This window comes from Ruegeria sp. HKCCA0370 (assembly GCF_013033705.1).
Classification (GTDB): Bacteria; Pseudomonadota; Alphaproteobacteria; order Rhodobacterales; family Rhodobacteraceae; genus Ruegeria.
In genome coordinates this window covers 1-57,671 of record NZ_WQEP01000013.1, presented here as the reverse complement: position 1 = coordinate 57,671, position 57,671 = coordinate 1, and the positions used below count along the sequence as shown (strand labels likewise).

55 protein-coding genes and 1 pseudogene (1 of these 56 running past the window's edge) are annotated in these 57,671 nt (G+C 54.0%); 28 read left to right on the top strand and 28 right to left on the bottom strand.

Features of this window, described 5'->3' with window-relative positions:
• The 8 genes from pgi to GOW31_RS19965 all read left to right on the top strand — a co-directional run.
• Nucleotides 1-501, top strand: partial view of a glucose-6-phosphate isomerase gene (pgi, locus tag GOW31_RS20000; RefSeq protein ID WP_171172507.1) — the 3' end only. It extends 1,107 nt beyond the left edge of the window; 501 of the gene's 1,608 nt are visible here — the last part of the coding sequence; the start codon falls outside the window, past its left edge; the stop codon is at nt 499-501.
• A 171-nt stretch (nt 502-672) separates the two neighbouring features.
• Nucleotides 673-1,704, top strand: coding sequence for a LacI family DNA-binding transcriptional regulator (locus tag GOW31_RS19995; protein ID WP_171172505.1), 1,032 nt, complete (start codon nt 673-675; stop codon nt 1,702-1,704).
• 115 nt (nt 1,705-1,819) lie between these two features.
• Entirely contained in the window at nt 1,820-3,127 is a 1,308-nt protein-coding gene (locus GOW31_RS19990; protein WP_171117853.1) for a sugar ABC transporter substrate-binding protein, read from the top strand.
• A 116-nt stretch (nt 3,128-3,243) separates the two neighbouring features.
• Nucleotides 3,244-4,110 carry a carbohydrate ABC transporter permease gene (locus GOW31_RS19985; protein ID WP_171117851.1) on the top strand — a complete coding sequence of 289 codons (867 nt, stop codon included), beginning with the start codon at nt 3,244-3,246 and terminating at the stop codon, nt 4,108-4,110.
• A gap of 10 nt (nt 4,111-4,120) precedes the next feature.
• Entirely contained in the window at nt 4,121-4,951 is an 831-nt protein-coding gene (locus GOW31_RS19980) for a carbohydrate ABC transporter permease (protein WP_171117849.1), read from the top strand.
• 12 nt (nt 4,952-4,963) lie between these two features.
• Nucleotides 4,964-5,968, top strand: a complete 1,005-nt coding sequence (locus GOW31_RS19975) for an ABC transporter ATP-binding protein (protein WP_171172503.1) — start codon at nt 4,964-4,966, stop codon at nt 5,966-5,968.
• Nucleotides 5,965-6,738, top strand: coding sequence for an L-iditol 2-dehydrogenase (locus tag GOW31_RS19970; protein WP_301282537.1), 774 nt, complete (start codon nt 5,965-5,967; stop codon nt 6,736-6,738). Before GOW31_RS19975 ends, GOW31_RS19970 begins: the two co-directional genes overlap by 4 nt.
• Nucleotides 6,726-8,201: a mannitol dehydrogenase family protein gene (locus GOW31_RS19965; protein WP_171117843.1), complete on the top strand. Its 1,476-nt coding sequence runs from the start codon at nt 6,726-6,728 to the stop codon at nt 8,199-8,201. Before GOW31_RS19970 ends, GOW31_RS19965 begins: the two co-directional genes overlap by 13 nt.
• 6 nt (nt 8,202-8,207) lie before the next feature.
• Here the strand turns inward: GOW31_RS19965 and GOW31_RS19960 are convergent, their stop codons facing one another.
• The 8 genes from GOW31_RS19960 to GOW31_RS19925 all read right to left on the bottom strand — a co-directional run bounded on the left by GOW31_RS19960 (nt 8,208) and on the right by GOW31_RS19925 (nt 15,865).
• On the bottom strand, nt 8,208-9,776 hold the full coding sequence (locus GOW31_RS19960; RefSeq protein WP_171172499.1) for a Ppx/GppA phosphatase family protein: 1,569 nt from the start codon (nt 9,774-9,776) through the stop codon (nt 8,208-8,210).
• A 57-nt stretch (nt 9,777-9,833) separates the two neighbouring features.
• Nucleotides 9,834-10,127, bottom strand: coding sequence for a hypothetical protein (locus tag GOW31_RS19955; protein WP_171172496.1), 294 nt, complete (start codon nt 10,125-10,127; stop codon nt 9,834-9,836).
• A 136-nt stretch (nt 10,128-10,263) separates the two neighbouring features.
• Nucleotides 10,264-10,524 carry a DUF2934 domain-containing protein gene (locus tag GOW31_RS19950; RefSeq protein WP_171172493.1) on the bottom strand — a complete coding sequence of 87 codons (261 nt, stop codon included), beginning with the start codon at nt 10,522-10,524 and terminating at the stop codon, nt 10,264-10,266.
• A 302-nt stretch (nt 10,525-10,826) separates the two neighbouring features.
• Nucleotides 10,827-11,513, bottom strand: a complete 687-nt coding sequence (locus GOW31_RS19945) for an IS6 family transposase (protein ID WP_171172491.1) — start codon at nt 11,511-11,513, stop codon at nt 10,827-10,829.
• 155 nt (nt 11,514-11,668) lie between these two features.
• Nucleotides 11,669-12,646 carry a 2-dehydropantoate 2-reductase gene (locus GOW31_RS19940; protein WP_171172489.1) on the bottom strand — a complete coding sequence of 326 codons (978 nt, stop codon included), beginning with the start codon at nt 12,644-12,646 and terminating at the stop codon, nt 11,669-11,671.
• Between the two features lie 4 nt (nt 12,647-12,650).
• Entirely contained in the window at nt 12,651-14,186 is a 1,536-nt protein-coding gene (locus GOW31_RS19935; protein ID WP_171172486.1) for an acyl--CoA ligase, read from the bottom strand.
• Between the two features lie 60 nt (nt 14,187-14,246).
• On the bottom strand, nt 14,247-14,930 hold the full coding sequence (locus GOW31_RS19930; RefSeq protein ID WP_171172484.1) for a fumarylacetoacetate hydrolase family protein: 684 nt from the start codon (nt 14,928-14,930) through the stop codon (nt 14,247-14,249).
• A 194-nt stretch (nt 14,931-15,124) separates the two neighbouring features.
• On the bottom strand, nt 15,125-15,865 hold the full coding sequence (locus tag GOW31_RS19925; protein ID WP_254441775.1) for a FadR/GntR family transcriptional regulator: 741 nt from the start codon (nt 15,863-15,865) through the stop codon (nt 15,125-15,127).
• Between the two features lie 204 nt (nt 15,866-16,069).
• On the opposite strand from GOW31_RS19925, the gene GOW31_RS19920 reads away from it, so the two are divergent.
• The 5 genes from GOW31_RS19920 (at nt 16,070) to GOW31_RS19900 (ending at nt 20,689) form a co-directional block, all read left to right on the top strand.
• On the top strand, nt 16,070-16,861 hold the full coding sequence (locus GOW31_RS19920; protein WP_253282550.1) for a fumarylacetoacetate hydrolase family protein: 792 nt from the start codon (nt 16,070-16,072) through the stop codon (nt 16,859-16,861).
• Between the two features lie 145 nt (nt 16,862-17,006).
• Entirely contained in the window at nt 17,007-17,948 is a 942-nt protein-coding gene (locus GOW31_RS19915; RefSeq protein ID WP_254441774.1) for an ABC transporter substrate-binding protein, read from the top strand.
• The gene (locus tag GOW31_RS19910; RefSeq protein WP_170646556.1) at nt 17,945-18,754 is read left to right on the top strand and encodes an ABC transporter ATP-binding protein; all 810 of its coding nucleotides are present in this window, start codon (nt 17,945-17,947) and stop codon (nt 18,752-18,754) included. Before GOW31_RS19915 ends, GOW31_RS19910 begins: the two co-directional genes overlap by 4 nt.
• Complete coding sequence (locus tag GOW31_RS19905; RefSeq protein WP_170512646.1) at nt 18,751-19,623, top strand: ABC transporter permease; 873 nt, start codon at nt 18,751-18,753, stop codon at nt 19,621-19,623. The genes GOW31_RS19910 and GOW31_RS19905 overlap by 4 nt, the downstream gene beginning before the upstream one ends.
• Nucleotides 19,613-20,689, top strand: a complete 1,077-nt coding sequence (locus GOW31_RS19900; protein WP_171172480.1) for an Ldh family oxidoreductase — start codon at nt 19,613-19,615, stop codon at nt 20,687-20,689. The genes GOW31_RS19905 and GOW31_RS19900 overlap by 11 nt, the downstream gene beginning before the upstream one ends.
• Before the next feature lie 42 nt (nt 20,690-20,731).
• Here the strand turns inward: GOW31_RS19900 and GOW31_RS19895 are convergent, their stop codons facing one another.
• Nucleotides 20,732-21,406, bottom strand: a complete 675-nt coding sequence (locus GOW31_RS19895) for a GntR family transcriptional regulator (protein WP_171172478.1) — start codon at nt 21,404-21,406, stop codon at nt 20,732-20,734.
• A 9-nt stretch (nt 21,407-21,415) separates the two neighbouring features.
• On the bottom strand, nt 21,416-24,235 hold the full coding sequence (locus GOW31_RS19890) for an FAD-binding and (Fe-S)-binding domain-containing protein (RefSeq protein WP_371813791.1): 2,820 nt from the start codon (nt 24,233-24,235) through the stop codon (nt 21,416-21,418).
• Between the two features lie 163 nt (nt 24,236-24,398).
• Between GOW31_RS19890 and GOW31_RS19885 the strand changes: the two genes are divergently transcribed.
• On the top strand, nt 24,399-25,589 hold the full coding sequence (locus tag GOW31_RS19885; RefSeq protein ID WP_171172474.1) for an alanine--glyoxylate aminotransferase family protein: 1,191 nt from the start codon (nt 24,399-24,401) through the stop codon (nt 25,587-25,589).
• Here the strand turns inward: GOW31_RS19885 and GOW31_RS19880 are convergent.
• The 10 genes from GOW31_RS19880 to GOW31_RS19835 are packed head-to-tail and all read right to left on the bottom strand — an operon-like array spanning nt 25,576 to nt 34,052.
• Nucleotides 25,576-26,706 carry a cytochrome-c peroxidase gene (locus GOW31_RS19880; protein ID WP_171172472.1) on the bottom strand — a complete coding sequence of 377 codons (1,131 nt, stop codon included), beginning with the start codon at nt 26,704-26,706 and terminating at the stop codon, nt 25,576-25,578. The genes GOW31_RS19885 and GOW31_RS19880 overlap by 14 nt on opposite strands.
• Nucleotides 26,703-27,056, bottom strand: a complete 354-nt coding sequence (locus tag GOW31_RS19875; RefSeq protein WP_171172470.1) for a hypothetical protein — start codon at nt 27,054-27,056, stop codon at nt 26,703-26,705. Before GOW31_RS19875 ends, GOW31_RS19880 begins: the two co-directional genes overlap by 4 nt.
• A gap of 20 nt (nt 27,057-27,076) precedes the next feature.
• Nucleotides 27,077-27,883, bottom strand: coding sequence for an amidohydrolase family protein (locus GOW31_RS19870; RefSeq protein ID WP_171172468.1), 807 nt, complete (start codon nt 27,881-27,883; stop codon nt 27,077-27,079).
• A gap of 21 nt (nt 27,884-27,904) precedes the next feature.
• Complete coding sequence (locus GOW31_RS19865) at nt 27,905-28,771, bottom strand: dioxygenase (RefSeq protein WP_171172466.1); 867 nt, start codon at nt 28,769-28,771, stop codon at nt 27,905-27,907.
• 10 nt (nt 28,772-28,781) lie between these two features.
• Nucleotides 28,782-30,086: a TRAP transporter large permease gene (locus GOW31_RS19860; protein WP_058273381.1), complete on the bottom strand. Its 1,305-nt coding sequence runs from the start codon at nt 30,084-30,086 to the stop codon at nt 28,782-28,784.
• Nucleotides 30,083-30,634 (bottom strand): TRAP transporter small permease subunit, encoded by a 552-nt coding sequence (locus GOW31_RS19855; protein ID WP_171117803.1) that lies wholly within the window; start codon nt 30,632-30,634, stop codon nt 30,083-30,085. The genes GOW31_RS19860 and GOW31_RS19855 overlap by 4 nt, the downstream gene beginning before the upstream one ends.
• A gap of 30 nt (nt 30,635-30,664) precedes the next feature.
• Nucleotides 30,665-31,738 (bottom strand): C4-dicarboxylate TRAP transporter substrate-binding protein, encoded by a 1,074-nt coding sequence (locus tag GOW31_RS19850; RefSeq protein WP_171172464.1) that lies wholly within the window; start codon nt 31,736-31,738, stop codon nt 30,665-30,667.
• Between the two features lie 29 nt (nt 31,739-31,767).
• Nucleotides 31,768-32,229 carry an OsmC family protein gene (locus GOW31_RS19845; RefSeq protein WP_254441773.1) on the bottom strand — a complete coding sequence of 154 codons (462 nt, stop codon included), beginning with the start codon at nt 32,227-32,229 and terminating at the stop codon, nt 31,768-31,770.
• A gap of 12 nt (nt 32,230-32,241) precedes the next feature.
• Nucleotides 32,242-32,907: a malonic semialdehyde reductase gene (locus GOW31_RS19840; RefSeq protein WP_171172462.1), complete on the bottom strand. Its 666-nt coding sequence runs from the start codon at nt 32,905-32,907 to the stop codon at nt 32,242-32,244.
• Nucleotides 32,904-34,052 (bottom strand): fumarylacetoacetate hydrolase family protein, encoded by a 1,149-nt coding sequence (locus GOW31_RS19835; RefSeq protein WP_254441772.1) that lies wholly within the window; start codon nt 34,050-34,052, stop codon nt 32,904-32,906. The genes GOW31_RS19840 and GOW31_RS19835 overlap by 4 nt, the downstream gene beginning before the upstream one ends.
• Here GOW31_RS19835 and GOW31_RS19830 point away from each other — a divergent pair.
• From GOW31_RS19830 to yghX, 5 genes are all read left to right on the top strand, one after another.
• Nucleotides 33,998-34,258 (top strand): YciI family protein, encoded by a 261-nt coding sequence (locus GOW31_RS19830; protein ID WP_254441771.1) that lies wholly within the window; start codon nt 33,998-34,000, stop codon nt 34,256-34,258. The two genes, GOW31_RS19835 and GOW31_RS19830, sit on opposite strands and share 55 nt — an antisense overlap.
• A 51-nt stretch (nt 34,259-34,309) precedes the next feature.
• Nucleotides 34,310-34,966 carry a GntR family transcriptional regulator gene (locus GOW31_RS19825; RefSeq protein WP_254441770.1) on the top strand — a complete coding sequence of 219 codons (657 nt, stop codon included), beginning with the start codon at nt 34,310-34,312 and terminating at the stop codon, nt 34,964-34,966.
• A gap of 1 nt (nt 34,967) precedes the next feature.
• Nucleotides 34,968-36,266 (top strand): malonyl-CoA decarboxylase domain-containing protein, encoded by a 1,299-nt coding sequence (locus tag GOW31_RS19820; RefSeq protein ID WP_171172458.1) that lies wholly within the window; start codon nt 34,968-34,970, stop codon nt 36,264-36,266.
• Entirely contained in the window at nt 36,263-37,786 is a 1,524-nt protein-coding gene (locus GOW31_RS19815; protein WP_171172456.1) for a malonyl-CoA synthase, read from the top strand. The genes GOW31_RS19820 and GOW31_RS19815 overlap by 4 nt, the downstream gene beginning before the upstream one ends.
• 89 nt (nt 37,787-37,875) lie before the next feature.
• Nucleotides 37,876-38,763, top strand: coding sequence for a YghX family hydrolase (gene yghX / locus GOW31_RS19810; protein WP_171172454.1), 888 nt, complete (start codon nt 37,876-37,878; stop codon nt 38,761-38,763).
• 464 nt (nt 38,764-39,227) lie between these two features.
• Here the strand turns inward: yghX and GOW31_RS19805 are convergent, their stop codons facing one another.
• Nucleotides 39,228-40,139 carry a LysR family transcriptional regulator gene (locus GOW31_RS19805; RefSeq protein WP_171172452.1) on the bottom strand — a complete coding sequence of 304 codons (912 nt, stop codon included), beginning with the start codon at nt 40,137-40,139 and terminating at the stop codon, nt 39,228-39,230.
• Nucleotides 40,140-40,269: 130 nt separating this feature from the next.
• Here GOW31_RS19805 and GOW31_RS19800 point away from each other — a divergent pair, with 130 nt between their 5' ends.
• The 3 genes and pseudogenes from GOW31_RS19800 to GOW31_RS19790 all read left to right on the top strand — a co-directional run.
• Nucleotides 40,270-40,494 (top strand): DUF1127 domain-containing protein, encoded by a 225-nt coding sequence (locus GOW31_RS19800; protein WP_253282546.1) that lies wholly within the window; start codon nt 40,270-40,272, stop codon nt 40,492-40,494.
• Nucleotides 40,484-40,711 carry a DUF1127 domain-containing protein gene (locus GOW31_RS19795; protein ID WP_171172450.1) on the top strand — a complete coding sequence of 76 codons (228 nt, stop codon included), beginning with the start codon at nt 40,484-40,486 and terminating at the stop codon, nt 40,709-40,711. Before GOW31_RS19800 ends, GOW31_RS19795 begins: the two co-directional genes overlap by 11 nt.
• Before the next feature lie 229 nt (nt 40,712-40,940).
• Nucleotides 40,941-41,366, top strand: a pseudogene (locus GOW31_RS19790) (transposase); the annotation flags it as partial.
• Nucleotides 41,367-42,067: 701 nt separating this feature from the next.
• Here GOW31_RS19790 and GOW31_RS19785 read toward each other — a convergent pair.
• Genes GOW31_RS19785 through GOW31_RS19775 form a run of 3 tightly spaced genes read right to left on the bottom strand, consistent with a single transcriptional unit; the run spans nt 42,068 to nt 44,744 of the window.
• Nucleotides 42,068-42,853 (bottom strand): hypothetical protein, encoded by a 786-nt coding sequence (locus tag GOW31_RS19785; RefSeq protein WP_170592131.1) that lies wholly within the window; start codon nt 42,851-42,853, stop codon nt 42,068-42,070.
• A gap of 47 nt (nt 42,854-42,900) precedes the next feature.
• Nucleotides 42,901-44,574, bottom strand: coding sequence for a sulfatase-like hydrolase/transferase (locus tag GOW31_RS19780; protein WP_170477051.1), 1,674 nt, complete (start codon nt 44,572-44,574; stop codon nt 42,901-42,903).
• A 14-nt stretch (nt 44,575-44,588) separates the two neighbouring features.
• Complete coding sequence (locus tag GOW31_RS19775; RefSeq protein ID WP_170380012.1) at nt 44,589-44,744, bottom strand: hypothetical protein; 156 nt, start codon at nt 44,742-44,744, stop codon at nt 44,589-44,591.
• Nucleotides 44,745-44,850: 106 nt separating this feature from the next.
• Between GOW31_RS19775 and GOW31_RS19770 the strand changes: the two genes are divergently transcribed.
• A complete protein-coding gene (locus GOW31_RS19770) occupies nt 44,851-45,807 on the top strand; it encodes an AraC family transcriptional regulator (RefSeq protein ID WP_170624377.1) in 957 nt (318 codons plus the stop codon).
• Between the two features lie 343 nt (nt 45,808-46,150).
• On the opposite strand, the gene GOW31_RS19765 is transcribed toward GOW31_RS19770, so the two are convergent.
• The 4 genes from GOW31_RS19765 to GOW31_RS19750 all read right to left on the bottom strand — a co-directional run bounded on the left by GOW31_RS19765 (nt 46,151) and on the right by GOW31_RS19750 (nt 51,125).
• Complete coding sequence (locus GOW31_RS19765) at nt 46,151-47,176, bottom strand: hypothetical protein (protein WP_171172448.1); 1,026 nt, start codon at nt 47,174-47,176, stop codon at nt 46,151-46,153.
• Nucleotides 47,177-47,227: 51 nt separating this feature from the next.
• The gene (locus GOW31_RS19760; RefSeq protein WP_170660744.1) at nt 47,228-47,524 is read right to left on the bottom strand and encodes a hypothetical protein; all 297 of its coding nucleotides are present in this window, start codon (nt 47,522-47,524) and stop codon (nt 47,228-47,230) included.
• Between the two features lie 27 nt (nt 47,525-47,551).
• Entirely contained in the window at nt 47,552-49,522 is a 1,971-nt protein-coding gene (locus GOW31_RS19755; protein WP_171116954.1) for an alpha/beta hydrolase, read from the bottom strand.
• Nucleotides 49,523-50,096: 574 nt separating this feature from the next.
• On the bottom strand, nt 50,097-51,125 hold the full coding sequence (locus GOW31_RS19750) for an AraC family transcriptional regulator (protein ID WP_171172446.1): 1,029 nt from the start codon (nt 51,123-51,125) through the stop codon (nt 50,097-50,099).
• A gap of 115 nt (nt 51,126-51,240) precedes the next feature.
• Between GOW31_RS19750 and GOW31_RS19745 the strand changes: the two genes are divergently transcribed.
• The 5 genes from GOW31_RS19745 (at nt 51,241) to GOW31_RS19725 (ending at nt 57,242) form a co-directional block, all read left to right on the top strand.
• Nucleotides 51,241-52,614 (top strand): amidohydrolase family protein, encoded by a 1,374-nt coding sequence (locus GOW31_RS19745; protein ID WP_170568146.1) that lies wholly within the window; start codon nt 51,241-51,243, stop codon nt 52,612-52,614.
• A gap of 66 nt (nt 52,615-52,680) precedes the next feature.
• Complete coding sequence (locus GOW31_RS19740; protein ID WP_170568147.1) at nt 52,681-54,192, top strand: amidohydrolase family protein; 1,512 nt, start codon at nt 52,681-52,683, stop codon at nt 54,190-54,192.
• Nucleotides 54,193-54,311: 119 nt separating this feature from the next.
• Nucleotides 54,312-54,713, top strand: a complete 402-nt coding sequence (locus GOW31_RS19735; RefSeq protein ID WP_170568148.1) for a hypothetical protein — start codon at nt 54,312-54,314, stop codon at nt 54,711-54,713.
• Between the two features lie 26 nt (nt 54,714-54,739).
• Nucleotides 54,740-55,912: a dipeptidase gene (locus GOW31_RS19730; protein WP_170568149.1), complete on the top strand. Its 1,173-nt coding sequence runs from the start codon at nt 54,740-54,742 to the stop codon at nt 55,910-55,912.
• A 76-nt stretch (nt 55,913-55,988) separates the two neighbouring features.
• On the top strand, nt 55,989-57,242 hold the full coding sequence (locus GOW31_RS19725; protein ID WP_170568150.1) for a carbohydrate porin: 1,254 nt from the start codon (nt 55,989-55,991) through the stop codon (nt 57,240-57,242).
• The last annotated feature ends 429 nt before the right edge of the window (nt 57,243-57,671 follow it).

The following is a 57,671-nucleotide window of genomic DNA, read 5'->3' as shown; positions in this document are numbered from 1 at the left end:
GGAACCAACGGGCAGCACGCGTTTTTCCAACTCTTGCATCAAGGAACCGAAGTTGCTCCTGCTGAATTCCTGATCGCGGCCAAAGGGCATGAACCCGCTTTGCAAGAACATCATGACCTTCTCAAAGCGAATTGTCTTGCACAATCCGAGGCACTTATGCTGGGTCGCACCTATGATCAGGCGTTAGCGATTGCCCGAAACTTGGGCTACGACGGCTCCGAACTTCGTACCCAGGCGACTCAAAGGGTTTTTCCAGGAAGCCGGCCTTCGATCACACTTGCATTCCCCAAACTGACCCCTTTCGTCTTGGGGCAGATCATTGCTCTGTACGAACATCGCGTGTTTGTCGAAGGTGCGATCTGGAATATCAACTCTTTTGATCAATGGGGCGTCGAGCTTGGCAAAGAACTTGCCAATATGCTCTTACCAATGGTTAAAGGTGCGGCACCAAATGGAAAAGATGCATCGACCTGCAGGTTGCTGAAAAAGCTGGCCGTCTGAACGAAAATTTTTCCAACGCGATCTCAGCATCTACGATCAAACACGCCCCGTATCCGATTCAAACCCAGACTGACGAGCAAATGAAGTTCGGGCGCTTGACAATCCCAAGTTTGCATCCCTAAATTTGACAATAATTGACGCGCGCAATATTTTAAATTGGTGTGGGGAAATATGGCACAACGCAGAATTCGCAATATGGAAGAATTTGCCGCAGTCAGCGGAATTTCCCGCCCGACTGTATCGAAATACTTCAACGATCCGGATAGCGTCCGCGCGACCACACGGAAGAAAATCGAGACCGCGTTAGAGGAACACGATTATCACCCGAATGTGTTCGCAATGAACCAGAACCGGCGCAGAACCAAGAACATTGGCGTTGTCGTGCCAAATCTGGCTGACCCGTTTTTCTCGGAGATCGCGCGTCGGGTTGAACTTGCCTGTATCGAGGCGGGATATAGCCCTATCCTGCTTAGCTCGCATGGCAACCCAGAGATGGAACGCGACAACCTCACGTCACTCCGGTCTTTGAAAGCTGCCGGCGTTCTACTTGCGCCATTCGGGCGCCTCTCAGAAAAAGATCTGGTCAAAACGTTTGAAGCAGATTTTCCGCTGGTGCTTTTTGACGCGAACATCAGTGGCGTCGGTCAAGCGTTCGTTGGCACCAACAACACCCAAAGCATCGATTTGATGGTTGAATACCTGTGTCGAAGCGGCGAGCCACCATGTTTCTTTGAAATGAAATTTCCAACCAATCCAAATGCCAAAAAGCGCCGTACGGCGTATATCGAAAGTATGGAACGGCACGGGCAAAAGCCGCATATCTTTCAAGCCAATGGAAAAGGGTGGAATTTTGAAGAAATCGGTCGAGACGAAGGAGGTCGGTTGCTGGCTGAGAACGTGTTTCCCACCAACACTGTATTGTGCAGCAATGATCGCCTAGCCATAGGCATGTTATCTGCCGCCTATGGTCTTGGGATGCGCGTCGGTCAGACCGCTGGTTGCCACATCAGGATAGCCGGTCATGACGACCATCCATTTTCAAAATTCACTTGCCCTCCTTTGACGACAATCGCGCAGGACTACGAAGCAATTGCGAATCGAGCAGTACATACATTGTTTGGAGTACTCGAGACGGAAGAAAACCTGCGCGATCGGCAGGAAACACTCTTTGAAGGTCGTTTGATTATGCGAGACTCCGCCTAAGCTATTAAAAACGCGCCCGCTTTATAGTTTCTTTACGCGCGTTAATTTTTAATTGACTTCGCGTCATTATATTGGCTAGAGTGCTATCCATCATCCAACGAGGAGGAAATTTGGGATGTCATTCAAGCAAACACTTTGCGCAGCGACAGCCATGACGCTCGTCACCGCGGGCGGCGCCTTGGCAGAAAACCTTGTCATCGCGACCGTGAACAACGGAGATATGATCCGTATGCAGGGGTTGACCCAGGACTTTACCGACAAGACCGGCCACACGGTTGAATGGGTAACTCTGGAAGAAAACGTACTGCGTCAGCGTGTCACCACTGATATCGCCGCCAAGGGCGGATCCTTCGACATCATGACAATCGGCATGTACGAAACACCGATCTGGGGCGCGAACGGCTGGCTGGTTCCGCTCGACGACCTGTCGGCAGAATATGATGCGGACGACATCCTTCCCGCCATGCGCGCCGGTCTGAGCCACGATGGCACGCTGTATGCCGCGCCGTTTTATGGCGAAAGCTCGATGATCATGTACCGCACGGACCTGATGGAAAAGGCCGGACTGGAAATGCCCGAAGCGCCAACCTGGCAGTTCATCCGCGAAGCAGCGGCGGCCATGACCGACCGCGATAATGACATCAACGGCATCTGTCTGCGTGGCAAGGCCGGTTGGGGCGAAGGCGGGGCCTTTATCACCGTGACCGGCAACTCTTTCGGAGCCCGCTGGTTTGATGAAGACTGGAATGCTCAATTTGATCAGCCGGAATGGGCCGAGGCGCTTAACTTCTTTGTTGGAATGATGGAAGAATCCGGTCCGACGGGCTACGCGACCAACGGCTTCAACGAAAACCTGAACTTGTTCCAGCAGGGCAAATGCGGCATGTGGATTGACGCAACCGTTGCCGCATCCTTCGTGACCAACCCCAACGACTCGACGGTCGCTGACAAGGTCGGTTTCGCCCTCGCCCCAAATAGCGAAGGCGTTGACAAGAAAGCCAACTGGCTGTGGGCATGGGCTCTGGCTGTTCCCGCCGGTACACAAAAAGAAGAAGCCGCGAAAGAGTTCATCGAGTGGGCCACCTCGAAAGACTACATTGAGCTCGTCGCTGAGAATGAAGGTTGGGCCAATGTACCCCCGGGTGCGCGTACTTCGCTGTACGAAAACCCGAACTACAAGGAAGTCCCCTTTGCTCAGATGACGCTGGACTCGATTCTTGCAGCGGATCCGACAAACCCAACTGTGAAGCCGGTTCCATATGTAGGTGTCCAGTTCGTTGCAATTCCTGAATTCGCTGGCATCGCAACCGAAGTCAGCCAGGAGTTCTCGGCAGTCTATGCCGGTCAGCAGACCGTGGAAGAAGCGCTTGCCAAGGCCCAGGCTCTGACCAACGACGCTATGGAAGCCGCAGGCTACCGCTAAGCGTTCCCCGCCCGGGGGTGCACTTTCTCCCCTGTACCCTCGGGCCCCATTTTTCTCTTTTAACCGCAGCTCCGTTTAAGATGGCCTTATGGCGATCAACAGAGGAGGTATGCCCCATGGCAACCCAACATTCTCGATCAGCGGCTCGCTTCATGATGGCACCAGCGGTCATCTTGCTCCTCGGATGGATGCTCGTGCCGCTGATCATGACCCTGATGTTCTCATTCAAGAAATACCTTCCGCTACGTGGTGGAGACCTTGGATGGGTTGGTTTCGAAAACTACGTCCGATTCGTAACTTCTAGCGCGTTTTGGCCTGCAGTAGGCGCCACGCTGGCCATTGTCGGCGGCGTTCTTCTGATAACGGTCGTCCTCGGTGTTTTGCTGGCTATCCTGCTGAACCAGCCGATGTGGGGGCAAGGTGTCGTCCGCATCCTCGTGATCGCACCTTTCTTTGTCATGCCGACCGTGTCAGCTCTGGTCTGGAAAAACATGTTCATGGACCCGGTGAATGGATTGTTCGCCCATCTGTGGCGCTTTTTCGGAGCCGAGCCGATCTCATGGCTGTCCGAGGCTTCCCTGCCTTCGATTGTCATGATCGTATCCTGGCAATGGCTACCCTTCGCCACGCTGATCCTGCTGACCGCAATCCAGTCGCTGGACGGTGAGCAGTTGGAAGCCGCCGAAATGGATGGTGCGCCACCATTGAAGCGTTTTGGTTACATCACCCTTCCGCATCTCAGCCGGGCTATCACGATCGTGATCCTGATCCAGACAATCTTCCTTCTGGCGATCTTCGCGGAAATCTTTGTCACAACCGGAGGTGCATTTGGCACCCGTACACTGACCTACCTGATCTTCCAGCGTGTACTTGAAAGTCAGAACGTAGGCCTCGGGTCCGCCGGTGGTGTCTATGCAATCATTCTCGCCAATATCGTTGCGATCTTCTTGATGCGCATCGTCGGCAAGAACCTGGACGCGTGAGGAGGAAAAAATGGCCCGCGCAGTTACTCAACAACGTAAAATCATCAACACCGCCGCCGCTTGGGGCATTGGTCTGCTGATCTTTTTCCCAATCCTCTGGACCGTCTTGACCAGCTTCAAGACTGAGGCTACGGCGATTGCCGACCCTCCGGTGTTTCTGGCCTTTGATTGGACGCTCGAGAACTATTCAGTTGTGATGGAACGGTCGAACTACGCCCGGTTCCTTTGGAACTCGATCATAATCGCCGGTGGCTCGACAATTCTGGGCATCATCGTCGCGGTGCCTGCGGCCTGGTCGATGGCGTTCGTACCTTCCAAGCGCACTAAGGACATTCTGCTGTGGATGCTGTCAACCAAGATGCTTCCAGCGGTGGGCGTCCTGTACCCCATCTATCTGATTTGCATCAAGCTTGGCATCCTCGACAGCCGGGGCGCGCTGGTGATCATCCTCATGCTGATGAATCTGCCGATCATCGTTTGGATGCTGTATACCTACTTTAGGGAAATCCCCGGTGAGATCCTGGAAGCTGCACGAATGGACGGGGCGACGTTGAAAGAGGAAATCCTCTACGTCCTCACTCCTATGGCGGTTCCCGGCATTGCTTCGACCTTGCTGCTAAACTTCATTCTGGCCTGGAACGAAGCGTTCTGGACACTGAACCTGACGGCAGCCAATGCAGCACCGCTGACGGCCTTCATTGCCAGCTATTCCAGCCCCGAAGGCCTGTTTTTCGCTAAGCTCAGCGCAGCTTCCACTATGGCCATTGCGCCAATCCTCATTCTTGGCTGGTTCAGCCAGAAACAACTTGTCAGCGGCTTGACCTTCGGCGCCGTCAAATAAGGAACTTGACCAATGGGACAAATTAAACTCAACCAAGTGACTAAAAGTTTCGGAGATGTTCAAGTCATTCCGCCTCTGGACCTCACGATTGAAGATGGCGAGTTCACGGTATTTGTCGGGCCTTCGGGCTGCGGTAAGTCTACGCTGCTGCGCCTGATTGCCGGGCTCGAGGACATCACGTCTGGTCACATCGAAATCGACGGATCGGATGCAACCGATGTACCTCCGGCTAAGCGCGGTCTGGCAATGGTCTTCCAATCCTATGCCCTGTATCCGCACATGTCTGTACGTAAGAACATCGCGTTCCCGATGAAAATGGCTGGGATCGATGAAGACGAGCAAAAACGCCGCATCGAAGGTGCCGCCAAGGCGCTGAACCTCACAGACTATCTGGACCGGCGTCCGGGCCAGTTGTCTGGCGGTCAGCGTCAGCGTGTCGCCATCGGCCGCGCCATTGTGCGGGAACCGGCAGCGTTCCTTTTCGACGAGCCGTTGTCCAATCTCGACGCGGCCCTGCGCGTTGGTATGCGGCTGGAAATCAGTGAACTGCACGAACGGCTCAAGACCACGATGATCTATGTTACGCACGATCAGGTCGAGGCCATGACCATGGCGGACAAGATCGTTGTCCTGCGTGCCGGTGTAATTGAACAGGTGGGTTCTCCACTGGAGCTCTATCACAACCCGCGCAACGAATTTGTCGCAGGGTTTATCGGATCTCCGAAGATGAACCTGATCGGTGGGGCCGAGGCCAATAAACACGGGGCAACCACCATTGGCATCCGCCCCGAGCACACGGATGTCAGCATGACGGAAGGGACTTGGAAAGGTGTTGTCGGTGTGGCCGAACACCTTGGTTCGGACACCTTCATTCACGTTCATGACACGGGTCTTGCCGACATGGTCACCGTGCGAATTACCGGGGATATACAGGCCAAGCACGGCGACACGATCTTTCTGACTCCGCAAATGGACAAGCTGCACAAGTTCGACGCTCAGGGTCTGAGGATTGTCTGATGCAACTGGCTGGAAAAACAGCCTTGATTACTGGTGCTGCCCGAGGGATCGGGCGGGCCTTTGCGGAGGCCTATGTTAACGAGGGCGCGCGGGTTGCCATCGCAGATATCAATATCGATGGCGCCCGCGAATGCGCTGCCGCGTTGGGCGAAAGTGCTATCGGAGTTGCCTTGGATGTGACCAACCAGGCCAGCATAGGTAGAGCAGTAGCGCTTACGGTGGCAGAGTTCGGTCACATCGACATTCTGGTTAACAACGCCGCGCTTTTTACCGCCGCTCCTATTGTCGAAATCGAGCGCGATGATTACCAGCGCGTCTTTGACATCAATGTGGCAGGAACGCTGTTCACGATGCAGGCTGTGGCCAGCCACATGATCAAGCGTGGACGAGGCGGCAAAATCATCAACATGGCCAGTCAGGCCGGGCGGCGTGGTGAACCGCTAGTCGCTGTTTATTGCGCGTCCAAGGCGGCAGTGATCAGCCTGACTCAATCCGCCGGGCTGAACCTGATCCGGCACGGCATAAACGTGAACGCCATTTCTCCGGGTGTCGTCGATGGTGAGCATTGGGACGGCGTAGACGCTTTCTTTGCCAAGTACGAAAACAAGGCCCCGGGGCAAAAGAAACAGGAAGTCGGTGCCGCAGTGCCCTACGGGCGCATGGGCACACCGGACGATTTGACCGGCATGGCTGTGTTTCTAGCCAGTGACGCGGCGGATTACATCGTCGCCCAAACCTACAACGTGGATGGTGGACAATGGATGAGCTGATCTCCCTTTCGAATGCGACACTCGATCAACTGGCTGTTGAACGTCCACGATATGATCGCACAACCCTGCAACCGGGCATCGTGCATATCGGCGTCGGCAATTTCCACCGTGCACATCAGGCATGGTATCTGCACCGCCTGATGCAGGAGGGCAAAGCGCATGATTGGGCCATCATCGGCGCCGGCGTGCGCCCCTATGATGCCGCCATGCGCGAAAAACTTCTTGCTCAGGATTGCCTTACAACTCTGATCGAACTCGACCCGAAAAAAGTTTCGGCCGAGGTCATTGGTTCCATGATCGATTATCTGCCAATCGAGGACGGCAATGGGGCACTGATCATCACAATGGCGGAACCTGCCATTCGTATCGTCGCCATGACTGTGACAGAAAGCGGATACTACATCGATCCTGTCACCAAGGAGTTCGACTCCAACCACCCCGATATTCAGCACGACGCAGCCCACCCCGACTCACCGCGCACGGCATTTGGTGCCATGGTGGCCGCATTGAGGCTGCGACGCGACGCAAGGCGTGGAGCATTTACGGGACTGAGCTGTGACAATCTGCAAGGCAACGGTGACATCCTGCGTCAGACCGTGGTGTCTCTGGCGCGTCTGTCCGACCCTGATCTAGCCGATTGGATCGACGCAAACGCGACCTTCCCCAACTCGATGGTGGATTGTATCGCTCCTGCCACAGGCCCAAACGAGTTGGCGCTTGCCAAGGACTTCGGTATCGACGATGACGCGGTGGTTACCCACGAAGCATTCCGCCAATGGGTAATCGAAGACAACTTCTGTGCCGGACGCCCAGACTGGGACGCGGTTGGCGCAACCTTCTCCGATGACGTTCACGCATTCGAAACCATGAAGATCCGAATCCTCAATGCTGGGCACCAGGTCCTTGCCAATGTTGGCGAAGTGCTCGGGCTCAGGACGATTTCCGAATGTATGCAGCACTCTGTTATTTCGTCATTCTTCGGCAAAGTGCAGAGAACGGAAATCGCGCCCACGGTAGCCGCTGTACCGGGCAAAAGCCCGGCTGAATATATTAGCCTCATCGAAAGCCGGTTCTCCAACCCGCGGATTGTCGACACCACCCGCCGCGTTGCCTTCGATGGCTCGGCGCGCCATACTGGGTTCGTTTTGCCGATCCTTCGGGACCAATTGCAAGCCGGGCGGTCCGTTGAAGGCCTCGCGCTTGTCGAAGCTCTGTGGGCACGCATGTGCGCAGGAACGCGCGAAGATGGCAGCGTCATCGAGGCAAATGATCCGATTTGGGATCAACTGTCACAAAACGCCTTTGCCGCAGCATCAAACCCGGCTGTGTGGCTCAATCAAGGCCGGATTTACGGCGAATTGAGTGAAGCCGGACCATTTTCTGATGCATTCTCGAAATGGCTGACAATGATTTGGGCGAATGGCTGCGAAGCCGCTCTAATCGCCTACGTAGATGACGCGTGATCTGACTCAAGGGCTGGAGTCCGCCTGACCGCCCTCCTGCGTTTCGATTGATGCATCCAGACCGAAAACCTTCGCCAGCTTCGCCATACGGGCCTTTACGGCATCACTGTCGGGCACTTCCGAGGACTCTTCGATGACCAGGCGAAGGACATCCGGGTCCACAATGATCTTGGCGTGTTCGAGGATCTTCGGCACGCTTGCTGAAAACCGATGACCCAAAAGCAAAGCGCCTCCAAGAAATTCTGCTTTCCTCACGGCATTGGATGTCAATGTATCCGTCGCCCTGGTGTCCAGTTTCGCTGGTTTGCCCCCGTAGCGCGCCATGACGGCAGTGGCTAGAAATGCCCGTTCCGGGTGGGTTATTCCGATAAACGGAAATTGCAGGATGCGCAAAAAGCTCTCGGCGGCGCGTACTTTCTGGTGATCGCGCCAAGCGATATCGGTTAGCGCGCATACCGCCAGCCGAACGCGACGGTTATTTTGAATCTCGGCAGGGAAGAGGTTATCCGTCCACCGTGCCAACGCTTCGGAGAAGTCGGGAACACGGGCGTCGGGAAGGCCAGTGGCCAATGCCCCTTCGATCAATGGATCACGATACTGCTCTTCCTCATCCAATTGTGCGTATAACCACCCTTCCCGAAGGCCGAGCGCAGAAAAGATAACTTTGTCGGATTTCAACCTTCGAAGTGCCCGCCACATCACCAGTGCCGAAGCCGACAAAGTCTCGACGCGCCGGCTTGGCACATCCGGAAGTTTCGCTATTTCTTCAGGTGACATTCGTGAGATCGATTTGGCTAAGTCCGAGACCTCTTCTGCAGGAAGTTCATAGGCGTGTACGACGCTGATCGGCCAGTCGTTCATCGCCATATGAATTCGCGCCAGAGCCCGCCAACCGCCACCGACTGCATAAAATGTCGAGTCCGTCAGCACAGGCGGCAAACCGTCTTTCAGAATGGCGTCGACGCGTTTTCTTGCTTCCTTGTAGCTCTGTCCCATCATTGCTCGGACCGGCAACGCGCCTAAGGGCATGCTTACTTTGCGCTCTCCCACTCGGTCGCCAAGAATTTCCGCGATTTCGAGACTTCCACCACCAATATCCCCAATCAGTCCGCGCGGTTGGAAAAAACCGGATATCACGCCGAAGGCCGCGTAGGTTGCTTCTTCATCACCTGACAGTAGTTTTGGTTCAACACCTGTCAAATCCCGAATTTTTGCGACCAATTCCGACCCATTCTTGGCCTTACGCATCGCTTCCGTTGCAAGTATGTCGACTCTGGTCACACCCATCGCTTCAGTGATTGCCTTGAAGCGCGTTATGGCATGCAAGGCACGGTCAATTGCTTCTTGTGTGAAATTACCGTCTTCATCCAGGCCTTCACCAAGTGCCGCCAGTGATTTCTCATTAAACCGGGGGAATGGCGCTCGACAAAGATCATCATAGACGACAAGCCGAATTGAATTGGAACCCACATCAATGACGGCGTAATGCTTTGATCGGCGCGCCAGAACTCTAGAGGTATCAATCTCTATTGTTCTGGGGTCGAAATGGGCTGCACCCGATGATCCGATTGACATAGTGGCGTTACTCCGCAGTCGATGGTCACGGAGATTATCACGTTCTTCAAGTCTACTTTAGGAAATTTTCTCGTACAGGGTAGCAAGTGACCGTTTGATGCATACGCTTTGTAATTCTTCCTTGGCTTTCGGCAGATGCACACCCGGAAATCTCAAATTACCACAGAATTTGGAAACGGAGCATTGGATGGTAATAGCAAACACCACGATCGAATTAGTCAGCAGCTCATCTTGAAGCAGCAATAGTCGTGACGGCCGTAGATTGATTTTCATCAAAACACCGGGTCTTGCCGCCGTCACGGGTTCCGAGCGTGCGTGCTCAGGTAGATTGCCGAACTTGAAAAGCTTCAAACAAGAGTGCTCCTCATCGGTCTACTAGCTTGTCAACTTCTTTGGGCAATTGAAGAGAGATAAATTAGGAAACCCCTAACAGCACCTCCTTTAGGGCTGAATACGTAGGCCGGTCCGACCTACGTATTATGTAAGATTACTGCGCACGAGACTTCTTCTGGGTAGTCGCGGTCGAGGACCTTTTTGCCGCCGCATTCTTTGATGCATTTTTTATTTTTGCACCACGTGGTTTGGCGGAAACCTGACGAGTTGTCCTTGCCTTAGGCAGAACTACATTCAGCGCATCTTCGGCTTTTAACCAATGCTCCTGTTCGCGCCCTTCAGGCTGACCTTCGTCCAGCCAAAAAAGGTATGCTGCTTCACGGATTTTGGATTCTTCAATTTTCTGTTTCTTCACGATTGTCTCCAACGTAGTCGGTGGTAGAGCTTGAGATGTTAGCGCTAGCAGTTTCGAGCAACATAGCACGTACACAATTGGCTTACGTAAGGGAAGCCAAAAGTTCTAACGTTTCGGAAAACCGTTAAAGTTGACGGCACTATTGCAGAGTATTAGCTACTCCAAATTTTGCGACACACCTGATTCAGAGGTTCTGTCGCAAACTTTGTTCCCACCTATCAGGTCAAGCGTGGTTTTGGTGGTGCTGTCAGACAAATTCGAACCAGTCTCAGCTAGGCCAGTAAAGCTGCCCTTTATTCGGTTCAAAGACCGCGCCACTCGGCAAGAGCGGCGGTGCGTGTCAGCTTGAAGGTATCTCTGCTGGCCAGCGATCTTTCCTGGTTGAAGTGGTTGTAGACCGAGGAATGGACGGCGGCGAACTTTTGCAAACTTCGCATTCGCCTGAAACGCTGCATCGCACGTTCGCGCCATCGAAACGGCAGGTGCGAATTCTCAACGCGGTTGTTGAGCCACCTGCCCGTCCTTTGTTTTTCGAGTGCACCCAATTGTCTGAGCGCAGCCTTATAGGATGCGAATCGATCCGTGAAAATGTTTTCCGCTTTTTCGTGTCGCTTCATCAATTTCTTGAGGAATCTCAATGCGGCAGCTTTGTTTCGTCGTTTGGTGACGCCTGCTTCCAGCACTTCGCCCTCGTGATCAACAGCCCGCCAAAGATAATGCCGCTTGCCATTCACCTTCACGAAAAACTCGCCCACGTGCCACTTCCATTTCGAGAATGCGCGCAGTTTCTGAACACGCTTCCGCCTGATCTCAGCAGCAAACATTGGGCCAAACCTATTCCACCAATATCGGACAGTTTCGTGACTCACGTCGATGCCTCGCTCGTGCGACAAGTCTTCAACATTCCGAAGCGAGAGCGGGAAACGGATGTACAGCATCACCGCCAGACGGATGATCTCGGGACTGGTTTTGAAATACTGGGGGATCATCGTTCCATGAGAAAAAGCTACGAAAGCTTCCTGCCCCGCTCAAGCAAAGCTCTTCTGACAAGACGCTTGAAAGAGATGCGTTTTGTAGCGCCGGATCGCTATTCAGCTCCCCGCCCGCCCAAAACTGATCTCTTCAGATGATCGCCGGCAGAAACTTAGTAGAGACCCGCGACCTTTGCCCTCAGTTTTATCAGTGATGCAACAGTGTCGATTGTGGGCGTTGCGATCCCGGTCAGTTGCCCCAATTCCTGCACCGAAGTGACCAGTGCGTCAATTTCCATTGGTCGGCTCAACTCCAAGTCCTGCCACATAGAGGTCTTGTGGGCGCCAACTGCTGCCCCGCCGTCAATACGTTTTTCAACATCTACCGGAAACCTGACCCCAAGTTTCTCAGCGATTTCCTGAGCCTCTAGCATCATTCCGCGCGCCACAGAGCGTGTGCCCGGATTGGTACATAATACATCAAGTGTTGAGTGGGTAAGAGCGGAAATAGGGTTGAAAGACAGATTACCCCATAGTTTCAGCCAAATTTCGTCCCGAATTCTTGGTCTCACGGGCGCACGCAACCCAGCGGCGGATAGTGCCACCGAAAACTTGGCAGCGCGGTCTGTTTTGGAACCATCAGGCTCGCCCAACGAAAAACGATTGCCTTCGACATGCTTGATAGTTCCCGGAGTAACGACTTCTGCGGCTGGGTAGACGACACATCCAAGAACCCGATCTGGCCCGAAACCGTTCCATTGCACGTTACCCGGGTCCAAAGACCGCAACCTCGTCCCTTCGTAGGGACCATCCAGTTTGTGGAAGTACCACCAAGGCACCCCGTTCACCCCACTTACTAGTGTTGTTTCGGCTCCAATCAGCGGCTGCATTGTGTCCACAACTGCTGGAACAGAGTGCGCTTTTAGTGTGATAAAGACATAATCTTGTGGGCCAAGATCGGCGGCATTGTCTGAGGCGCGTACTGGCACGTTGATCGGGTCCCGCCCATCCTCAAGGAGAGTCAGCCCTTTTTCTTGCATTGCAGCCAGATGTGGGCCACGTGCAATGACACTGACGTCGACGTCGGTCTGCGCGAGCTTCGCGGCCACGTAACCTCCGATAGCTCCGGCTCCAAAGATGCAAACTTTCATGTGTCTAAGCCTTTGCCAGTCCCAATTTAGCGGCCAGCCCGATCCTTTGTATCTTACCAGTCGCGCCTTTTGGAATCTCTTCGAGAATAACCACTGAAGTCGGCACCTTGAACTTTGCGAGCCGAGCGCCAACGAAATCCCGAACTTCCTGACCTGCAATCGCGGCTCCTTCTGAGAGCACCACCGCCGCCGCAATGTCTTCGCCAAGTTTTTCGTGTGGAACGGCAAAACAAACTGCCTGAGCAACGTCCGGGTGGCTCAGAAGCACGGCATCGACCTCAAGTGGGCTGATTTTTTCTCCACCGCGATTGATCAGCTCTTTGAGGCGTCCGGTCAGACGCAGATAATTCTCTTCGTCGAACGACCCCTGATCACCGGTGCGAAACCAAAGCTTTCCATCCGCTTCAAAGAAATTGTCTGCATTTGCCTGCGGGTTGCTCTCGTATCCCGGTGTCACGTTCGGACCGCTGATAACGATTTCTCCAACATCACGCGAAGCGATCAATACATTTTCCGTTTCGTCCGCAATTCTGACTTCGGGGCCTGCAGCTATTCCAACAGATCCGGACTTTTGCTTTTGCGGAGGAAGCGGGTTGCAACACATTTGGTGCGCGGCCTCTGTCATGCCGTAGGCTTCGATAACGGGTGCATCAAATGTTGCCACCAACTCTTCCATGACTGGTGCGGGCAAGGAAGCAGAAGAAGATCGAAGAAAGCGCAACCGCGATTGATCAATGATTGATTGGTTTCGTGCAGCTCGGGTCAGAATAGCCTGGTGCATCGTCGGAACCGCCGTGTACCAAGTCGGATCAACCTCAGCGACCTGTGAAAAAAAGCTAAGAGCGTTGAACCCAGGGGCGCAGCTAATTTGCGATCCGGCGCCTAAAGAAGCTGCGACTGCTGCGATCAGCCCATGGATATGGAACAGCGGCATGATGCTCAGACAACGATCATCGATTGTCAGTTTCAAAGATGAAGCCACATTTCTCGCGGACGCGTAGATATTAGCCTGCGTCAGCGGAACGATCTTGGGACGCGACGTTGTTCCTGACGTGTGGAGGATCAGGGCAACGTCATCTTCGCCCGGTGCGGATGTATCAGCCTCGCCAATCGGGTCACAGGATAAAATGGAAAACTGCCCAGCTGGATGTGAACTGTCGCAACACGCCCTCAGGATAGCGATGCCAAGGTCCCTCGCCGCCTTTACGGCAGGACCATTTTCGTTTTCGCTTGCAAGTAGAGCCTTGGCCTTCAAGTCTTTGAGGTAAAATACGTATTCTTCGTGAGTGTATGCAGGGTTTAAGGGCGCCGTCGTCGCCACTTGGGCAACGGATATGAATGCCGTCGCCATCTCTGGTCCGTTGGGCAACACAATTGCCACCCTGTCACCGCGCCCTACTCCGATCTGATGCAGATCCTCTTTGACCTTCGCGCAATGCTCGCGCAAACCAAGATAGCTCAACCAAGACCGGCCAGGGGCGCCAATGGCATTTGCAGTGTCTGCGTTGTGTGCGATCAATTCAGCGACTAGATGGGGCATCTGTTGTCCGTTTACAAAAGCGTCGGTTTCTTTCGCAATGTAAGGTCGTCGCAGCAGGTTCTAAGTCACGCGTACGTTCAGGCTGCCCAGCTTGTCGACGGCCAAGACCATAACATCCCCTCGGTTGACGGGACCAACACCAGAAGGTGTCCCTGAAAGGATAACGTCACCGGCCGCAAGCTCGAAGTAGTCGCTCAGGTACGAGATCATCTCGGGGACTTTCCAAATCATTTGGTTCAAGTCGCCTTCTTGCCGAACTTCACCATTCACCGTCAGAGTAATCGGACCTCTGTCGAGATGCCCGACCTCTGATGCCTTGTGAATTGGTCCGCATGGCGCCGAGCGCTCAAACGCTTTCCCAATTTCCCACGGGCGGCCCATCTTTTTCATCTGTCCTTGCAGATCGCGACGGGTCATATCAAGCGAAAGGCCGTACCCAAAGACATGATCCAATGCATCGTCCACCGAGATATTCGTGCCGCCGGACTTGAGCGCAACAAGCATTTCTGCTTCGTGGTGCACGTCGGAACTGTGCGGAGGGTACGGGAATTCCCCTGAAGGGTCCAAATTGTTCGGGTTCTTTTGAAAGAAAAATGGAGGTTCCCGGTTCGGGTCATGGCCCATTTCAATTGCATGCGCCGCGTAGTTTCGCCCAATGCAGTAGACACGCCGGACCGGGAACGTGCCGCCGCCCGCTACGGGTATGACATGCACCTGCGGCGCGGGAATTACATGATCGGACATCGCTTTCCTCCTGAACGTTCAACTGCCAAAGATCGGACTTCCAAACGGTCAGATACCTTCCGACCGATGCCACGCCACATTCAAATGGACGCGGCGGCTTACCAAGTCATCGCCAAAATTCAGGCTGTTTTGCAAGACCAACGGCCACAATCTGCCCCGACCATTTCCCGAATTGGTTGGGCGCCAGCGCCACTTCAGCTGTCGGACTGGATGCTCGTAGGCAGCACCCGCGAATAAACCGATTTCAGGTGATCCACCATGGCACTGGCCGCAAGCTCACAGTCGCCCTTTGCTATGGCAGACACGATCACATCATGTTCGCTAAAGCTGGAATAGTTTTCTGTGGGCTTTAAAGTTTCGCGTGGCTGCCCCCAAACAATCGATCTTCGAACTGAATTCAAAGTCTCAAAGAAGTATAAAAAGAGCTGGTTACGAGTGGAGCGGGCTATAGCGTAATGCAAATTATTGTCCCAAGCTTCGTACGTGCGCCAATCCTCTGCGGTACGACATTTGTCCGCGCAAAGCCTCATTTGCTCACGATCGGAACGTGTGGAATGGAGCGCTGCGAGGCGGCTAAGCTGCGGCTCGATCGTAAATCTAACGGATACAACCTGCTCAGGTTTAATTTGGTTGCCCAAATAAGTTACATCGGTGAGGTTGAGAACCGGCCTGGAACCAACAAATGTTCCCCGCCCCACATGACGCCAGATCAACCCCTGGGCCTCAAGCTCTGCCAACGCTCTTCGCAACTGATTGCGAGTTGTCCCGAGTTTTGAACACAGCTCACGTTCAGGTGGGAGCCTGTCGTTATGCCTGTAGCCGGCATTGTTAATCAGGTCGCGTACACTTTGCGCGAGTTCGGTTGGTGCGTTCATATCTCCACCCAATTTGGTGATTGGTTGATTGATTGAAACGCCAAGTCGGAAAAAACTCAAGGGCAAGACAAAAGCAAAAAACGAGTCGCTGGACGGTATCCGTGACCACAGCTTGACATCAGCACGAGGGAGGAGTGCCGAGTGCGGTTAGCAACTGTTTCCGTAGAAGGCCACGCCGTTTGCGTGGCAATACTAAACGATGGCAGCAAGTTGGACGTTTTGCGCGCAGCGCAAGTGCTTGGCAAAGCGCTGGACGCGGGTTCAATGCAGCAGCTGATCGCAGGCGGAGAAGATACGCTTGGCGTTTTGAATAGCCTCGTTTTATCGGCCGAAGTAGGTAATCTAAAGGACGCATTGGTCCCGGATGACGCGCCGTTTCTCGCGCCAATTCCTTCCCCGCGTAAGAACGTTTTCTGTGTGGGGCGCAATTACGCTGAACACATCGCCGAGGGCGAACGTGCACAAAACCAAAAAATTGGTGTAACAGAGCATCCGGTTTTCTTCACAAAACCGCCGACATCGATTGTGGCGCCAGAGGCAGACATTCTGATATTCCCCTCGGTCTCACAAGCCATTGACTATGAAGTTGAACTGGCAGTTGTGATTGGGAAACCGGGGCGAAATATAGCCAAGGCTGACGCATACGACCATGTATACGGCTATACTATCCTAAATGACATCACCGCACGCGACATTCAACGCCGACATGGTGGGCAGTATTTCAAAGGCAAAGGTTTAGATGGTTCTTGCCCATTGGGTCCCTGGATAGTGACTGCTGACGCGGTCAGCGATCCGCATTCATTGTCCATTGGAATAACAGTCAACGGAGAACAGCGCCAAAACGGCACTACGTCGGACATGATTTTCGACATTCCAACGCTGATCGCATCCCTATCAGAAGGCCTGACCCTGGAACCGGGCGACGTACTGGCGACCGGCACGCCGTCTGGCGTCGGATACGCAATGGACCCACCTCAGTTCCTAAAAGGCGGGGACACGGTGGTTTGTGAAATTTCAGAAATCGGCACGCTCAGGAATACCGTGCGCGCCGTGTAAGTGGCTCCTGCATCTCTGAAGCTGCTGGATGCCAACCATGCAAGGGAGGAAGACTAAAATGATGAACAGAAGGACTTTCACAGCGTCCTTGCTTTCGGCAGTTCCGATAGCGGGAGCATTGGGAACAAAAGGTTTTGCGCAGGACTTGCGTAAGATCACTTTTGTGCAGCCGAGCCCATCGGCGATCAACTCATTTCCTGTTTTTGTCGCCATTGGAGAAGGTTACTTCGCGGACGAAGGTTTGGACGTGACCGTCGAGGCGATCAACGGTTCGGGAGCCGTGCTTCAGGCATTATCCGCCGGACAGGCGCACTTCGGTCGCCCGGGACCCGGCCCCTTGATTGCAGCACGCTCGCGTGATGTGGATGCCGTGCATATTTACAATGTTGCGGCGCGCAGCAACTTTGGCATCGCAGTGCCCGAAGACTCTGACATCCAAAACGTTGAAGAGTTGCGGGGCAAAGTTATCGGGACAGGTACAGCTGATGGCGCAGAAGTGGGCTTTGCGCGCAATGTGATGACCGGCGCAGGAATGAAAGAAGGTGAAGATTATACCTTCCTGACTGTCGGCGACGGTGGCCCTGCGACCGCGGCTTTTCTGAATGGCGAAATCGACGCGTATTCCGCGTCCACCGCTGACACGGCAATTCTGAACCAACGCGGAATGGCAGTGCGTGACATTACGCCTGCAGAATTCGGGCGTTTCTTCGGTAACGGCATCGCCACAATGGCCGACACAATCGCCAACGACCGCGAACTGGTCGAGGCCTGGAGCCGCGCTTTCGCTCGTGGTCATGCCTTTGCGCTGGATGATGCCAACCGCGAAGCTGTGTTGAAGCACCTGGCGGACGGCAATCCGCAGGAAGGCGAGGACAAGGAGTTCCAGTCAGCGCTGTTCGATGCCGTACGTTCGAAAACCATAGCAGCGGATCCAAGCAACGGTTTGGGATGGTACCCCGCCGAAGTTTGGCAGGAATGGCAAGACGCACTTGTTGCAGGTGGCGAAATTCCGGGACCGCTTGATGACTTGAGCGCTGCCTGGACCAATGAATTTGCCGCCATCGGCAACGAGGCCGCCAGCAAATGAACGCTGCAGCCGCAAAAGAGTTTTCCGGCGCGCCCTTGGGCACGCCGGTCTACGAATTGACCCATTTAAGCAAGACCTATGCACGCAACCTTGTTGTTGCGCTTGAGGACATTAATCTGACGTTACGGAAAGGAAGCTTCACTTCTGTAATTGGGTCCAGCGGGTGCGGGAAATCCACTCTGCTCAAGATCATGGCGGGTCTGATCCCTCCCACCAAAGGGCGTGTGATCCTACAGGGCCTGCCAGTCACCGGTCCCCGTCGAGATATTGGTATGATGTTTCAACAGGCGACACTATTTCCCTGGAAAACAGCGGTGGAAAACATCGTGTTGCCAATCGAGATCCGCGACGGAAAGGCAGCCGCCAAGCAAGCAATGGGCAAGGCTCACGAACTATTGGACATCGTGGGCTTGAAGGGTTTCGAAGACGTATACCCGAACGAATTGTCGGGCGGCATGGCACAGCGCGCCTCAATCTGCCGTATGCTGATCACAGAACCAGCTGTACTTTTGTTAGACGAACCATTCAGCGCGCTGGACGAGCTGTCACGCGACATGATGAATATGGAACTGCAGCGGATTTGCCATGAACAGGATGCGACTGCTTTTCTTGTTACGCACTCTATTCAGGAAGCCGTTATTTTGTCCGACGAAATCGTCGTGTTGAAACCACGCCCGGGCAGGATTGCCGAAATTGTGAAGGTCGATCTGCCACGCCCACGCACGTTGGATATGATGACCACACCCAAGTTTGGCGCTATTGTAGACTACATTCGCGGCCTCCTGGATAAGGGAGAAGAAATGTGAGCGACGTTCATAACTACTCACCTGCCCTAAAAGACGCCGACACCGCAGAAGACACTGTATGGGAACAAAAAGTTCACTTTATCGACTCGGTCCCACGCTGGCTGGCGATGACCTTTGTCTTCGTGGTTTTCGTCGGCACTTGGCAAATCGTGACGAGCCTTAAGCTGGTTTCCCCGATCATTCTGCCTACACCGTTGGAAACCCTGAAAGATATGATCTTCGTGGGACAAAATCTATTGACTGGCGGCTATATGCTTGGAGCGCTGTGGATCACAATCAAAGAAGTGATCTACGGTTTTGCGCTGGCGATCGCGATCGGTTTTTCGCTGGGCGTATTGGTGGGGGAAACGGCATTTGGTGAAAAGGCAGTGATGCCTTACCTGGTGGCGATAGATACCATGCCAAAAGTGGCATTTGCCCCACTCTTTGTAGCGTGGTTGGGCTTTGGTATTGAATCGAAGGTGGCACTTGCTGCCTTTATCGCGACATTTCCAATCGTGGTCGGTACTGCGGCTGGGCTTCACGCCGCCGATGAAAACGCGCGTATGCTTTTCAAGACGATGGGCGCAAGTCGGATGCAGACATTGTTCAAGATGAAACTGCCGACTGGCCTGCCGCAGATTTTTACCGGCCTCAAGATCGGAGCAGTCGGCGTTATGGCCGGTGCGATCACAGGAGAATTCCTAGGCGGTGGCAAGGGATTTGGCGAACTTATTCGGGTTGCCGCCTCGCAGCTCAACACGCCGCGCGTCTTCTCGTTAATCCTGTATCTCAGCCTTGTCGGTCTGGTCGTATTTGCGTCGGTGGTTTGGACACAGCGTAAATTGGTGTTCTGGCACAAGGAACAGGTGGGAAGAGATGACTTCTGAGCCTTTGAAAATTGACTGCCACACCCTGCGTGAATTTGTGGCGGCCGCACTCGAAACTCGAGGTGTGCCAAAATCAGATGCGGACAAGGTGGCCTCGACGATGGTTGAGGCCGACATTTATGGCTATGGCACGCACGGTGTTTTTCGCCTTCGACAGTACCTAGCCCGGCTGGCGGGAGGTGGCTCCAATCCTACGCCCAAAGTCACAGTAGTACATGAGACCGCTGCAACTGCTTTGATCGACGGAGATGACGGCCTCGGCCATCTGGCTATGTCGGCGGCTCGGGATCTTGCAATTGAAAAGGCAAAAGAGGCCGGCATCGGATGGGTTGGTGTTCGGCGCGGCAATCATGCTGGACCACTGGCACTTTATGTACGTCCACAAGCCGAGGCAGGGCTGCTTGGTATGGCCGCGGCAGTGGGCAGCGCGAACCACGTCCCGCCCTATGGCGGTAGCGACTTGCTTCTTGGTACCAATCCCATTGCTTTTTCCGCCCCCGTCGATGGTCCCGACCCGTTTGTGTTTGATATGGCGACGACAGTTGCCGCGATGGGCAAGATCAAGACCCTGTTGCAGCAAGGCGAACCTATGCCCGAAGGTTGGATGGTTGGGCGTGATGGCAATCCGTTAACGGACCCTGCCCGCAAATCAGAAGGGTTTCTTTTGCCGATCGGAGGTCCGAAGGGTTTCGGCCTTTCCGTGGCCATAGGGTTGATGGCCGGAGTCTTGAACGGCGCTGCCTTCGGCTCTGACGTGGTCAACTTCACATCAGACACAACCTCATCCACAAACACAGGCCAATTCGTAATGGCGCTTGATCCGGCGGCCTTTGGAATGGAAAAAGACTTTGCTTCGAATGCAGCCCGCGTCTTCTCTGAAATGCGCGCATCCGCCCCCCTGCCCGGTCATGACCCGGTACGCCTGCCCGGAGACGGAAAAACGGCCGCAGCTGAGGCCCGTCGCAAAGACGGTGTAAGCCTCAACCCCGCTCTTTGCCGAGACCTCAACAATCTTGCCCTGGACTGTGGACTGACTCCCCCGTTTCCTGATGTTAACACTGACTAGCGGCATATCTTTGGGAAGCCGGTATGCACTTTTGACCAGGGTTTAGCGAGGCGTCACTTCTGGCTTCAGCGCTTTCACAAGCGCCGAAAGTTTGTTCATCATGTGAAGTTTCATAGCCTTACCAAGCCCATCTGCATCTCGGGCCTTGAGCAACTCCATCATGGTTTCATGTTCGTTAATTGCCTGTGCCCAACGCTCGTCCGACAAGTTGGCCATAAAACGTGCACGGCGGACCCGCGCGGCCAAAAGCTTGTGGTGGTTTCCCAGTATGTCGTTTCGCGCGCCCTTTATAAGTGCCTGATGGATGTCTTGATTGGCTTTAAAGTACGCCTGCCGATCACGCGCCTCGTACGCGCTCAGCATATCCTCGTGGCTACTTTCAATCCGTTGAATTTCCGCAACGTCCATTTGCTGACACGCTAGTTCCCCCGCCAGTTGCTCAAGCGCTGCGAGCACTGGAAACGTTTTTTCCAATTCTTCCCTCGTAACACTCGCGACACGGGCACCCCGGTTGGCTTGAAGCACCACAAAGCCTTCGGATGCAAGAACCTTTAGGGCCTCTCGCAATGGTGTCCGGGAAACACCCAATGAGTCGCAAAGCTGTTTCTCGGGCACTTTCTCACCCGGTTTCAAAACGTCTTCGACGACAAGATTGCGCAAGCGTTCGACCAACTCTTCATGAAGGGTCGGGCGATTAATGCTATCCGTCAGGTTCATATCCACATCCTAATATTCAAGGACCATATCCAGCAGGCGCGCGACGTGCATTGCTTGGCGCTGCGTACCTTCGGCGATTTGGTGGCGGCATGATGTTCCATCGGCCACAACAATTGCATCCGCAGGCGCCGCCTCCAAAGCTGGAAACAGGTCGAGTTCCGCCATCTTGATCGAGACATCAATAGTGCCGGGCGCGTATCCAAATGCCCCTGCCATACCACAGCAACTGCTTTCAAGCATATGAACCTGTGATGCGGGAATACGCTTAAGTAAGTTAACCATCGGTGTGACGGCATCGTGCGCTTTCTGGTGGCAATGACCATGCACATAGATGGGGCGATCTATCGCTTTGAGAGGCAGTTCCGGCTGTTTGGCCAGAAATTCCTCAAAGGTATGAGTGGCATTGGACAGCAACTCCGCATCCTGCCCCGGACAAAGAGCCAAATATTCGTCCCGGAAAGTGAGGATAGAAGAAGGTTCGAGACCGACTACCGGTATGCCCTGTGCAACCGCTTCTCGCGTCGCGTCAATCACGCGCTGTGCCTCGTGACGCGCTTCTTCCAAGCAACCCACAGCCAACAGAGTACGCCCGCAATCCAGCGGCCTTCCTGTTTGGTCATCTCTTGCTATGGCGACCCGAAGCCCTAGCGCACGCAGAACCCGGACAGCGGCGCGCAGATTGTCTGGCTCGAAATATCGGTTGAACACATCGGCAAATAGAAGCACCTGCGGATCTGTGTCTTGGGCCTCGACATCCCGGAACGGGTCGGAGGACCACACTGGCAGGTCACGTCGCGCCGAAATTCCAGTTGGTTTCTCCAACAGCGTACGCAAGGGCCCAATTTTGTTCCGAGCATTCAATAACCACGCGACTTTTGCAGCTTTTGGCGCATATCTCGGCAGATAAGCTATTAATTTATCAGCCAATGTCAGCCCGTCTTTTTTGCGCTTTGCTGAAAGTACTTCGATCTTCATGCGGGCCATATCGACGCCAGTCGGGCATTCACGCGCACAAGCCTTGCAAGACACGCAGTATTCCATCGTGTCCTGCATTGCGTCTGAAGTTAAACCACCCGGCAACTGCCCGCTGATGGCAAAACGCAACGTGTTTGCCCGCCCACGTGTGGCATCACGCTCGTTTCTCGTCGCACGGAAGGAAGGACACATTACTCCGCCCTTGAGCTTGCGACACGCACCGTTGTTGTTGCACATCTCGACGGCACCCTGAAATCCTCCTCCGGCACCCGGCCAAGCGGACCAGTCCAGCGCCGTTTCGAATTGCCGAACTGAGTAGTCCGGGCTGTAGCGGAATAGACGGCGATCATCCATGGCAGGCGCGTGCACGATTTTGCCGGGGTTCATTAGCCCGGCAGGGTCAAACCGGGCCTTAACCTGTTCAAACGCGGAAACGATACGCGGGCCGAACATCTTTTCATGAAACTCTGATCGCACGATCCCATCACCGTGTTCGCCTGAATGAGACCCTTTGTATCTCTTGACTAGATCAAAGGTCTCTTCGGCAATCGCCCTCATTGTCCGGACGTCTTTATCCTGCCGCATGTTCAGGACAGGACGAACATGGAGACACCCGACTGAGGCATGCGCGTACCATGTCCCTTTTGTGCCGTGCCGGGTAAAAATTTCCGTCAGGCCAGCGGTATAATCGGCGAGATCAGGCAACGGGACGGCGCAATCTTCCACAAAAGAGATCGGCTTGCCGGCCTCCTTCATCGACATCATAACGTTCAACCCGGATTTTCGGTATTCGGCGATCGAGTTTTGCAGTTTGGTATCAGTAACTGATACAATCCCGCCCCAACGGTTTTCAGTCCCGCTGAAATCAAACCCGAGATCTCCCATCAGTTGCGATAGCTCGACCAGCTTTGCAGCATTGGCGTCAGCGCTACCCTCAGCAAATTCCACTAACAACAACGCTTCAGGGCTGCCTTCTACAAACGCCTCAATCGTACTGCGGAACAGCGGGATTTCACGCCCCAATTCGATCATGGTGTCGTCGATCAACTCTACCGCCTGCGGTCTGAGCGTTACGAGGTGCTGCGTAGCCTCCATTGCCGCACGGAATGTCGGGAAATGACATACGCCGGTAACTTTTTCGCCCGGCAATTGCGCCAGTTTCAGCTCCAATTCCGTGAAATAGGCCAGCGTGCCTTCTGATCCCACCAGCAAATGGGACATGTTGACATCGTTACCTACGAGCGCGTCGATGTTGTATCCGCCTACACGGCGCTGAACTTTGGGAAACCGGGCATCAATTTCCGAAGCCTCGCGACGCCCCAGAGCACGCATGTCTTCAACAAGATCCGCATACTCGCCAGATGCCGCCGTATCGGCGCTGAACCGTGCTTCCATGCCGTTACTGAGGATTGCACTTATTGCTCGGACGTTGTCGCGCATGATCCCGTAGCGCAGAGACTTTCCACCCGACGAATTGTTGGCCGCCATCCCTCCCAAAGTGCATCGAGACGCGGTTGAAGGATCGACAGGAAACCACAGACCATGCGGCTTCAATGCTTGGTTCAGTTGATCCAGAACGACACCCGGTTGAACGCGGGCGATGCAGTTCTCAACGTCCACGTCCAGAATACGATTAAAGTGCCTGGTGTTGTCCAGAACAACGCTTTGATTGACCGTTTGCCCACATTGCGATGTACCGCCGCCGCGCGGAAGAACGGAGCTTCCTTCGTCGCGCGCAACAGTCATCACAGCCTGAATATCTTCTGTGGATCGGGGAACCACCACGGCCTTCGGTACCATCTGATAGATCGAAGCGTCGGTCGAATACCGTGCACGAGATGCCGCATCAGCCATCACCTCACCCTGTACATCAGACAGCAGTCGGCGGTGCAACGATTCATGTTCAAGCATCGAGTCGCCCTCCCTTCCCAGCTAGCCAACTAGAGGCTTCACTTCTCCGTTGACTGAATAATGAATTCATAATTAAATTTTTCCAATAGGTAATCACGCCACTTTCATGACACCAACGGAAGGATCAGTTCAGATGCGCCAGGCGGGCAGACATTTCTTGCAAATCCCAGGGCCAAGTGCTGTGCCGGAACGCATCCTGAAGGCCATAAGCATGCAGACCATCGACCACCGGGGGCCAGATTTTGCAGAAATAGGCCACAAGGCTCTCGCTGGGATGAAAACGATTTTCAAGACAGAACAAAACGTCTTTATCTATCCTTCATCCGGTACAGGCGCGTGGGAAGCTGCGCTTGTGAACACAGTGTCGTCGGGCGGAAAAGTTCTTATGTACGAAACAGGACATTTCGCATTCATGTGGAGTAACTTGGCTGGAAAAATTGGGTTGCTACCAGAGTTGATTGAAGGGGACTGGCGTGGCGGTGCGGACCCCAATCAGATCGAAGACCGCTTGCGCGCAGACAGTCAGCACGAGATCAAGGCGGTATGCGTCGTCCACAATGAAACTTCTACAGGGTCTGTCTCGCCTATCGAGGACGTGCGCAGGGCTATGGACGCAGCGAAACACCCTGCACTTCTAATGGTCGACTCAATCTCCGGCCTTGCATCGATCGATTTCAGGTTTGATGACTGGGGCGTAGATGTTTGCGTCTCAGGTTCGCAAAAGGGACTGATGCTACCACCCGGTTTGAGCTTCAATGCTGTAAGTGATCGTGCGTTGGAGAATTCAAAAACCGTGACAACACCACGCAGCTATTGGGATTGGCAGGATATGGTCGGGCCAAACCAGAAAGGGTTTTTCCCTTACACCCCCGGAACCAATCTTCTTTACGGATTAATTGAGGCCATCGACATGCTGCATGAAGAAGGGCTGGACAACGTATTTGCTCGGCATTCGCGCCACGGAACCGCGACACGGGCTGCCGTGCAGGCATGGGGTCTCGAGGTTCTGTGTGCTCGCCAAGGTCAGGAATCGGGAGTCCTGACCGCTGTCAAAGTGCCGGAAGGGCATTCCGCCGACGCCTTCCGTGCGACTGCGCTGAAGCACTACGACATTTCACTTGGAAACGGCCTGTCCAAAGTGGCCGACAAGGTTTTCCGCATAGGTCACTTGGGCGATTTCAACGACCTTATGTTGATGGCCACACTCTCAGGCGTAGAAATGGGGCTCGACAAGAGCGGCGTGCCTCATAACGCAGGCGGCACGCAGGCTGCGTTGGAGCATCTCAAGGCTGCGTGACGCTGGACAGAGACTCCAAAAACGCCACAAGATCCGCGATCTCCCGTTCCGTCAAATTCAGTTCGGAAAGTATCGACTCACCATCGGCGTGAAGCCTTTCCTTATCTAATTCGCTGTAGTGTCTTATCACAGCATCCAAGTCGATCAAACTACCGTCATGCATGTAAGGGGCAGTATCAGCCACACCCCGCAGACTGGGCGTCCGAAAGGTTCCAAAGTCAGAATGGCTCCTGCGTACTTTTCGCACCACCCAAGCACCTTGCTTTTCCGAATCGTCGTTCCAGTTTCCGCCCAGTGTGTAAGGGCTTGACAGCAAAAAGTTCAGTCCTCCGAACCGCCCTTCGTCGACTTCGGTTTCGCTCAGAAAATACGGAACGCCGGCGTCATGAAACTCATTGTTGGAAAACCTCGGGCCGTTGTGGCAAAACACGCAATTCCCGCGCCCTAAAAACAGCTGAAGACCTCGCTGCGCTGCCTCGGGGTAGTAGGCAGCCGCTGGAAAATCTCGACGCTCTAAGGCATCGCGAAAATCGTCAAACTGCGTCCGGTCGGTCACCAAAGTCTCCAAGTAAGCCGAAAGAGCTTTCGCAGTATTCACCAGAACAAGCTCTGGGCCTTGATCTTGGATGACACCAAAAATTGCTTCAAAGTCATCAGTGTAGGCACTCTCCGAGATGGCTGTCTTTAGGCTTGCGTTGGTATGCGCCATCTCTTCAGCTTCGATGATTGGATGCAAACTGGCCGCCCAAAGGTTATCGCTTTTGCCACCCCACCCATACCAGCGGAGTCCGGCCAGGTTCCGCAGTGATGGAGTGTTTCGATCTAACAATACACGGCCGAGCGTCCGCGCCTCTGGAGTTGTAAATGCCTGTTCCGGATCATGACAACTTGCGCAAGAAAATGCACCGTCGACGGACAACACCGGATCGTTGAATAAGGCCTCTCCAAGCGCGATCGCTCTGGCATTGTTCGAAACTCTATTGCTTGGGTCCGAATGGAAGGATGGTGGCCAAGGCCCAAAGGAAAGCGCTTGTTCAATTTCGTCTGCAGACAACAAGACCTCTGCACGCACTGCACCTGTCAGGGCTATTAGCGCAGCTGTAAACCACAGCTTCATTTCAGCGTAATTTCTGACGTATAGAAAATTGATTGGCCATTGATGTCGACACCAACCTGCAGCTCCCACAAACCCGGCATGTGAAACAGCATATCATCAACACGGAACGCTCCGCCGCCCAATGCGCTAACTTTGGGGGTATAGTTCATACCGTGTCGATGAGCGGGCATGATTGCATCCACACGCATTTGGCCCACGGCAGTTTCACTACAAATAGAAACCAGTACGGAAAACGGTTGAGCCAACGGAATTTCATCGACGGAAAGATAAACCTCGGGTGCGTTTTGAACTTCCGAAATCATACGTTGCCCAATTACATCACAAGCAAAAGCCGTGCTGGACCAAATCATAAAACAGACGGCGCAACGGATCATTTTGATGTCAGCAAACGTTCTGCGTTGGCATACGCGATGTTGTCTGCGATCCGATCCGGCAGCAGATCCAACCATTCACGCGAAAAATCGGCATGAGGTCCTACGTAATACCAACGTTCCGGGGCAAATGTATCCGTACCAACCATGAAACGATCCGGATGGGCTTCGAAAGCCTCCTTCCAATCGGGGTCAATTCTGCCTCGTGAAGCCATGTCTGAACGAAACGCCAGGTCGGCCCAAAGCCTGGGATACGTGTCCAGCGCGTCAACAACGCTCGCTGGATCATCAAAGCCAGAGTGCGCCCACAATACCCGAGCTTCAGGCCAGGTTTCGAAGATCAGGTCCACTGCCTCTCGGTCGCCGTGGTGGTGTAGAATGAGGTTCCGCTCTTTCGCCAGTGCAATCACGCGCTGGATGACCGGCGTTGTGATGTCGTCACCGTAAGCGTGAAACTCGCCGATGGCTTCGTAGTCGTTCTTGGCCAGGTTTTCTTCCAAATAATCAATTACAGTTTCATCGTGCATCCATGTGTTGATTTCACCGCGACGACGGTACGGGCGCAGTGCTGGAACGACGATGTCCGGTGCCGCGGCTAACAAAAGCTGAGTGCCATTGTCATCCGAGCTGGAAACCAGTGCTTTCCGCACGCCCGCATCCCGAAGGATTTTAGCCACCTGTTCTGGTGGCACCAGTTTGACGGCGTCGTGGCTGTAATGAATATGCGCGTCAAAGATCGGGCGCTCTTGTGCGATGGCACTGCTGCAAAACAGCGCGGCACTCAAAATGCAGATTTGTTTCAGCACCACATGCCTCCTCGATATTATTCAGAATCTGGCAAGCGTCACGTCGAATTTCACGTGCAAGAATGGTTCGGTGATCGTACCAGAAAGTTCCATGCCTTCGGGAAATTCTGAAGCCGGCCTTTCAACATAAGTCATCACCAGGTCATCCCGAACACCAAACACTGTATCCTGATCCAGGTAGGGATCGTCGTCGGGGAAAATCTCGGTAACTAAGGATCTGTGCCCGGGTGCCTTAACGATATAGTGCAAGTGCGACGGTCGCCAAGGATGGCGACCGCAGGCGCGCAGGATGTCCCCGACAGGCCCGTCTGACGGCACGGTGTATTCGACCGGCTTGACGGTCGTGAATGCATACTTACCGTCCTCACCAGTGGTCATCAGGCCATGAAAAGAAAAGGTGTCCTGTTCTTCATCCTGGCTTGCATACATTCCATTTGGCGCCGTTTGCCAGATGTCGAGCTCTGCACCGCCAATCGGATTACCCTCTGCATCCCTGATAACGCCCTCGGCCAGCAGAACCGGCCCATCGTAGTGACGCTTCATATCACCACCGAATGGCAGTGGCGGTGCGCCAGAAACGTGAAAAGGCCCAAGAACAGACGAGCTTGTGGCATCTGGAGTTGAATGGAGCATATCCACCAGCGATGACAGTCCCAACACGTCCGAGGCCAAGACAAACTCATGCCTATCTTCGGTTTCCACAGCGGCGCACCCCTCCAGAAATGCAATTCCCGTGCGCCATTCGTCATGCGTCAGGTTGGTTTCACGGGCGAAATCGTGGAGGTGCTTGACCAGAGACCCCATGATTTCACGCATCCGCGGATCAGTGTCCTTGGACAGGTATCCCATGAACACATCGGTGATATTGTCTTTGGTGACAGAGCGCATCTTGGCCTCCTTAAATCAGGGCAAGGCTGAGGATCGGGAACTCGATCAGAATGAACAGAACGATTAGCATCACAAACGCGAAGGGCAGCGCGCCCATAAACACGTCCTTCAGCGAGATGCGGTCGTCATTGATCGTCGATTTGATGACGAAGCAGGATATGCCTAGTGGCGGGGTCAAAAGCCCGATTTCGGCGCCGACCACGGTGATGATACCAAACCAGATCAGCGACATATCCAGCGCTTCGGCCATAGGCAGGAACAGCGGGACAACGATCAGGATGATCGAAGCCGTATCCAGCAGTGTTCCCAAAAACAGCATCAAAAGGACGTACAGCAGCATAATCGACCAGAAGGACGCGGAATTCCCCGCAAGCAGGTCCTGCAACTGGTTGGGCAGCCCCGCCAGTCCCAGCATGCGGCTATAAATTGACGCTGCAGTGATCAGGAACAAGATCGCCGCTGTGATATGACCGGTTTCCAGCAACGCGTCCCAGAACGCTTTTGGTGACATGGATCTGCGCAGGACAGCGATGATCAACGCCACGAAGGCACCGGCTGCTCCTGCCTCAACCGCAGTAAGCCAGCCAGTGTAGATCCCCCCAAGAACGATAGTGATGATGCAAAGAGTTGGTAGCGTTTTGGACGCAATCTCGCGCCCGGACATCCATTCGGTATCTGCCACGATGCGGCCACCGACAAACGCCGGTGTGAATCGGCCCATGGCCCAGATCGCGCCGACATAGGCTATCGCCAACATGATCCCGGGAATGACCCCGGCCAGGAACATGTCCCCTACGGATTGTTCAGCAACAAAGGAGTAGATGATCAGCATCGCGGAAGGCGGGATGATCATGCCCAAAACCGAAGACCCGGCCACCACGCCAACAGCAAAGCGTGGGTTGTAATCCTGCGCCATCATCTGCGGCACTGAAACTTTGGTGAATACGGATGCGGATGCAATGGACGATCCGGTCACTGCGGCAAAGACGGCGTTGGCTCCGACCGTGGCCATTCCAATCCCGCCTTTGACCTTGCGAAATCGCATGGTCATGACCTCGTAAATGTCCCTGCCTAGTCCCGCTTTTGAAACGATGAGGCCCATAAAGGTAAACAGCGGGATTGTCGCGAAACTGTATTCCATCGCGCTGTCGCCGACCGCAACCTTCAGCAGGTTGAGCGCAAGCGTGAAGTTGTCCCGCATCAGCCAGATCGACACGAAGGAGACCACGCCCAAAGCAATCGGAATGTAGACGCCCGCGTAAATCAGAAAGACGATGGCTACGACCGAGATCAGGCCAATCTCAATCGGCGTCATTCTGCGTCCTCGTCATGTTCAGGTGTGCGAATAAGTTGCGGGCGGTCCTGCGCCGTGACGACCTTGAGCAGGAAAATCACGCAGGCAAGCGCAGTACCGCACGCGATGACCAGTTTAACCGGCCACCATGGCAGTGTGAAAAGACCCGGAACTCCGAAATAGTCCTGCGTCTCCCACATATGAAGAAATTCAGGGAAGGTCACATAAGCGATCAAGGCCATGAAGATCGCCGAGACGGCGTTTATAATGCGTCTGAGGTTGGCCGTCAGGCCGGGGCGGCGGTGGTGTATCAGGTTCAGGAACCCGTCCGAACGTGTCAGCCGGTCCACCCTGACCACGTCGGGCAATTGCAGAAAAACAATCATCACGACCGAGAACTGCACCATTTCGTAAGTGCCTCGAAGCGGAGCCGAAAACAGCCCGCGCGCAACGACGTCGACATTCAGAATGACCACCAACGCTAGGACGACGAGCGTGCCCAAGGCGTTGGCGGTTATTGCAAGCGAATTGGCGACCCGCGACAGGACGGCAACTGCGGTCTTCAGCATGTCTGGCCCCTTTCTCGGGTCGCTGAACGATTATTCGGCCGTCCAGTCCCGCACACCAGTGAAACCGGCATCCTGAAGCTTGCCGAGATAAGCGGCCAGCATATCTGTGCCCTGCTCGCCGTTCTCATTCAGCGTTGCAGCCCATTCCTGCGCAACATTGGGCATCGCATTTGCCCACGCAGCGCGGTCTTCGTCCGAGATTTCAATGATCGATCCGCCAGCTTCTACAAATGCATCTCGTGACGCAGCGGCTCGATCCATTGCAATACCTGCCACGTGGTCACGGTAGTCGATAGCCACGGCCTGGAGTACGTCTTTGACCTCGTCAGGCAGATTTGCCCAGTAATCGGCGTTGACTGTGACTGTTTTTGTATTCACCGCGCCAAGGTCTGCCTTCAACATGTAAGGGGCCACTTCTACGATCTTGAACGTCTTGGAAGCTTCCGGCCAAATCATCACGCAATCGACAAGGCCGGTTTGAACCATGTTGTAGAAATCAGTGAGGCCTCCGCGTACGCCCGCCGAGTCCTTGATACCCTCGAGGTAGCGCAAGTTCAGGCCGGCACCCGCGATCTTGCGTCCTTCAAGATCTGCAACTTTCTCGACCGGCTCTGAGCAGAACATCTGATACGTGTCGAGCACAACGCCCGTCGCCAGATAAACCTGATTTTGCGCAGCAAACTCATTCTGCATAGCCGGGTATTCTCGCGCGATCTCGTCAACCGCCTTGGCCACTGCACGGGCATCCGACGCGACGAATGGTGTCGAGCCCGAGATCCCCTGACTAGGCAGCTTGGATGAATGGAAGATGGTTGTGACGATGCCAATATCCCCCAAACCCAGCTGTACGCCTTCCAGAACGCCCTTGGGCTTTACGATCGAACCGCCATAGTTTTCTTGCCAGTTCATCTTGTAGTTGCCGGACTCGGCCAACCGCTTGTCCACTTCGGGAATAAAGAAGTTTGTGAATTCCTTCACCCACAATGCCCGGTCCGGGTAACCATCAATCACGATCGCGGAAATGGTTTCTTCTGCGACAACGGGCAGCGCCATAACGCTAGCTAAAGCGGCGCCCATTAGACTGCGTTTGGTCCAGTTTTTCATTTCTCTCCTCCCAGAAAGTCGGGTCTTTTTTATTTGTTTGCTTTGACCCAGTTGACGGTCAGGTCGGTGCCTGCCGCTTCAAACAGTTTTGCGATGGCGCAATATTTGGCTGTCTCCTCACCCACGCGTGTCAGCTCCTCCTGACTGGCGGGGGTTTCACAATTCACGGTGAGTTCAATTTCCGGAAACGGAACTTCAATCTCCTCCTCCATTAGGACACCGCGCCGGTCCAACCTGCATTTCGCGTCGATTGTCACTTTGCCTAGATCAATTCCCAAACGGTGCGCATTTTTGTGCCCGATGACGTTGGTACAGGCGATCAGGGCTGCCATTGCGGTTTCGGTCGGAGACGGCCCAAGATTTGTCCCGCCGCGTTCTACGGGTTCATCGACAACAACATCAAGATCGCGAATCGGTATCTCAGTCCGCGCATGAGTCGGGCATTGAGCTGTCGTACGGTAAGTCACGACGGGTTTCACTTTCATAGCCATAGCGTCACCTCCTCATGCATACGAGCAAACCTTTTCGAATGAAAAACGTGGAAGCTTCTGGAACAATCCGGTTTCGTCCGCATAGCCCAGATTGCAAAGAAAATTGGACTTGAGCGTCGTGCCCGCGAAGAACTCCTCATCGACGATCTTGTTCGAAAAACCTGACATGGCGCCGACGTCCAACCCGACAGCCCGGGCCGCAATCATGAAGTAAGCGCCCTGAAGCGTGCCATTTCGAAAGGCCGTGTCTGCCACGTAGTCAGGCTTGTTTTCGAACAATGGCCGACGGTCTTCGTGCGGGAAAAGAAAGGGCAGTTCCTTCCAGAAGTCCATGTCATAAGCAATGATCGCCGTGACCGGAGCATCCATCATCTTTGGCACATTCTTCGGCTTTAAAGACTTTGCAAGCCGCTCTTTCCCTTCGGGACTTTTCACGAAAACGAAGCGCGCGGGCAACGTATTCATGCTGGTCGCGCCGTTGATCGTGATGTCGTAGATCTCTTCAAGAATGCCGTCAGAAACAGGCTTGTTGGTCCACGCGTAGTGCGATCTGGATTCGCGCAGGATCAAGGCGATCGCGTCATCCGACAAGCGTGGAATGCGCTCGCGCAGATCGCGGTGATCTTGCTGCGCCTTGGCGCGAAGTGCCTCCAGTTCTGCTCCGGTTAGTGCGCTCATGCTGCAGCCACCTTGGACTTGGCATCCTTTTCGTCGACAATCGGGCTGGCGCAGACGCCGATGCCCTCAATCTCGACCTCAACGGTTTCGCCGGGCTTCAACCAACGGGGATTGGGCTTTTTGGCGTGCCCGACACCCGGCGGTGTACCTAGCGCAATCAGATCCCCCGGCTCCAAAGTAGTATATTCCGAAATCGTCGCAATGACTTGACGAACGCCCCAGATCATGTTGGCAGTGTTCGAGCTTTGAAGGATTTCGTCGCCCACACGGCTTTCGATTTTAAGGCCGGATGCCCCTTCAGGCAGCTCGTCTGGTGTCACGGTAAACGGCCCGATCGCACCAGTGTCATCGAAGTTTTTTCCCGGCGTCCACTGGTGCGTCTTGCGCTGGTAGTTTCTTACAGACCCGTCGTTGAACACGGTGTAGCCGAACACATGATCCAATGCGTTCTTTTCCGAAATATGGCGACCGCCCTTTCCGACGATCAGCATCAGCTCTGCCTCGTAATCCAGTTGTTCCGAGCAGGACGGGCGAACCATCGGCTGACCGGCGGCCATGATCGAGTTTTTCCCGCGCATGAACAGAGCAGGATACTTTGGGATGTCGTACCCCCCCTCTTTGATGTGGTCCGTATAATTCAATCCCATGCAAATGATCGTGCCGGGAGATGCTACGGGCAGCGCTGGCGTGACAGAGGAGACAGGCACGCTTTCTGAAGCGACGATTTTTTCAGAAAGCGAATCGACCAGTCCAGGCGTGCAGATCAGCCCCATCAGATCGGGACCAACGGCAGGGTCCAAAGCCGTTAGATTCACTGCGTTTTCTCCGTTTACAGCAAAAACCGCTGTGCCTTCCGAAGTCTCTCCCACCAGGTATTTCATTTTCACCATCCATGTCAGTTCGCTTGATTTTTGCCGACTATTTTGCAATATGTCAAATAATATCGATATTTTGGAGAGCGCCGATGGTTGCTTGGTCAGACTATAAATCAGAAGCAAAAAGCCGTGGCGCTCTTGCTTTGGAGCTTTACGTTGCACACAGCACGCCGGCCAAGGCACCGGAAGATGTAAAGGCTTCGCTTCCAGATCACTTGGCATATCAGGCGCAACTTGAACGTTCGGGGAAGCTCGCTTTTGCTGGACCAATGTCGGATGAAACAGGAGAGCATATGCAAGGTCTGGGTCTGATCATCTACCGCGCCGACAGTCTTGAAGTCGCCCGAAAACTGGCCGAGGAGGATCCCATGCACAAAAGTGGGGCACGCAGCTTTGTTCTGCGCAGATGGATGATAAACGAAGGCTCGCTGAACCTTTCAGTTGGTCTGTCAACTGGAATGAGTGCACTTAGCTAAAAGCACTCCAGAGATTTTGCCGCGAAAGAGGAACCGTCAGATATGGACGCCATGCTTGATACCGAGGGCAAAGAGACTTCCGCCACTCATGGTGCGTATCGAAGGCTCCGCGAAATGATCCTGACTGGCGAGCTGCCTCCCGGTCAAAAGCTCAAGATCGAGCAGCTCCGCGGGCTGCTGGACACAGGCGCAAGCCCGGTTCGCGAGGCACTAAGCCTTTTGACATCGGACATGCTGGTGGAACGAATTGACCAGCGCGGCTTCAGGGCGGCACCGGTGAGCAAGTGCAACTTCGAGGAAATCCTTCTGTTGCGATGCAATCTTGAAGAAACCGCGTTGCGCGCGTCCATCACCAATGCAGACTCAGCTTGGGAGGATAGGCTCGTTTTGCGTCACCACCATATGAAAAAGGCGGGCCAAAAAGGGGCACACGACTTTGAAGACGCACACAAGGCATTTCATATGGCCTTGTTGGACAATGCGAGGCTTCCTTTACTGTTGCGGTATTGTTCGCAACTTTACGATCTTAACATTCGCTACCGTTATTTGGCGGCCGGAGGTTCAAGCTACAAAAAGCGGGATATAGCCGCCGAGCATCAGCAGATCCTGGACGCCGCATTAATTCACGACGCAGACAGCGCAACCCGGCACCTGATCGATCACTATCGTCGGACGGGCGAATACCTCAGCAGCCAGATGGAGCCCTGAAATGCAGCGGAACTGGTTTCTGGGCGATCTGCTTGATCAGTTGTTCGACCGCCCCGGCAAGAAGCGAGGCAAAGACGACAAGCGATCCATATCAGAGCTGTGTGAAGCACTCTTGTCTGCAGAAGGTGAAGTATCGGGTTTCGTGCTCGCATCCACGATATTGGATCGATACCAGACGTTGGACGACACGGAAAAACTGGACTTCTTCGCCTATTTGAATGACCAGCTTGAGTTGGACGCGGATCAGCTTTCTGAAACGGCGCGCCGCTATGCCAAAGATAGAAGCGTCGATCTTTTTAAAAGGCTTAGCGAGGCCGCCGAACCCCGACGGCAAGAATTGCTGCGCCGGCTGAATCAACCCTCCGGCGCGACGCAAGAGCTTGTGGCAATGCGCGTTAACCTGTTGCGTTTTCTCAAATCCAACCCCGAACTCAGGCGCACAGACATAGATTTCGTGCATTTGCTGCGAAGCTGGTTCAACCGGGGTTTTCTTGTCCTCAAACAAATCAGTTGGGATACACCAGCCCGCGTTCTGGACAAGATCGTGGCGTATGAGGCGGTCCATCAGATTAACGATCTAGACGATTTGCGGCGCAGGCTTTACCCGCCCGACCGTCGCTGTTTTGCGTTTTTTCATCCCTCAATGCCGGATGAGCCGCTGATTTTTGTCGAAGTTGCTTTGACGGCTGAAATTCCGAACGCGATTGATGTGCTTTTGTCCCAAGTCCGAGAACCGATCGAACCCGAACAGGCAAAAGTCGCAGCGTTCTACTCCATTTCAAACTGCCAGAAGGGTCTAACGGGCATCAGCTTTGGAAACCTGTTGATCAAACAGGTTGTGACGGAACTCTCGCGAGAGCTTCCGGGCCTCGATACATTTGTGACCTTGTCCCCAATACCGGGTATGAACCGGTGGGTGGCTGGCGAAACAGGGCACCCCGAGCATGGCCATGCCGCCAAAGCCGTACTTGCGGGAACAGCCTCTGCGCAGGACGTGCGGGCGATGGCCGCCCGATACCTGTTATTCGCCAAGCGCGAAGATGGGATGCCGCTGGATCCCGTGGCCCGCTTTCACTTGGGCAATGGCGCCGAGCTTCACGAGCTGCATGCCGAGGCCGACCTGTCGCAGAACGGACGATCCCAATCTGGTGGCGCAATGGTCAACTACCTCTACGATTTGAAAAAGACAGAGCGCCACCACGAAGAATTTGCGGCACATGCCACAATCGAAGCCTCGCGTTCCGTGCGCGCGGCTTCAACCGCAGCACTTGCGGCCAGACCAGAGGAAAATACGGCGTGACCAACACTCTCTACGACAGCTTGTTTTCCCACCACGCGGGAAACAATGCTCCGTTCCTGCAACTCGATGACGGACAGGTAGTGTCATATGACGCGTTTCTGAAACGCGCCGCACGGATCGCGCATGTTTTGCGGACCAGCGGAGTTTCCCCAGGAGACCGCATCGTTGTGCAGGCCCGAAAGCTAGCTGATACACTGGCGCTATACGCTGCTGCGGTTCAGGCGGGCGCAGTCTACCTGCCGCTTAATACCGCCTACACGTTGGCAGAGTTGGACTATTTCATCGCCGATGCCCAACCTGCCATGATCGTCAGCGACAGCACCAACGAAACTGAGATCGGAAAACTGGCGACCCGCTTTGGCGCAAAGCTGCTGACCCTCGGCGGCGACACTTCGAGTCTGAGCCGCGAGGCTGACGCACAACCCCACGAGTTTGAAACCGTGGATCGCGCCCCGGACGACCTTGCAGCCCTGCTTTACACGTCGGGAACCACTGGTCGTTCTAAGGGCGCAATGCTGAGCCATCAGAACCTTTTGTCTAATGCCCAAACTCTCGTGGATTTGTGGGGCATCACAAGCGACGACCGCTTGATTCACGCGCTGCCGATCTTTCACACGCACGGACTTTTCGTAGCGATGAATACGTCGCTGCTCGCCGGTGCCAAAGTTCGGCTGATGGAAAAGTTCGACGTAAGCGCGATCGTGGAGGAAATGCCCAAGTCGACCCTTTTAATGGGTGTCCCAACTTTCTACACCAGATTGCTGGAAGTTGACGGTTTCACCAAACAGATCACTCGGGGCATGCGCCTGTTCATTTCCGGTTCAGCCCCATTGCTGGCAGAAACCCATCAGGCGTTTGAAGTGCGCACAGGCCACCGCATCCTCGAGCGCTATGGCATGACCGAAACGAACATGAACACCTCGAACCCCTATGATGGCGAACGCCGCGCGGGAACCGTTGGCATGGCTCTGCCCGGCACCGAGGTGATTGTGACTAACCCCGAAACCGGAGAACCATTGCCCCAGGGCGAGGTGGGAATGATCGAAGTGCGCGGACCCAATGTTTTTAAAGGATATTGGCAGATGCCCGAAAAAACCGCCGAGGAGCTTCGAGAGAATGAGTTTTTCATCACCGGAGATCTGGGCCGGTACAGCGAAGATGGCTACCTGTCGATTGTGGGTCGGTCGAAGGATCTGATCATCACCGGCGGGTACAATGTCTACCCCAAGGAAATTGAAGACGTCCTGAACGACATCGATGGCGTTTTGGAATCAGCCGTTTTCGGAATCCCCGATAGAGACTTCGGCGAAGCGATCATAGCCACTCTGGTTGCTGAGCCCGGATCACAGCTTCAGGTGGAACAGATCGAGTCGATCATCAGAAACAAGCTGTCGCGATTCAAACATCCTCGCCGCTACGAACTCGTCCAGGAGCTGCCGCGAAACACTATGGGAAAAGTTCAAAAGAACGCGCTGCGCGAACGGTACGCGAACAAGGAACGGTCACCGGCGTTATCTTAGGAAGCCCAGCCAGACGCTCAATCAAATCAAGACCTTCAGATCGGATACTACCCACCCTTCAAACTGCCAAACTCATCAGGAGATCCACAATGACTCGCATGACGGCAAAAGACTTCGACCAGGAACTTCTGGACCTGTATGACTTTTACGCGCACGGCAAGATCACCAAGCGCCAATTCCTGGACCGCGCAGGCAAGTTCGCGGTCGGCGGCGTGACAGCGGTCGCGCTGCTGAACATGCTCAGCCCGAACTACGCGATGGCTCAGCAAGTGTCGTTCAACGATCCCGATATCCACGCGGACTACATCACCTATGCTTCACCGAATGGAACCGGTGATGTTCGCGGATACCTTGTCCGACCTGCTGGCGTTGAAGAGCCCCTGCCCGGGGTGCTGGTGATCCACGAAAACCGCGGTTTGAATCCTTACATCGAGGATGTGGCGCGCAGGTTGGCAAAAGCCGGATTTATGGCGTTGGCCCCCGACGGTCTGACATCGGTTGGCGGCTACCCGGGCAACGACGCCGATGGGCGCGAGTTGCAAAAGACAGTGGACCGTGTCGAGTTGATGAACGATTTCTTCAATGGGTTTGAATACCTGTTGAACCGAGATGATTGTACTGGAAAGGTCGGTGCTGTGGGTTTCTGCTACGGCGGCGGTGTGGTCAGCGCAATTGCCGTGGCCTACCCCGAATTGGCCGCGGGCGTGCCATTCTATGGTCGCCAGCCAGCAGTTGAGGATGTAGCCAAAATTCAGGCACCGTTGCTGATTCAGATGGGAGAGCTTGATGAGCGCATCAACGCAGGTTGGCCGGATTTTGAAGCCGCTCTGCAATCCAACGGAAAGGTATACGAAGCCTACATCTACGAAAATGCCAACCACGGTTTCCATAACGACAGTACGCCTCGTTATGACGAGGAAATGGCAAACCTAGCCTGGGACCGCACAATTGATTGGTTCAACACCTATCTGAAGTAATTGGTACAAGCTACCAAGCCAGTCATGCGTTGATATCTTTTCGTTAAATCCTCGGCCCATCTTGGCCAAGACCTTAGAAGCTACAGTAACTTGAACTTCGCAGTTAGAGGTTCTGCGACAAGGTCTTGGTCCGCTATCCCTACTATTGGATGTTTTTATAGAGTCGAAAGGATGGGAGGATATTGCCGAAGCGATTTTAGTTGAAGCGATCCATCGTTAAGTGTTCAGATCATCTGCGGGTTAAACGCAAAATCACTTTAATGCTGCTGATATCAGCCACTGATAGCGTGTTCGGAGAAAGGCTGCTCGGAGACCGAAATGACCAATGCTGCATTTACCGACCAATGCCATACTTTTGATCTAGGAACCCCGTCAGTTCTCTTCAAATTTCAGCTAGACTTTTAATCACTCACAGCGAATGGGATCGGATTAACTTGGACTACTGCGATCGTTTTTATTCTTAGCTAGCTGTTCATTTGGTTTTCTTCGAAAGCCCGAAACCGCCGCGCGAGATAATCCACAAACGCGCGGGTTTTTGGTGCCAGATTCCGCCTTTCGGCGAACATTACGACAATATCTGTGCTGGGTGGTGCATACTCCGGCATGACGTGGACAAGTTTGCCGGAGCGAAATTTCCTGTTTGCCATATAGCAGGGCAAACGTGCGATCCCGATACCAGCCAGAGCGGCTCGAAAGACGACATCGGTACTGTTCCCCTCAAAGCTACCCGTTGCTTCAAATTTTTCGCCTGCGTTCGGTTCGATGCTGTTCCAAGCGTTCCGTTGGCTTCTCCCAGCAACTCTCAAGCAATTGTGCTCAGCCAATTCGGCAAAATTCGACGGTGTTCCACAACGCTCAAGGTATTCAGGTGAGGCACATAGTACCCTTCGACTCTGCATAATGCGCCTAATGACCAAATCTGGATTCTTGCGTTGTTCTGCAAAGCAGATCGCCGCATCGAACCCTTCACTCCGAAGATCAATTTCTCGGTCGGTCAGATCCAAAGATATTTGAACCTCAGGGTTCTCTTTCATGAACTCTGGCAAGGCAGGAATCAGTTGGGACTTACCGAATGCAACAGTGGATGCGATCCTGAGTTCTCCGCGTGGGACACCGTCAAAGCTGTGGATCATCGCCTTGGCTTCGTTGAATTTATCAGCCATTGCTTTGCATTTTTCATAGAAATCTTGACCTTCTCGCGTCGGAGAAACACCCGTTCTGGTGCGATTAAGAAGGCGGTAGTGCACCTGATCTTCAAGTAATCCGATTTGCTTACTTACTGCCGATGGGGTCTGCCCCATTGATCTTGCAGCCGCAGAGATACTGCCCTGCTCGACAACCGTCGCAAAGATTAGCATTTGCGCAGAAATGTCCATGTCATGACCTTTGCTGTTCCAATATGGCATGGGGCCTTTGCCAAATTGTCGAATTGTGAGCGCTACCAAATACCCTTATCTCTGCATTGCAGCATAGATACTGCATTGCAGCAATAGACGAGGCAATATCATGGCAATTACTCGATCAAACAGCGGGCTGGATGTCGTTTTCGAAGCTGGCCGCACGTTCTTTCATCGAAAGCTGGATGCAATGCGAAAGGCACAGGCCAAACGCAGGGTTTATCGCGCAACGTATTATGAGCTCTCGGTGCTATCTGACCGTGACTTAATAGATCTGGGCATTCCGCGCAGTAGCATCAAAAGACTTGCTATGGAGGCTGCATATGGCTGCTAACACCCAAACGGCTGGTACAGATCGTGGTCACGCCATTGCCCTATCAATCAGCTTCTTGGCGTGGATTAGACCCACGGCAAAAGCTGCCTTGAAGGCACTGAAAATGGCCCGGATGCTCTCTGCGCTTTCAAATATGAGCGATTACCAACTCTCCCAAATCGGAATTTCGCGATCTGAGATCCCGGAATATGCCGGAAAATTGATGGCTGACGAATAGGTAAGCGAGCCCTCAGGTCCAAAAGCTTACACGAAAAATGCTGGTTCTCGCTCCTCCCAGAGTAAGCCAGCATGAGCGGTGGCGAAAAAACCAACAGGGAGCGCCAACGCACGGGCCAGCATTTTCAACTCCTCCCGAAAGTGCTGGCCCAAACCAACCTGACAAGCAGCAGTTGAGCCTCCCCAACTGAACTGGTCCACCGTTATGTTTAGGAAACGGAGGACTACGAATGGCAAACAAGCGACCGAGGCCCGAAGAGATTGTCTCGAAGTTACGGCAGGTTGAAGTTCTGATGGGGCAAGACATGTCCCGCTTCGATGCGATCAGACAGGTTGGCGTTGTTGAACAAACCTATTACCGCTGGCGAAAGAAGTACCGCGGAATGGGCGGAGATCAGTTGAAAGAACTGAAGCGGCTTCAGAAAGAGAACGAGCGGCTGAGACGCGCCTGCCGCGTGCTTGGACAACACCTGTCCATACAACCGCGTGTCCCACAAGGTCGCACAGGCGAATACAGGTTGGTCGCCGACATGATCGCGCTGACCCGTCAATACGGCCGATATGGCTATCGCAGGATCACTGCACTGCTGAGAGGGGCTGGATGGTCTGTCAGCGATGGGCGAATTGAACGACTTTGGCGACGAGAGGGGCTGCGACCGGCCAATCATGCTAACAGTAGACAACGATAACACCGAGCCGTATGCAGTCGTTTGTTCGCCGGCACGGCCGTACGCTCACAGGAAACTCAAATTTGTAAAACGATAGCCCAGAGCTGGTCAATCAGAGTGCTTAGAGGCTTGGATTTAGGTCAGTAGTGCTGATATATCTACCATAATGTAAATTATCAGGAGAACGTCGTTGTAGTGGCGCTCACTTGTTCCAATCTACTCTCCTATTGGAAACTAAATCGCTGCGGGTTTGCATTCCCCTAAGGCAGCTCTGTGGAACCAAACTCCAGTTCGCCGTCGCGCGAAGCTCTAATGACCGCTCTGCGCAGACAGCGGACTTTGCAAAGTCTTGGGTACAGATCGTAATAGAAGTCTCTTTTCTCAGAACTCTGGGCCTAAGCATCGCTGGTTGGGGATTAGAAGCGCGAACAACGGATTCAGTTTCAAGGTTCAAATCCATCTCAGCGGATCGCCTAGAGACTATTGATCTTCCCCGAGTTCAGAGCGGAGCGACCAGATAGAATGATGCGGCGCGAGTGACGCCAATTTATTTCCTACCAACCCGGCGCGGGCAGGGATTGGCTCAAGGCAGTTCCAGGAAGGGTCAAGATAGGCGCAGAATACAAATGGCTGAACAGAGTTCTGGACTGTGACATAGATGATCTTCGCCGAGGTTGGGTGTGGGTGGACTAGTAGTTGAAACGCAAACCCAAGCCGGCACCTTTATCGTAGGGGCGGTCGGAACCTATACCGATTAGGAAATCAGCATAAATTGCGATGCCAGGACTGAGGTTCTTGCCAATCTGGAACTCAGCGGTCGCTGGCCAAGCATCGTTCTCCCAGTCATATGGTGCTTTGATGTCAGCCTTGGCCCAGTACCCATCGCCAAACGGTTGTAGCGCAATCAACCGCATCGCGGTTTGGTTTATGTCCGTCGGGCCATTGTATGAAGCAAAATGCTGGAGCAGTGGGATCAGCGTCAGCCCTGATTTTGTGTTTGCAAAGGCGAACCCGCCAAAAGGCGCAATTTGATCGGACCCGGTTCCGATCCCTTTTTCCGGGTCGCCAAAGTCCAGAATCCACTCCAGACCAATGGCCGACTTGATGGCCCACGTTTCGTTGAGCGGTCTCTGAGAAGGGAAATAGATCGCTTTGAGGCTCAATTTCTCGAAGTCAGTGAACCGAGTTCCAGTCACATCCGTTGAGTTGTAGTGCAACTCATATTTCAGTTTCAGATCAGGCCGCAGCATGTATGCGCCATCTATAAAGGCGTCCTGCTTGTCAGCACCGTTGCCCAAATCAAAATACTGATACCGGATGTCCGTGTTATTAACTGCGGCCAAAGGGTTTGAAGCGTTTTCATCGGCGATTGCTGGGGCCGCAACAATGCCAGTCGCCAATGCAAGGACAAGCGCTTGGATTTTCATATTGTTTCCAGAATTTTTGTTGTGGATGCCAAGCCCCACATCAAGCATATCATTATCTGATGCGGGGCTTGCATTACTCTTATCAGCTTCACCCTTTAGTCGGGCTGAATGTCCCGCTTGGCGACAAAGGCATCCACCGCTGCGACGGTTTCAGGACGAAGGTTCACGATACCTTCATAGGGACGTCCAGTCGCGGCCGGTTGATCGGGGTACATTTCCTTAAATTTCAGGTGGCGGGCAATAATGCGGTTAAACTCATGTCCAGCCCATGCTCCGATCTCGGTCGATACGCTCTGTTCTTCGCGGGGGTCGCGGAACAGGTTGTAGAACTTGGCCACGATAGCATTTTCACCTTTGGCCGGAACTTTGAGTTTGATGTGTTCCTTTACCACCTCTTTCAGCGAATTGATCGAGTAGATCAGTACATGATCCCTGCGCCCATGCGTATCGCCAATAAACATCAGGGACGTCTGATCGACACCGTCAATGATCCGGTCGCGGGGGATGGCATCCATCGCTCCGCCGATACGCGCAATTGACGTGAACAAATCAGAGATATGAATAATGTCAGATACAATCGAGTCTCCCTCGATCAAGCCGGGCAGGCGGGCGAACGCATCCACCCGAACGCCTCCTTCAGACGTATCGGCCTTGCCGCCCCGGAAGACCAGCGGCGAAAACCCACTGCCGGGGGCATATTTGGTGAAGTGACCGTTGTCGCCCATCAAAACGATCAGGGTATTGTCCCTAAGCCCCAGCGCATCGACTTCGTTCAGAATGACCCCGATCCATTCATCCAGCTCTTCCATGCTTTCAACGAATGTACCGCCGTTGGGTGTCGTGAACGCCTCTCTCGTCGTGCGCGTTGTCGACAGAGGGACAAGCGGCCAGTATTGCAGGAAGAACGGTTCATCCCGTTCTGCTAGCAGGCGCAACTGTTCCATCGCCTGTGCCTGATAGCGGATGTTCATTTCATTATATTTGTCCTGGGTCCATTTCTCACCCGGTTCCATATGGACTTCGCGGACCTCCCCGCCAATAACAGCTTCGAGGCCGGTAATCATGTGTCCCGGATCAGGGCGAAACCAATCATCCAGCGTGTATTTGGAGTTGTAGTTGTCTTCCCCTATGGCCATGGTGATTTCTTCCTTGGCTGCATCTTCGTTGAAGATGGCCAACTGGCCCTGCTGATGGATGGGGAACGCGGCGTAGTCAAAGCCCTGATAAGTAGGCCAGGATTCCTGAATGTCGCCCATGTGCCATTTGCCAACATGCGAGGTGTTGTAGCCTACGGATTTCAGAACTTCGGCAATTGTGACTTCTTCATCGGCAAGGCCAAAACCTGAAATATCGACGGCGGTATCGCCCATCCCATTGCGATACGGCTGGCGACCCGTCATGAAGGCGACCCGCGACGGTGTGCAGGACGGCTCGGTATACATGCGCGCAAACCGCATGCTTTCCTCTGCGAGCGCGTTGATATTGGGCGTCGAATACCCGCGTATCGCGTTCATCTCGGGCATACCCATGTCGCCAAAACCCATATCGTCAATAAGGATGTAGAAGATGTTTGGAGGGTTCCCTCCGTTTTTCTCACGAAAATCGGCCAGCAGTTGGTCAACCTGTGCGTCGTTCTCGACCCAAACGGCTTCGTTTTGCTGCTTCAGGACATAGTATTCCGCATCATGCACGATATTGCTGTCCTGAGCTGCCGCCGTGATAGCGGAGCCGGTAAAGACCAGCGCTGAGAGGAACAGTTTTGATTTCATGAGATACCCCTGTTTCATGATTTACTTGTTTTCAGACCTTCAAGGATCAGATGATGGCAAAAGGTTGAAAGGGAGAGTTCGCTGTCTTCAGCCTGTGAGCGCAACAACTCTTTTTCGCTTTTGGTTAGCAGCGTTACGACGCGTTCGGTGCGCGCAGTATCGTCAGGCAACGATGGGCGTCCGAACCTCTTCCCTCTCGATTTGTCTGCTTTGTCTTGCAATTGTCCAAGCCTACATATTCGAATAACATTTCATGAAAACTACCTGCGGGGCGGAATGGACGACATCAAAAAACGATCAGCCCCCAAAAAAACTTGCGCCCCAAACACACTTTTTTTGCAGGACCCTTCGCAATTCCGCGAGCTGTCCCAATGGGATGTTGAGCTACGCCAAATTGAGGAGGGAACTATGAACTCTTCGGTATCCGTTTGGGCAGGTCTTGACCTTCAAATGATTGATTTGTCGTTTGATAAGGCTGTGTACCAAACTGGTGTTTCTCGCCCTGACATTCTAGCGTTTGGCTTACCAGACAAAGGGAGTGTACGGACTTGGCTTAACGGCTCACCCTCAGACACCGCTCTGATGAATTTTGGTAGCGGAGACCCTTTTGAAGGCGTGAGCAATTCAACGCTCACAGGCCTGACCTTTGGCATCAACATCCGAAGGGCTCAACGGATCGCCGACGATTGCGGTCTTGATATCAGCACCGTGCGAAATGACGCTTTAAGATCTTTCGTTAGCGACGCTGGAAAGCTTCATTCCTTAGTCAAAAACAAAGCGCGCTTTCTAATTGGATCAGCGGCCGGACCAAGCTCTGATAGTGAAGAGAGTGATATGATCTTTGAGCTTCTGGAAATGCTGGTGGTAGGCGAAGAATGGAGTGATCGGCGAAACAGTAAAAATAGAACCCGTTTAGCACAACAAGCCGTTGAGTTCATGCGGGCCCATTTGATGGATAACGTTTCAATCGGTGAAGTATGTGCAGATATTCAGGTATCTGCATGCACTCTTCGTCGCGCGTTTCAGGAAACATATGGGGTGAGCCCCAAGCAGTTTTATCTAAGAGCCCGTCTCGGTGCTGTGCGCCATGAACTGGTGTCCTGCTCGCCAGAGGAGAGTATATCGGACATCGCAAACGCTTACGGATTTTGGCACATGGGTCAGTTCGCGCGAGACTACAGAGCACTCTTTGGACAACTGCCGACACAAACGTTGTCAGGCAAAGTGAACTGAAACAGAGCTTGGCAACAGTCTTTGGCGCAAAGTTTGTGTTAAGCAATTGTAGTTGCGGAGCCACTGTCAGAGTTCAGTGGCTAGCGACGCTGAGACCTTGGCGGTACGCGGCCTAACTTGTCCGCAACACGAGAATTGCAAAGTCGGATTTTGTAGGTCCGCTTCGGGCTGCCTCCAGTCATAGGCACGGGAAGCAGCGAAGGTCGACTGAATTGAGCCCAAACCAGCAGATTGCTGCACCTACTTCGAATGTCCGCTTCCGGACTGCCGCCCAGGGTAAAGAAACAGACTATCTCGATAATGCGGCGAACGGCATCAAAGTCCACCTTACAAAGTGGCAACGCTATTGGAGTGCTTTAGTCAATACAGAGACCAGCGCGTTCGGATCTTCCTCCATGCGGGGGAGAAGTACTGTTCTCACGACGTCGTTCAATGCCCTATCCGCTTGGGCAGCGGCTGGGTCATCGTGATCGACGACGACTTCGAATGCTTCAGTGGCGGCTAAGACTGCGCCCGGCACATGCGCCACGCCCTGTAGCAATGCGCTAATGCCCAAATGTTCCACTTGGTTGCTATTGGTAGGGGGGCCGACGAACGCGGGATTGAACCCGTCAACTCCCCAAACCTGGCTCGCGGTTAGGCCTTCGCCCGTTGCATATTGATGGATGTGCGGCACACTAAAGTGGCCGATGTAGCCGTGGCTCCACAGGGGGCGGTGCGTTAAGGGATTGTACCTGCTTGTGCCTGATAACAGAGCTTGCCAGATCAACAGAGTGGCCTGTCCCTCTGTCTTGGCATGGCGTTCACGCTCTGCTCGCGCACTCTCTGGCAGCGTTTCGACATAGTTACGGGAAAGCGGCAGCAGCGCCAATGCGCCTTCCAATGCATTGGGCTTGCGCTCGAGAAAAGCCGCGTAAGCATCAGATAGAAGTGCGACGTGAATTGCTCCGGCATCTGATGCCATTGCTTCGGTGAGTGTGTATACAGTCCAGCCCGCCTCACGAAGCGCTGGCGTGCTCACATCCCAAAGCGTCGGCGGCAAGGCTTGACCGCGATCCGCGCTGACTGCCGACAATTCGCCTATGGCATCGGCATACGCGCTCAGTGTAGCTGCGTCGACCTTGTCGGCTTCCAGCCGAGCCAGGTGGTCATCGACGCCGAGATCGCTTAGCAGACCGGTCGGGTGAAGGCCGACTGCCAGAAGGCGTTGCTCCAACTCTGATGCGTTCAGGAGCGCCGGTTCAGGCGGTACTGCCTCCGCCAAGTCTCTGAGTGTTTCAATCCGTAAAAAAGGGCGAGATACAAGCCAGGTCGTGCCCGCCGCTATAAGAAGAGCAGCCGCTAGCCAGAGAAACGCTGACCGCTTCATAAAGTCTCCGACCCGCGCCACGTTTTTGCAAAAGACGGCAAGGGTCTTGTCCTATTCCTGCGCCAGATAATCTTCAAAACCCTTCACCGCGCCGTCAATGATCGTGCAGTTACCAGCTGCGCGCACTGTTGGGTCGTCCCAATACACATTCCAGAAAACGACGATACTTTGATCGTTCAAAATGCCCGGAAATACGGAAATCGCGGCGTTTGGCAGGTCAGCATATTTGGGTACATCCCACAAATAGTCGTGGCACAGTTGAAGCGCGTCAGTCGTTTGACGATCAAATGCATGGGCAGACGATGCAAAGCCAACCGCCAAAATCGTTGCTGTGATCAGGGCCTTCATTGGAGTCTCCATTTGCTTACGCAGTCTTCAATTCTCGACACTATGCAAGCTGCCGTCCGGCATCAAATACGGTAGCCTTAGATCCGAGACGCATGTGCTATCGATGCCTGCCCCGGGGTTTTCCAGAAACGCTTCACCAATATCGCGGGCGCATTGGCTGAAAACAAGGGCCCCGTGCCCTGTTTCCGGGAACAGGAACGACTGACTGTTGTGCAAAGTGTCTGCCGCTAGCCCACCCCAGGAAGATGCGGTCTGTGTGTCAATCTCACCAGACAGGACCAGTACCGCGATGTCGGAAAGCACGGGTTCAAGATAGTTGTCTCGAGGTATTGGTGTGAACTCACTGCAATCTGCAAATAGGCTCGGAATTTCAGCTAGAGCCGCTGTCATCAATGGACCGTAGCCCAACTCTGCTACCAAAGCGCCAAATCCCGCCGCTGAGTTGAAACCGTCCACAAAATCTTCCTGGCAAGCGTAGAGCAATAGCTCGAATTCACCCTCCATAATGGTTTGCAAAGCTGCGTTATCTGTTGCGATCAAGTTGAAAACGCGCTCGACATCTTCGGGGCCGAGCAAAGCGATCAATGAGGCCAACCGTCCTGCTGTCGCTTCATTGAAATGGGCGCGGACTAGGTCCAGCAACGCTCCAGCACGCGGCGTTTCAAACCGTAGGTTTAGATAGTCTTGCGCAAACGCCAAACGATCCGCTCGATCAGGCAACCCGGCCAGAGCATCTTCAAGAGCATCGTCAAAGAACTCTCCCAAGGAGGCCGGTTCTAGATCTCGGTCGCGATCCGCTTCAAGTTGCTCCAAAGCCGAGGACGCAGTGTCGGAAGCAATTTCCATTTGCGACATGGCGTTGATTGCAGCTTGCGCCAGAGCCTTTTCATCGGCGCTCAGGTCCAACGTACCCGCCAACAACGTTTCTGCGGAGGGCTGGGGTGGAAGGTCACCGTTGATGATTTGTGTGATGAGGTCGACCGTTCCGTCCTCAAGCTCTCTGACCAGTGCGGGCGCGTAAGTGGTGAAGCCCCGGATCGTTGGGTCGGACCAATCGTTTCTGCCGGAAAAAATGCTGAAAAGCATTTGCCCGGATATCTCGATCCCCGCAGCCTCCAATGGACGTGCCTCTAAGTCTTCAAGGAGGTTAAAATACCGCTGCGTTATATCGGGATACGCCTCCGCACAGACAGGATCCGCTTCACACGGTGCAAACGTATTAAAAATGGCCTCGGTGTGTGGGACGAACAGAGTGTCGTAAAGCGCGATTTGGGGTGGGGCGACGCTGTCTAAAACGACCGCACGCACACCCGCTGGCGCAGAGCGCATGACTTCTAGCGCGAGCTTGGTGCCATATGAAACGCCATAAATGTTGTACTCAGCGTAGCCAAGAGCCGACATAACAGCTCGCACATCTAAAGCATTTTGGGTCGTGTTGAACTGCGGAAGATCGAAGCCTCGTTCGGTCAATTCCGAAATGCAGTCGCGAACAAGTGCCGTCTCCAGCTGAGGTAGGTCAGCCCCGCCCAACTGATCGACGATTGGCTCCAGATTTTTTGCCAGAGTCCCGAAGCAATCCATATCCGGGGCACTTGCATCGACGCCGCGTTGATCGAACGCCACGACGTCCCTTCGCCCCCGCAAATGGTCAAAAAACAGACTGAGCGAGCGCACAGATTCAACTGAACCGCCGCCCGGTCCCCCGTGAAGGTAGACAACCGGGTCTGCCACGGGTGCCAGCGAATGAGCCTTGAAAACGATGAAGCTCAGGTCCAGGGTCCTGCTTTGAGCATCTCTGTGGTCCTCAGGTACTGCCACGATACCGCAGATTACAGTTTCTCCGTCAATCTCATCAGGGACCACGGGGCGCGAGCACGGAGTGATTTCGACCGGATAGCGCGTGTCGGCTCCACCCACGAATTGAGCTTCAAAAGCCGTCGGATCAGAAGGCTCTCCAAGCAAAGCAGACAGGACGGCAAATATTTGTTCGGGATTCATGGTCACACCACATGAGGCTGTTGATTTTTCTATAACCTTAGATCAGTGGACTGCATTTGCGAAGCGATTGAGAGTTGTCCTTCCGTCGCTTCAAATCCAAACACTACGGATTGAGAGGTTGTGTCAGAGCATCTTTGCAAAGGGCACCACCCTGTAGAATCCGCAGATCGAAAACTAAACAACCAACGACAGCTTTGTCAGCATCTCGGAAGTCACCTTGCTTGGAATTGAAGGTCTGCTTTGGGCTCAGAGCAGTCGTTCGCTTCACTTGGCATGAACGGCCACTTTGCGGACAAAGCCACCATTTGATCAATGACCGCTTTCCAGAAGTGCGCTTCGTTCGCGGGCTTAGCGTATTTGTTGGATCGTTTGAAAGCTGCGGGGGCCGTATCAGCCCATATCCGAAACGCCCGTGAGAAGCCTGTTGAGTCGGTATGGCCGAGTCTTTACGCTTTTCGCGGCGTTGAAGTCCCACGGAAAAACGCCGGATATCCGAAGCGAGCCAACGCCTGCAGTAAGTTGGGACTTGCGTCGTCGCTTATGAATCTTGGAGCGGTAATCTTTAGCTTAACGATCAGTCAGAGTTGCATATCTGATTGCGTTTCTTGAATTCATTCGGAGTCATCCCGGTCCATCGCTTGAAACTCCTGTGAAAACTGGGTTGGTCCAGAAGCCCAACACTTTCACCAATTTCTTTTATCGAAAGTTGGCTGTTTACAAGCAATGTCTTCGCTCGCTTCGCCCGACATCTTTCCAGTTCTGCTTTGAAGCTTGTACCATTGGCTCGGAAGGTGCGTTTCAAACGGTCGGGGCTTTGCGAATACAACTCGGCAAACCAGTTTAGGGTGGCAGGTTGCTTGTCGAGATGCAGTTCAAGCAAATCGCGGGTTTGCTGAAGAAAGTCGTCGGCGCCTGTGACGTTCTCCGGGAGATTCTGGCTTTGCCCACCCCCGGACCGAAGCAGCAACCAGTTCGCTGGAAACTCGATGCGAGCGCCCAAGCGATTGGTCTGGCGTACCGAAATCTCCTTTTTCTGCCAATCAGGTATGCAATCAGGTTTGCAAACCCAGAAATGTAGCTTTTTGGAATCCCAGTCGGGACCGCAGACGGATCGAACTAGTCGAACCATAAATCCCAGATAATAGCCGTCGACTTGGCCAGGTGGAGAAGATGGCTTGAATGTGCGTTTTGCATCTAACCTGGCGACATGACCGTCGGTCTCGAGATTGTAGGTCGCCATGGACGAAATCCTGCCCACGTCCACAACTAGCGATATCAAAAGGTCACCGAGCGACGCGCTTTGAGTTTCAAGGATCGACAGGTTGGGCAATGTCTTGAGAGCCGCATTCGCACCGACGTCAAACCCCAAATGCGGGTTACTCAATGCCTTCGCGAAATTGTCGATCAGATCGTACCAATGCTGCCCTGCCATGAACGCTTCGCCGCGCTGCACGTCCTTCAGACTGAGGCCGGATGGCTCAAGAAATTTGTCAACTTCAAGGCCATGGCTGAGGGCAAGGGACACAAAAGGTTGCGCCATCGAGCATTCAACAGTTGGGAGTTTCATTTGTCGACCCGAACACTCACAGTTTAATTTTTTCATTCGCATTTTCGAGCATTTTTTTATGCATTTCAACCACAATGCTAATGACAGTCTGAGCGCCACACGCAAAGATACAATCGTGCAGAGCAGTGCATTGCCACGAAGGAACTCCAAAATGTTCAAAAGTTTAACGGTCGCCACTTTTCTTTCAGCGGTCGCAACATATTCATTTGCTCAAGAGGAAAGCTTTCCGATCCTCTTCACCAACGTGCATGTCTTTGACGGCGTGAACGAAGAGCGGATCGAAAATGCCAATGTTCTGGTGGTTGACAACCTGATTGCCGAAGTTTCGACCGAGCCTCTGGCTGTAGCGAATGTCCAGATCATCGACGGCGGTGGGCGCACGTTGATGCCGGGTATGCATGACCAGCACGTGCATCTTACAGTATTCAATCCGCTCAGCGACGGGTTACGCCAGAATATCACGCCCTTTCATCTTGGCGGCGTCGCCACGATCCGGTCCCAGCGCATTCTCATGAACGGGTTCACAACCGTGCGCGACCTTGGAGGACCGGCCAAATCCATCGCCCGCATAATTGACACCGGAATGTTTCCGGGCCCACGTATCTATTCCTCGGAAGCGTTTATCACCCAGACATCCGGCCATGCTGATTTCCGCAAACTAAACGACCGGCATCCCACATTGTCGGGTCAGGGGCCGTCGCATTGGGTCGAAACGGACATGAGCTTTATCGCCGACGGACCTGAGCAAATCCGAATGGCTGTGCGTGAAAACCTGCGTCGCGGGGCAACCCAGATCAAGATCATGGTCAGCGGCGGGGTTACGTCAGAGTTCGATCCGCTGCACTCACTTCAGTATCAGGCTGACGAGATTCAGATGGCGGTCAAAACGGCCGCGCAGTGGGGCACCTATGTCACCTGCCATGTGTTCACCGAACAGGCGATCCGCAACTGCATCGACAATGGTGCCAAGACGATTGAACACATCCCGTTCCTAACCAAGGAGGCTGCCGAGATCATGGTCGAAAAGCAGATCATGTTCGCGACGGCGGTGGCCCCGGTCTACTCGGTGACCACCGAACAAGCGGAAGCCTTTTACACGCCAGCGTCCTTCGTGAAATGGAAAAGTGTGCGGGATGCTGCGGCCAATATGATCGAAGTGATCCAGACGACGCCGGGCATGATTGATCTCTACACACTGGGCACAGACCTTGTGAACAACTGGGATCAGACGCTTGAGCAGGACAAGAAGATGAACGACGAAATCGGATATCTGCACGAAGCGGGTTTCAGCGCATATGACATTCTGCGCATCGCAACGTCGAACGGCGCCCGCATGAACCAACTGACCGGCTTGAACAACCCGTATCAAGACGGCCCCCTCGGCGTGGTCGAGGAAGGTGCCTATGCCGATCTTCTGCTGGTCGATGGCAACCCGCTGGAGGACATCCTGCTGCTGGCCGAGCCGGACGCCAATCTGAAAATCATCATGAAAAACGGCGTGATTTACAAGAATACACTCGATTGAGTGTCGCGCGGGGTGAATTAACCTCGGCACCCCGCGCACCCCGATAGCGGAAGGGAAAGGAAGCCTATGAAATACCTCGGCAAATCTACAATGATGGCGAGCGCACTGGCTCTCACAACAAGCGCGGCTTTTGCACAAGAGGCCACAGGTGACATCCCCCCTGTTACACTCTTCAAGAATGTGATGGTTTTTGATGGAGTGAATGACGGACTCAAGGACGTCGACGTGCTCGTGGTAGGCAACAAGATTCACAAGATTGACGCTGACATTCCTGAGGGCGGGAAGTGGGAAGTCGATGTGCGCACCGGGGGATCCAAGCGGTTGCCTGATCCAGTCGGCGGCATCGACGGCTACTCCTTCACCGTTCAAACGGAACGCGGCATCGAGACCAAAGAAGTGGATGTGACCGTCATTGACGGAGACGGTCGTACGCTCATGCCTGGACTTATCGACAGCCATGTGCATGTGAACATGTACAAGAACGGGACTATCCCGGGGCTTCAGGACACCACATGGGAAGAGATTGGCGCACGTGCTGCCGCATTCGCGCAGGAAATGTTGGCGATGGGCTTTACAACGGTTCGCGATATGTGCGGCGCTCATGGTGGGCTGAGAGCGGTTATTGATGAAGGATCACTTCCCGGCCCAAGAATTTATTCCTCCGGCGCATGCCTTAGCCAAACGGGCGGACACGGCGACTGGGGTATCGCTGGTCAGCGCAAGAACGAGAGCAATCTTGAGCGACTGGAGATCACCAGATTGGTGGACGGGCCCGCCGAGGTGCTTCAGGGTGCGAGGAGGAATTTTGCTTTAGGGGCAAACTATCTCAAGATCATGGTCAGCGGTGGCGTGACATCGATCAAGGACCCGATATATCAGTCTGCTTTCACAAACGAAGAGATTTCTGCTGCAGTAGAGGTTGCAGGCGATATGGACTCATACGTCGCTATGCACGTATTTATGGACAGCGACCTGTCCCGTGCGCTCGATCTTGGTGTCAAAGTGGTAGACCACGGCCTGACCATTACCGAACCGACGATGCAGAAGCTGGTCGAAAAAGAGGCGTTCTTTTCGCCCAACCTGACTGCGCTTGCGCCCGAAGCTCTGGAACACCCGATGCATCAGGACCCGACTTTCCCGCCGACGGCGAAGTTTCTGTGGTTGCGGGAAAACAGCAAGCAGCTGATGGATCTTGTAAAAAAATACAAGCCGAAGATGGTGTTCGATTCCGATTACGTGCTTCTCACGGGTGTCCCTTATCGCCAGTCAATGGATTTTACGAAGGCGTTTGTCGCGCGTGAGTTTGGCAACCTCTGGGCATTGCAGATGATGACCTCAAATGGTGGCGAACTGGCGGCGCTGACCGGGCGAGGAAACCCTTACCCTGAAGGCAAGCTTGGTGTGATCGAAGAAGGCGCCTACGCCGACATTCTGATCGTAGACGGGAACCCACTTGAAGACATCTCGGCCATCGGCGCGGTGGACACATGGTTTGATGCGCCGCCACGCGGGCAGGATGTCCCAAGCATTCGAATGATCATGAAAGACGGCGTGATCTACAAGAACACGCTGGAGTGATAAGCAGAGGTTTTTTGTACTCTGCCTATGCCTGCGCCGGATCGCGCCTTTTTTGGCGCGAGCATCCAAACAGTAGCCTGTTTCGTCTCGCCGCAGGCTCAGCATTGAAAGGACGCACAATGAAACATCTTATGCTGGGCGCTCTTCTGGCGGGATACGCCACATTGGTCAATGCAGAAGACAGCCAAAACATGCGCACATTTCTCTTCATCGGCACGTCCAACAGTGCCGCGTGGGAAATGCAGATCGCAAATCCAGGTGATCGCGCAGCTAGCGTCAAAGGTGGAATTGAGGCGCTTGGCGGGGAGCTTCTCAGTTACTACTGGGGCCTCGGAAACGGGAAAAACTACATCACCGTTTCGCTACCTGACGATCCCACGTTCATTCAGGCGTTTTACGTCAGCCGTCTTGGGGATGGGCTGCTCGATGACTACCAGATGATCGAACTGATGAGCAGCGCGGACATGGCCGAAGCGTTGTCCCGCGTACCTGAGATCAAAGCGCAGGATGATCTGAAGTAACGGGTCGTGAAAAAGGAGATGAAAGCATGAAAAAGGTTACCAAACTTGCTCTTGCAGCGGTGGTTTTGAGCGGTCCGGTTTTTGCACAAGCACCGCCAAGCGAAGAGGAAATCGCCGCGCGTATCGAGAAACTTGTGGAAATGGCTGATCCCCGCGGGGATGAGGCGAGGCAGGGCGATTTGGCATATCGGGAGCGGTATGTCGACGCCCTAATGATCGATGCGCTTGCGGTCGGCTCGCCCGGGTTCGAGAGTATCGACTTCCTGCTCAAGGATTGGGAGAGCCTTGCCAATCATTACGAGGAGTATGGATACGCTGCGTTCAGCACAACGATATCCAACGGCTCCGAAGGTGCTCTCGCCGTTCTCGAACGGATTGATGTCATGAAGGCGTGGATTGACGAAAACTCTGACCGTTTCACGCTGGCGACGACAGTTCAGGATTTGATTGATGCCAAGGAGGCAGGCGTTGTTGCTGTGATGCTGAACTCGCAAAGCATGGATATGCTCGACGAGGATATCGCGAACGTTCAGCGCTATTGGGATCTCGGAATCCGCCAGATGAATTTTTCGTACAATCAAACCGGCCCCTATTCTGCTGGTATGGTCGACAATGACCCCTTGGCGAGTGACATGGGCGTTACCGAGCTGGGCGCAGCTGTGGTCGCCGAGATGAACCGTGTTGGCATGATCGTCGATTGCTCACACTCTTCATGGGAAACTTGCATAGAAGCAGCAGAGCTTACCACCAAGCCGATGATGATTTCGCATAGCAACTCGTACGCGTTGTACGAGAACCTTCGAAATGTATCGGATGAAGCAATCCGAGCCGTCGCTGCTACCGGTGGCGTTGTATGCGTGAATTTCCTTGGTGGCTTTCTGAATGGGCAAGTTCAGGCTACGCCGGAGGCCATTGCCAAGCATATCAACTACATCGGTCAACTTGTCGGAAAACAGGCAACCTGCTTCGGCGTCGATTATGTCGAGAACTATGCCGTCGCACTTGGTCCAATTATTGGGAATCCCGAAAAGTACCCGCCGGAACAGGGATATGGTCTGCCAACTCAGATGGCCCCGCCCGCCGACGCATGGGCGGTTTCCCGAGTTCTGGAGGAACAGCACGGTTGGAGCGAGAGCGAAATCCGCGGATTGATGGGTGGCAATCTGATGCGCCTTTATGAAGCGAATTGGGGAGAGTAGGTCGCTTTGAAAATATGCCGCGCACGGGCCGGTTGATTCGTGAATGACCCGCTGCCGCCCTAAACGAAGGACGAGTATGACCAAGAAGCACATCAAAATAGTTGCTTTCTTATTTGCCGGTGCCATCGCTTCGGGCGCGTCAGCCCAAGAAAACAGCACGGTACGGCAGTTGGAGGCGGCTGCCACCGCATCGCTTGGGGGGCCAGCGTCGGCTCAGGCGCAATTAGAGCAGGACAGGCTCCGGCGTCTTGAGGATTCCAGATTGCCGGGGCTGGATCGGTTTTTCGATCCCCTCGAACAGTCGCGCGAGGCTTTTGCCAAACGCACTGGGTTGAATTTGTCCTTCGACTACCAAGCGCTCTACCAGAAGTCTTCAGACAGCCTGAGTGGCACCGACGAGGCCGCTTCGGGGCAGGCGCGGATCATTGGCAACTGGGAATTGCTGAATCGTGGGACCGACAATGCAGGCAGTTTCGTCTTTATCCTCGAAAACCGTCATCGTTTGGGCACGGATATCGCGCCGGGCAGTCTCGCGGGCGAAATTGGGTATCTCGGTGTCACGGCAACGACATTCAGCGACACGGACTCTACACTGTCGGTCGCGTATTGGTCGCAGGCCCTGTCCGGGATCAACGGAGGCTTCGTGGCCGGTCGCATTGACCCCGGCGACTATTCCGATATCCTTGGCTACGTGAACCCGCGCACGACTTTTTCGAATTTTTCAATTCTGTTCAGTCCAGTCCTTCCCATTCCCGATCCTGGCTTTGGCGTTGCTGGCGGAGGTTACTTTACAGATCAGATCTATGCGCTTGGCTTGGTCAGCGATGCCAATGGATCATTGACGGATGTAGACTGGTTTCCCGGCGGTTCGGAGTTTTTCACCTACGGTGAGATCGGCTGGACGCCTGCCAGAGACCAGCGATACCTCACCAATGTTCATCTCGGTGTATTCCATGTGGATGACAGAGATGACGCTGGTGTGCCCAGCAGTCACGGAGCGATGCTGTCAGGCAATGTGACCCTTGACGAAAGCATTATGCTGTTCGGTCGCCTTGGCTGGTCCGACGGCGATGCCCCGATTGCCAGACGTGCGGTCAACGCCGGGGTCATGTGGCGCCCCGGGTTTTATGACGACTTGATCGGGTTTGGCGTGACGGTCGCCGACCCATCCGATCAAAACCTTGACACGCAAACCACCGTCGAAGCGTTTTATCGCTTAGATATTTCCGACAACCTCGCGCTTACGGCAGATGTCCAGTATCTGAACAATCCCGGCTTCACCGATGATGATCCTCTGGTGTTCGGGCTGAGGTTGAGATTCAACTTATAAGACAGAAAAAACACGAAACCTCATCCTCATACTTGGTATTCTGTAGGCCAGCTTCCGCTGATTAACCCGCCCGTCAAGTCAATGCAGAGTTGCAGGCTAATTATGATTGGAAGGCTTCTCTGACAAAGTTGAAAACTCCGTTTTCGAGAAGCTTGTCACAGTTTTAGCAACACAGGTTCGCGTTGAAAGCCGAATGTAGCGTAACTCCCTTTCGAAACCCGGTGCTCAAAACCACAACCGTAGCCCGAGTTCAGTGAGAGAGAGGGCAAAGCAGACGTTCGCAACCTATCCTCCAGCGGCAAGTTTGGGCTGCGAGCGGCCACCGATGCGAAAAGCGGCGAATGGCCGTACCGAGCCCAAAGCAGTCAATCGTTTGACTTTTTTGAGCATTTCACAAAACTCACCGTGTATCACAATTGGGTGTACTCT

Bases quoted from the DNA above. Each gene is read 5' to 3' on its own strand.
- GOW31_RS19960 (WP_171172499.1), bottom strand. From the start codon at position 9,776: ATGTCAATCGGATCATCGGGTGCAGCCCATTTCGACCCCAGAACAATA.
- GOW31_RS19795 (WP_171172450.1), top strand. From the start codon at position 40,484: ATGGCTGCTAACACCCAAACGGCTGGTACAGATCGTGGTCACGCCATT.
- yghX (WP_171172454.1), top strand. From the start codon at position 37,876: ATGACTCGCATGACGGCAAAAGACTTCGACCAGGAACTTCTGGACCTG.
- GOW31_RS19930 (WP_171172484.1), bottom strand. From the start codon at position 14,930: ATGTCCGATCATGTAATTCCCGCGCCGCAGGTGCATGTCATACCCGTA.
- GOW31_RS19895 (WP_171172478.1), bottom strand. From the start codon at position 21,406: ATGAACCTGACGGATAGCATTAATCGCCCGACCCTTCATGAAGAGTTG.
- GOW31_RS19975 (WP_171172503.1), top strand. From the start codon at position 4,964: ATGGGACAAATTAAACTCAACCAAGTGACTAAAAGTTTCGGAGATGTT.
- GOW31_RS19860 (WP_058273381.1), bottom strand. From the start codon at position 30,086: ATGACGCCGATTGAGATTGGCCTGATCTCGGTCGTAGCCATCGTCTTT.
- GOW31_RS19910 (WP_170646556.1), top strand. From the start codon at position 17,945: ATGAACGCTGCAGCCGCAAAAGAGTTTTCCGGCGCGCCCTTGGGCACG.
- GOW31_RS19980 (WP_171117849.1), top strand. From the start codon at position 4,121: ATGGCCCGCGCAGTTACTCAACAACGTAAAATCATCAACACCGCCGCC.
- GOW31_RS19725 (WP_170568150.1), top strand. From the start codon at position 55,989: ATGACCAAGAAGCACATCAAAATAGTTGCTTTCTTATTTGCCGGTGCC.
- GOW31_RS19990 (WP_171117853.1), top strand. From the start codon at position 1,820: ATGTCATTCAAGCAAACACTTTGCGCAGCGACAGCCATGACGCTCGTC.
- GOW31_RS19760 (WP_170660744.1), bottom strand. From the start codon at position 47,524: ATGAAGGCCCTGATCACAGCAACGATTTTGGCGGTTGGCTTTGCATCG.
- GOW31_RS19770 (WP_170624377.1), top strand. From the start codon at position 44,851: ATGGACGACATCAAAAAACGATCAGCCCCCAAAAAAACTTGCGCCCCA.
- GOW31_RS19780 (WP_170477051.1), bottom strand. From the start codon at position 44,574: ATGAAATCAAAACTGTTCCTCTCAGCGCTGGTCTTTACCGGCTCCGCT.
- GOW31_RS19855 (WP_171117803.1), bottom strand. From the start codon at position 30,634: ATGCTGAAGACCGCAGTTGCCGTCCTGTCGCGGGTCGCCAATTCGCTT.
- GOW31_RS19845 (WP_254441773.1), bottom strand. From the start codon at position 32,229: ATGGCTATGAAAGTGAAACCCGTCGTGACTTACCGTACGACAGCTCAA.
- GOW31_RS19785 (WP_170592131.1), bottom strand. From the start codon at position 42,853: ATGCTTGATGTGGGGCTTGGCATCCACAACAAAAATTCTGGAAACAAT.
- GOW31_RS19730 (WP_170568149.1), top strand. From the start codon at position 54,740: ATGAAAAAGGTTACCAAACTTGCTCTTGCAGCGGTGGTTTTGAGCGGT.
- GOW31_RS19765 (WP_171172448.1), bottom strand. From the start codon at position 47,176: ATGAAGCGGTCAGCGTTTCTCTGGCTAGCGGCTGCTCTTCTTATAGCG.
- GOW31_RS19885 (WP_171172474.1), top strand. From the start codon at position 24,399: ATGACACCAACGGAAGGATCAGTTCAGATGCGCCAGGCGGGCAGACAT.
- GOW31_RS19800 (WP_253282546.1), top strand. From the start codon at position 40,270: ATGGCAATTACTCGATCAAACAGCGGGCTGGATGTCGTTTTCGAAGCT.
- GOW31_RS19935 (WP_171172486.1), bottom strand. From the start codon at position 14,186: ATGCCCCATCTAGTCGCTGAATTGATCGCACACAACGCAGACACTGCA.
- GOW31_RS19865 (WP_171172466.1), bottom strand. From the start codon at position 28,771: ATGCGCTCTGTCACCAAAGACAATATCACCGATGTGTTCATGGGATAC.
- GOW31_RS19875 (WP_171172470.1), bottom strand. From the start codon at position 27,056: ATGATTTGGTCCAGCACGGCTTTTGCTTGTGATGTAATTGGGCAACGT.
- GOW31_RS19840 (WP_171172462.1), bottom strand. From the start codon at position 32,907: ATGAGCGCACTAACCGGAGCAGAACTGGAGGCACTTCGCGCCAAGGCG.
- GOW31_RS19820 (WP_171172458.1), top strand. From the start codon at position 34,968: ATGCAGCGGAACTGGTTTCTGGGCGATCTGCTTGATCAGTTGTTCGAC.
- GOW31_RS19995 (WP_171172505.1), top strand. From the start codon at position 673: ATGGCACAACGCAGAATTCGCAATATGGAAGAATTTGCCGCAGTCAGC.
- GOW31_RS19965 (WP_171117843.1), top strand. From the start codon at position 6,726: ATGGATGAGCTGATCTCCCTTTCGAATGCGACACTCGATCAACTGGCT.
- GOW31_RS19735 (WP_170568148.1), top strand. From the start codon at position 54,312: ATGAAACATCTTATGCTGGGCGCTCTTCTGGCGGGATACGCCACATTG.
- GOW31_RS19940 (WP_171172489.1), bottom strand. From the start codon at position 12,646: ATGAAAGTTTGCATCTTTGGAGCCGGAGCTATCGGAGGTTACGTGGCC.
- GOW31_RS19755 (WP_171116954.1), bottom strand. From the start codon at position 49,522: ATGAATCCCGAACAAATATTTGCCGTCCTGTCTGCTTTGCTTGGAGAG.
- GOW31_RS19750 (WP_171172446.1), bottom strand. From the start codon at position 51,125: ATGAAAAAATTAAACTGTGAGTGTTCGGGTCGACAAATGAAACTCCCA.
- GOW31_RS19890 (WP_371813791.1), bottom strand. From the start codon at position 24,235: ATGGCTGATGCGGCATCTCGTGCACGGTATTCGACCGACGCTTCGATC.
- GOW31_RS19900 (WP_171172480.1), top strand. From the start codon at position 19,613: ATGACTTCTGAGCCTTTGAAAATTGACTGCCACACCCTGCGTGAATTT.
- GOW31_RS19805 (WP_171172452.1), bottom strand. From the start codon at position 40,139: ATGGACATTTCTGCGCAAATGCTAATCTTTGCGACGGTTGTCGAGCAG.
- GOW31_RS19745 (WP_170568146.1), top strand. From the start codon at position 51,241: ATGTTCAAAAGTTTAACGGTCGCCACTTTTCTTTCAGCGGTCGCAACA.
- GOW31_RS19850 (WP_171172464.1), bottom strand. From the start codon at position 31,738: ATGAAAAACTGGACCAAACGCAGTCTAATGGGCGCCGCTTTAGCTAGC.
- GOW31_RS19985 (WP_171117851.1), top strand. From the start codon at position 3,244: ATGGCAACCCAACATTCTCGATCAGCGGCTCGCTTCATGATGGCACCA.
- GOW31_RS19880 (WP_171172472.1), bottom strand. From the start codon at position 26,706: ATGAAGCTGTGGTTTACAGCTGCGCTAATAGCCCTGACAGGTGCAGTG.
- GOW31_RS19945 (WP_171172491.1), bottom strand. From the start codon at position 11,513: ATGATCCCCCAGTATTTCAAAACCAGTCCCGAGATCATCCGTCTGGCG.
- GOW31_RS19920 (WP_253282550.1), top strand. From the start codon at position 16,070: ATGCAGCAGCTGATCGCAGGCGGAGAAGATACGCTTGGCGTTTTGAAT.
- GOW31_RS19825 (WP_254441770.1), top strand. From the start codon at position 34,310: ATGCTTGATACCGAGGGCAAAGAGACTTCCGCCACTCATGGTGCGTAT.
- GOW31_RS19740 (WP_170568147.1), top strand. From the start codon at position 52,681: ATGAAATACCTCGGCAAATCTACAATGATGGCGAGCGCACTGGCTCTC.